The sequence below is a fragment of the Desemzia sp. FAM 23988 genome (assembly GCF_045528365.1).
GTDB lineage: Bacteria > Bacillota > Bacilli > Lactobacillales > Carnobacteriaceae > Desemzia.
Genome location: NZ_JBGQQS010000006.1, coordinates 1 through 57,671, shown reverse-complemented (window position 1 = coordinate 57,671; position 57,671 = coordinate 1). Strand labels below are relative to the sequence as shown.

The following is a 57,671-nucleotide window of genomic DNA, read 5'->3' as shown; positions in this document are numbered from 1 at the left end:
TTACCTAGCAGAGTGTTCAACGGATTAAAAAGAGAAATGCGCCTACAGGGTTGTTTTGTAGTTAATTGCGCAAAGAATGGTTGTAGTTAATTGCGCAAAGAATGGTATTGAATATTGTAGTGAAAGTACTTATAATCAACTAAGATAGAAAATACACAAAATTGTTTTTGTATTTAGGATGGATAAAACAAAATGACAGGTGTAAGAAAATAAAGTAGGTGAAGAAGCGAAATGGTGAAGTCAAAGAACTTGGAAACACAAGCATATTTGTACATTAAGGAAAAAATCGAGACAAGGCAATGGCTGCCTAAAACCCACATTACAGAGCAAGATTTGTCTCAAGAATTGGGTATCAGCCGTACGCCTATAAGAAGAGCTTTTTTACGTCTCCAAGCAGAAGACGTATTAGAGATTATCCCTCATAAAGGCGCTTCTATTCAAGAACCGTCCATTGATGATAAAGGCTTTCAAGACAGACTTGGATTTATTGAGATGATCCTAAACAATTATTTGCATCAAATTCAAATCAGAGAGATTGTGTTCGATGTTTCAGAACTGGAAAATTGTGTGGAGTCATTAGCTCGTTTAACAGGAAAGCGACAAGAAACAGAATTCTATGTTGCCGAAATAAAATATTGGCAAGAATTTGTTCGTTACGCAAAGAATACATATAACGTGACTTTATTTATGGATACGCTGCGCTCTTTAACACATCAAAAAAACGCAGAAATTCAAGTTGTTTTGTCTGAATCAAGAGAATTGAAAGTAAAATATTTAACCCAACTGACAAAATATTTATCCGAATCTCGATATGCATATGCACGGAAAGAAATCCGTATTTTGTTGAATCAACTCTCTCTAGCAATCATTCAAGGGATTTAACAACAGTATTTAAAAAGAAAGAACTTTTCAGAAATGAAGAGTTCTTATTGATTTCTTATGCGAAAGTATAAAGAGTGATGTGCTTTTTTTATGATAAATTTGAAGTTTTTCGTATCGTACTCAAAGAAGAATCAAACTATGGTAAAATGGACATGGAAAATGTTAAAAGACAGCATAAAAAGCAACCGTTACAAGTTTCAGACAAGCGGATAATGTACTCAAGGAATCAGAGAGGATGTAAGAATTGGTATTACGAGAAAAATTAGTGAACGGTATGAATCCCCGACAAAAAGAAGCGGTGATCCACACAGATGGACCGCTTTTGATCATGGCAGGTGCAGGAAGTGGCAAGACGCGCGTCTTGACTCATCGTATTGCTTATTTGATCCAAGAAAAAAATGTGAATCCATGGAATATTTTAGCGATCACATTTACCAATAAAGCGGCTAAAGAAATGAAAGAACGGGTAAGCCGATTGATTCAAGACGGTGGAAATGATGTTTGGGTTTCGACATTTCACTCAATGTGTGTCAGAATCTTGCGTCGTGATATTGACCGTATTGGATATACTAGGGCGTTTACGATTAGTGACCCAGGTGAACAACAAACCTTAATGAAACGAATTTTAAAAGAGCGAGACATTGATCCGAAAAAATTCAATCCGAGAGCGATTCTGGCTGAGATCAGCAATGCAAAAAATGAATTGTTGACCGCAGAAAAGTACCGTGAAACAGCTGCTTCTTATTTTCAACGGATAGTAGCGGACTGCTATGATGATTACCAAAAAGAGCTCCGTCGGAATCAAGCAGTCGATTTTGATGATTTGATCATGTTGACAACACGTTTATTCAAAGAGAGCCCTGAAACACTGCAACATTATCAAGCGAAATTTCAATACATTCACGTGGATGAGTATCAAGATACCAACCAAGCGCAATACACATTGGTACAAATGTTGGCAGCTCGTTTTAAGAACCTTTGTGTTGTGGGGGATGCTGACCAAAGTATTTATGGTTGGCGTGGAGCAAATATGGAAAATATCTTGGACTTTGAAAATGATTATCCAGAAGCAAAAGTAGTCTTATTGGAACAAAACTACCGCTCTACGAAATACATTTTACAAGCAGCCAATGATGTTATTGGAAACAACGCGAAACGAAAAGAAAAGAAACTATGGACTGACAATCACGATGGAGAAAAAATATCTTATTATCGTGCTCAAAGTGAAGGCGATGAGTCTCGCTATGTCGTTTCGAAAATGCAAGAAGAAATGAAAGAAAATCAAATAAACTACGGCGACTTTGCTGTACTATACCGTACCAATGCTCAATCTCGTAAAATAGAGGAAAGTTTGCTGCAATCCAATATTCCTTACAAAATGGTTGGCGGCCATAAATTCTATGATCGAAAAGAAATCAAAGATGTATTGGCATACTTGCGTTTGATCGCAAATCCCTCTGATAATATGAGCTTCGAACGGATCGTCAATGTTCCAAAACGAGGAGTTGGTCCAGGAACAGTAGAGAAATTAAGAGCTTTTGCTGATCTATATGACTGGTCTTTATTGGAAGCTGCGCAAAATATCGCCTTAACCAATATTACTGGAAAAGCGGCTAAGTCACTTGAAGGCTTTGGCGTATTGCTGCAAGACTTAAGCAAGATGCAAGAGTACTTGCAAATAACTGAACTAGTAGAAGAATTGTTGAAACGCAGCGGGTACCAAGAAGCTTTAGAAAATGAAAAAAGCTTGGAGTCAGAGTCGCGTTTAGAAAATATCCAAGAGTTCTTGTCTGTAACGCAACAATTTGAAAAAGATAACGCTGGTGGAGAAACGGATCTGTTAACTTTCTTAACAGACTTGTCCTTGGTCTCTGATCTAGATAATTTGGAAGCAGAAAACGGTGAAGTCACCTTAATGACGCTTCATGCTGCCAAAGGATTGGAGTTTCCGGTTGTTTTTTTGATTGGGATGGAAGAAGGGATCTTCCCCTTGTCTCGTGCCATGATGGAAGAAGAACAATTAGAAGAAGAACGTCGGTTAGCTTATGTAGGAATCACTCGTGCGGAGAAAAAACTCTATTTGACAAATGCGTACTCGCGCGTCTTATATGGACGTACACAAGCCAATGCGGCTTCTCGTTTTATAAATGAAATCAATGCAGAAATCATGGAGTCGGAAGACAAACAAGCCAGCTCTATTCCATTTAGAAATTCCGGTCCTTTCAGTAGTGTACAGAAACGAGCAGCCAGCACTCCTTATCAAACGCCAGCTCAAGCTCCAGTCACAAATAAAATCAGCAGCGGCGCAGATAAAGTAGGGTGGAATGTTGGTGACAAAGCCGCTCATAAAAAATGGGGTATCGGAACAGTCGTGAAATTGACAGGAAACGAAGATAATTTACAGTTGGATATTGCTTTTTCTGCTCCAACAGGTATCAAACGGTTATTAGCTGCTTTCGCACCCATTGAAAAAATACAATAAGAGTATTGACTGACATAGAAAGAAGGTGCTCCATTTGACAGACAAACCTGAAAAAAATCATCCACTAGATGAAGTGTCTTTTGAAGAAGCAACAGAGAGAGTTGAAGTATTAAGAGAGACTTTGGATCGGTACAGCCACGAATATTACGTGTTGGATAAGCCGACTGTAACGGATGCTGAATACGATTTATTGTATCGTGAATTAGTAACTTTGGAAGAAACTTATCCTGAACTGATCAGCGGAGACTCTCCCACTCAACGTGTCGGGGGCACTATTCTGCCTGGATTTGAAAAAGTAACTCATGATATTCCTATGCTTAGTCTGGGAAATGCTTTTGGAGAAGGAGATCTGTTGGATTTCGACAAAAGAATCCGTAAATTGACGGACAAAAAGGTTGAGTATATTTGTGAATTGAAAATAGATGGACTAGCTCTTTCTTTGAAATATGAAGATGGGAAACTGATTCAAGCAGCAACTCGTGGCGACGGAGTGGTTGGAGAAAATGTGACGCAAAACGTTCGGACGATCAAATCTGTCCCGCTGAAGTTAAAATATCCGTATTCAATAGAAGTTCGAGGTGAATGTTATATGCCGAAAACTTCTTTCGTGGAATTGAATCAGAAGCGGGAAGAAAATGGGGAAGATATCTTTGCAAACCCAAGAAATGCTGCTGCAGGAGGTCTGCGGAATTTAGATCCCAAACAAACAGCTAAACGAAACTTGAATACATTTATGTATACTGTGGCAGATTTTGGAGAAATGGAAGCTGCCAGTCAATCGGATGCACTAGATCAATTGGATAAAATCGGCATCCGTACCAATCACGAACGTCGAGTGTTTGAAACCATTGAGGAAGTTTGGGAGTATACGCAAGAATTCCAAGAACAGCGCAGTAGTTTACCTTACGACATAGACGGAATCGTGATCAAAGTGAATGAATTTAAAGCGCAAGAGGATATCGGTTTTACGATCAAAGCTCCTCGTTGGGCTATCGCATATAAATTTCCGGCTGAAGAAGCGAATACGGTGGTCAATGAAATCGAATGGACAGTTGGCAGAACGGGTGTCGTTACGCCTACAGCCATTATGAATCCTGTCCAGTTAGCCGGTACCACTGTTCAACGTGCCAGCTTGCACAATGTCGATTTGATTCGAGAACGCGATATTCGCTTGAATGATACCGTCGTGATTCATAAAGCAGGTGATATCATTCCAGAAGTGACGCGTGTAGTAGAAGACTTGCGGCCAGCAGACAGTGTCCCTTATGAATTTCCAACGCATTGTCCGGCATGCGAAAGTGAGTTGGTCCATTTGGATGAAGAGGTAGCTCTACGCTGCATCAATCCAAAATGTCCAGCACAAATCATTGAAGGATTAACACACTTTGTGTCACGTAATGCGATGAACATTGACGGTCTAGGCAACAAGGTCATTATTCAACTGTATGAAAAAGGCTTAGTCAAAGATGTAGCTGATCTCTACAGCTTGACCTATGACCAATTAGTCACATTGGATAAAATCAAAGATAAATCCGCAAATAATTTGTTGACTGCGATCAGTGCTAGTCGCAGCAATTCTTTAGAAAGACTAGTGTTCGGGCTGGGAATTCGAAATGTCGGAGCTAACGCAGCAAAATTATTGGCGGAAGAATTTGAAACGATTGAAGGATTGCAACAAGCAGACAAAGAAGCGATTATTGCTATCGAAGGTATCGGAGATATCATTGCAGAAAGTGTCGTGACGTTTTTTGAATTGCCGGAAGTAACGGATCTGATTGAAGAACTTCGGTCAAAAGGGGTCAATCTTACGTATCTTGGAAAGAAAAAAGAAACTGTAGCAGAAAGTGATTCGTATTTTAACGGGAAAACCATTGTCTTGACCGGGAAATTGACGCACTTCACCCGTGAGGAAGCTAAGGAGCGGATCGAGAATTTAGGCGGTAAAGTAACCGGAAGTGTCTCCAAAAAAACGGATTTCTTAGTTGCTGGAGAAGACGCTGGAAGCAAATTAACGAAAGCACAAAGCTTGGATGTCCCTGTATGGAATGAAGATCAATTGTTGGAAACATTAGAAGGAGAGGAATAACAGTTTGAAAAGCAAACTACTCGTTTTACTTGCAGGAAGTGTATTATTGTTGACTGCCTGTGCAACTCCTGAAGAAGAAACAGGAGAAACAACGTCAGATGGGTCACAATCAGAGTTAGCAGCAGAAGATACGACCAGTACATCGCGTCAATTATCTGATGACTATTACCGTTCGTTGATAACGGATGGGCAATATCAGCCGGGTGTGAACAGAGGTGCTTCACTTGGAACAAATTCAAATTACAATTTAAAAGCTTTTGAAACAGGATTGTTGGAGATCTCGCAAGATTATTTTTCTACGAATGACCACTTGATTCAAGAAGGACAATACCTGGATGGCGAAACAGCCAACTCATGGCTTGGAAGATATACTCCAGTAGGCGAAGGATTTGACCAATACGGAAACGCTCGAACTGTTGAAGAAGGAAACGAAAATCTTGAAGGATTGAACCCGCAACATAATGGAAGCAAATTAGAAAATGAACGAACACCGATCTATTTAAAATCTATTTTGGAACAAAATTTTACGGTACAGACAGAAAACGGCTATTCTTTGTCCGGAATCAGTATCGGGCTGGCAATGAACACGGTTGATTATTACCAGAAGGAACAATACGGTGCCAGTTTTGAAACAGACATCAGTGAAGAAGAATTGATTCAACAAGGGAAAGAAATGGCCGATAAAATCGTGGAGCGTATGCGTCAAATGGAAGGATTAGAAGATATTCCGATCGTAGTAGGAATCTTCAAACAAACTCCGCAAGATAGTTTAGCAGGCGGTACGTATGTTGCAGAGGGGGTCAGCGAAAATGGAAGTAATTCAGTAGGCGGATGGAATAAATTGTCGATGAAAAAATTGGTCTTTCCATTAGAAGGTGGGGAAAGTACGGAGCTGAATAGTTTCCAAAACTTCAAATCTGAAGTGGAAAGTTTCTTTCCTAATTTAAGCGGAGTTACTGCTGAAGCTACTTATATCGACGATACATTGGTGAAAATGAAAGTAGATTTGGTGACGCAATTCTATGGAGAAACGGAAGTCATTGCTTTTACACAACATGTGTACGATCAGGCCGTTAAATTTTTGCCGCCAAACATTCCTATTGAAGTATCCATTTCTTCCATAAATGGAATGGAAGCATTCTTAGCTCGAGAAACTGGAGAAACAGAATTTTATACTCATATATTTGACTAACAAGACATAAAACCAGCCACTCTTACTGTTATTTAAGTAAGGGTGGCTGGTTTTATGTCTCTTTGTCAAATAGCGTTGGTAAAGAAATTGGCTCTGGCCTATGGGGTTGCTGATGGAAATCCATGGGAACACCATGGTGCTGACCCTTAAAAGTAGAGTTTTTTATTATGGAGTTGATTAACTGATTTAAGTTTGTTATTTAACCGATTCAAGCCGGCCAATTTTGCTCTTAATGTTTAAATGGTGTTTTTCATCAAGGAGGTTTTATCCTTGATGTTCAAAGCGTATTTTTCATCAAGGTAATTTTAGACTTGATGTTTAAAGCGCGTTTTGATGCCGAAAACCGCGACTCAAGGTTTGCGAGCGTTGCCGAAGCCGTTGGAGCGCTAGCGACGTACGGAAATGGTATGCGCAGCGCAGCGGAGAACAAACTCCGAGTAAAAGCTGAAGCTTTAACTCGGGATTAATTCCCATTGCATCCTTTTTCATGGCTATAAGCAACCCCATATTCCTCCTGAAATTTCTAGAAATGTGTTTCTAATAGGCTTAGAGTTAAAAAGAAGGGTATTATCTATTTACCAATGGCAACTATTGTAGAACCGATTTTATCTTATTCATCATGAAAAATAAGTTGAAAAAGGATCGAAAAAAGTTCTAGGAGATTAAACAACCGTTAAATTCTCGCCATTGAAATGAAGAATTCATAGAGTCTGTACGCGGTTTGTGATATTATAGGAAGGAAGTTTTAAATCTGTGAACTTTTAGAAAGTGAGTGAAATAATAAATGACAGTAACTGAAGAAGATATCAGACACGTTGCAAAATTAGCAAAATTAGAAATCCCAGATGATGAGATTGCAAAATTCACCGATCAAATGGATAAAATCATTGAAATGGTGGAACAATTAAGTGAATTAGATACTGAACATGTACCCACTATGACACACGGAATGAGAACTTACAGTGTCATGCGTGAAGACAAAGCAGCTCCTGGTACAGATCGCGAAAAATTATTTAAAAATGTAAAATCTGAAAAAGACGGTTTAATAAAAGTTCCAGCTATGATAGACAATGCGGAAGGAGGAGCATAAGATGAGTTTATTAGATCATTCGTTAGAAGAACTTCATACCATGCTGGTCAACAAAGAAACGACAGCAGAAAAAATTATGACAGCCGTTTTTGCCCGTATTTCCGAAACAGAAGATCAAGTGGGTTCTTTCATTACATTGACAGAAGAAGAAGCTTTATTAAAAGCTCGTGAAATGGACGAAGCAGGGATTGACCCTGAAAATATTCTATCTGGATTGCCTATTGGAATCAAAGATAATATTGTTACTGAAGGAACTTTAACAACAGCTGCCAGTCGTATGTTAGAAGACTTTATTCCAGTATATAATGCAACTGTTACTGAAAAAGTAACGGATTCTGGAATGATTTCAGTTGGGAAATTAAACATGGACGAATTTGCGATGGGTGGAAGTACAGAAAACTCTTACTTCAAATTAACTCGCAACCCATGGGATTTATCTAAAGTTCCCGGTGGTTCTTCAGGTGGTTCTGCAGCAGCAGTAGCAGCTGGACAAGTTCCCGTTTCATTAGGAACGGATACCGGTGGATCCATTCGTGAACCAGCAGCCTTTACTGGTGTGGTTGGAATGAAACCAACTTATGGACGTGTATCACGTTTTGGATTGATTGCTTTCGGATCTAGTTTAGATCAAATTGGACCCTTTACGCGTAATGTAAAAGACAATGCGATTGCATTAAATGCGATCAGCGGTCACGATCCAAAAGATGCAATGAGCTCCACAAAAGAAACACCAGACTTTACCAAAGGGATTGCCGATGGCGTTAAAGGAATGAAAATTGGTGTTCCTAAAGAATACTTAGAAGATGGTCTGCAAGAAGGCGTGAAAGAAGCAGTCTTGAAAGCTATTGAAACATATAAAGAACTTGGTGCTATTATTGAAACCGTGAGCTTACCGCATTCTAAGTACGGTATTGCAGCTTACTACATTATTTCTTCTTCTGAAGCTTCTTCTAACCTACAACGCTTTGATGGCGTTCGTTATGGATATAGAGCTAAAGATGCAGAATCTTTAGAAGAGTTGTATGTTAAAACACGTACGGAAGGTTTTGGACCAGAAGTGAAACGTCGTATTATGCTGGGAACATTCTCTTTAAGTTCTGGTTTTTATGATGCCCACTTTAAACAAGCTTCTAAAGCTCGTACATTGATTCGCCAAGACTTTGAAAATGTCTTTAAAGAATACGATTTGATTTTAGGTCCAACAACAACCACAACTGCATATGGTATTGGAGAACAAGTTAATGACCCAATTGCTATGTACTTGTCAGATATCTTAACAGTACCAGTGAACTTAGCTGGAGTTCCTGCAATTTCTATCCCTTGTGGTTTCTCAGAAGGCATGCCAGTTGGATTGCAGTTGATCGGAAACCATTTCGATGAACAAACGATCTACCAAGCAGCTTATGCTTTCGAACAAGCAACAGAATTCCACAAAGCAAGACCAAACTTGTAGGAGGAGAGAAAGTACATGAATTTTGAAACAGTTATTGGACTAGAAGTCCACGTAGAATTAAAAACCGACTCTAAAATGTTCTCGCCATCTCCAGCACATTTTGGAGCTGAACCGAATACCAATACAAACGTAGTTGACTGGGGTTACCCAGGAGTTTTACCAACCATCAATAAAGGTGCTGTAGAATTTGGTATTCGTGCTGCATTAGCCTTAAATTGTGAAATTTCACAAGACACTAAATTTGACCGTAAAAATTATTTCTATCCAGATAATCCCAAAGCGTACCAAATTTCTCAATTTGACCAACCTGTTGGACATGATGGATGGATCGAAGTTGAAGTGGAAGGCAAAAAGAAAAAAATCCGTATCGAACGCGTCCACTTAGAAGAAGATGCTGGGAAAAACACTCACGGTACAGACGGCTATTCTTATGTCGATTTAAACCGTCAAGGAACTCCTTTGATTGAGATTGTTTCCGAAGCAGACATGCGTTCACCGGAAGAAGCTTACGCTTATTTAGAAGCGATTAAACAAATCATCCAATACTCTGGTGTAAGTGATGTTAAAATGGAAGAAGGTTCTATGCGTTGTGACGCCAATATCTCGATTCGTCCATTTGGTCAAGAAGAATTTGGGACGAAAACCGAATTGAAGAACTTAAACTCCTTCAACTTTGTGCGCAGAGGGTTAGCCTTTGAAGAAAAACGCCAAGAGAAAGTATTGCTAGCTGGAGGCGTTATTCAACAAGAAACGCGTCGTTACGACGAATCTACTGGTGAAACAATTTTGATGCGTGTCAAAGAAGGTTCGAGTGATTACCGCTACTTCCCTGAACCAGATCTGCCAAACTTATACATTGAAGATGAATGGATCGAACGTGTCAGAGAATCGATTCCTGAAATGCCGAAAGAACGTCGTATTCGTTACGCTAATGACTTTGGACTTTCTGAAACTGACTCGTCTCAATTAACGGCTACTAAAGAAATGTCAGACTTTTTTGAAGAAACTCTTGAAAAAGGAGCTGACGCTAAACAAGCAGCCAACTGGTTGATGGGTGAAGTATCAGCTTACTTAAACAGTGAAAAATTAGAGTTGCACGATACGAAATTGACTCCTGAAAACTTAGCAGGGATGATTAATTTGATTGCTGATGGAACTATCAGTTCAAAAATTGCGAAAAAAGTTTTCCGTGAATTGATTCTAAATGGCGGAGATGCCGGAACTGTTGTAGAAGCCAACGGTTGGGTTCAATTAAGTGATCCTGCTAAATTGTTGCCGATCATCAATGAGATTCTAGACAATAACGCACAGTCTATTGAAGATTACAAAAACGGAAAAGACCGAGCTATCGGATTCCTCGTGGGTCAAATTATGAAAGCAACTAAAGGACAAGCAAACCCTGGTGTTGTGAATAAACTGTTAAACCAAGAGTTAAGCAAACGGTAATTTGGAAAGAAGGTAGACAGATGCGTGCGAGAATTATTTATAATCCAACATCTGGGCGTGAATTATTAAAGAAAAACCTAGTTGAAATATTGCGTGTTTACGAAAGTGCTGGTTATGAAACCAGTACTTTTGCTACTACACCAGAACCTTTTTCTGCTCAAATAGAAGCCGAAAGAGCTGCTAAAGCAGGTTTCGATTTGATTGTCGCTGCTGGTGGTGACGGGACGATCAATGAAGTTGTCAATGGATTGGCTGGACTAAAAAAACGTCCTAAAATGGCTATTATTCCTGCTGGTACGACGAATGATTACGCTCGAGCATTGCACATTCCGAGAAATGATATGATCGCTGCAGCAAAAATCATTGAAAAAAAACAAACCATTCATATGGATATTGGTCAAGCGAAGACAGAAAAGCAATTGTCTTACTTTATTAATATTGGTGCTGCCGGATATCTTACTGAATTGACTTATGAAGTGCCGTCTCAATTAAAATCTGTATTTGGGTATTTAGCTTATTTTGTTAAAGGCGCAGAAATGTTGCCCCGCATTAAAGCTGTTCCTATGAAAATTGAATACGATGATGGTATTTTTGAAGAAAATGCTTCTATGTTTTTCGTGGCTTTGACCAACTCAGTAGGCGGTTTTGAGCAAATTGCGCCGGATGCCCGATTAGATGATGGGAAATTTACGTTGATTATTGTTAAAACGGCCAATTTGTTAGAAATATTCCGTTTGATAGCAGAATTATTAAATGGTGGAAAACACATCAACAGTTCTAAAATTATGTACATCAAAACGAATAAGATTAAAGCACAAACAACTGATTCAGCGCCATTGATGATCAATTTAGATGGAGAATATGGCGGAGATTCACCAGTAGAGTTCACCAATTTGCAACAGCATATTGAAATGTTTGCTGATGTTGATTTGATTCCGTATGATGTAGAAGAAAAAGATGAATTTGCAGATGATGTAGAAGAAGCTTTCTTGAAACAAGTGGAAGAATTAACTGGGGATTTGCCAGAAGAAAAATAATACACGAAAGTTTTCTTTTTAGATCACTTTCGCTTCATGCAGCACAAGAAAAACGGCCGTTGCAAATGAGAACAAGCGCACCAAAGACAGAGAATGTTTTTGAGTGGAAGGAGAAAAGGATTTGAAAAAAGACCAAACTATTCCAGTAAATAAAAACGAACAGCATACGGTTACGATTGAAGATTTAACATTTGAAGGGATGGGTGTTGGAAAAATAAATGGCTACCCGCTTTTTATTGAAGATGCTTTGCCCGGAGAAAAAGTAGAAATCAAAATTCACAAAACAGGAAAAACTTATGGTTATGGAAAAGTCATGAATCGTTTGACTTCAAGTTCTGATCGTGTACCTTTAAGAAACCAAATGTATACACGTACAGGAATTACACCATTGCAACACATGTCTTATTCGGCTCAATTAGCGTTCAAAAAACAACAAGTTGAGAATGTGATGCAGCGTATTGCAAGAATGCCTGAAGTTCCGGTATTGGACACTATCGGTATGGAAGAACCTTGGGGATACCGCAATAAAGCACAGGTTCCAGTTCGTAAGGTTGGAGATCTATTGACAACCGGTTTTTACCGTAAAAATAGTCATGACTTGATTCCGATTGAAGACTTCCTGATTCAAGATCCTAAAATCGATCAAGCGATTATTGCGGTTCGAGATATTATGCGTGAATACGGTGTTAAACCGTATAACGAAAAAGACAACACAGGGAACTTGCGCCACATTGTGGTTCGCAGAGGATACCATACTGGTGAAATGATGATCGTGTTGGTAACACGTACAGCGAAATTGTTCCCGACAAGCAAGATTATTCCAGATATTCTTGAAGCATTGCCAGAGGTTGTCAGTATCGTTCAAAACGTCAATCCAAGAGGCACAAACGTGATCTTAGGAGAAGAAGCTATCGTATTGCATGGTGAAGACAAATTTACGGATGAATTGATGGGAAATACGTTTGAGATTTCTCACCGTTCTTTCTATCAAGTCAACCCATTGCAAACGGAGAAATTGTACCAAACAGTCCTTGATTTTGCAGATATGACGGGTGAAGAAACTGTTATTGATGCTTATTGCGGTATTGGTACCATTACTCTTGCTTTGGCTAAAAAAGCTAAAGAAGTATACGGAATCGAAATCGTTGAAATGGCCGTTGAAGATGCAAAACGCAACGCTGTGTTAAATGGCGTCGAAAACGTAACTTACCAAGTTGGAGCGGCTGAAGAAGTGATGCTTGAATGGAGTCAAGAAGAACGTACGGCAGATTTACTAGTGGTAGATCCTCCACGTAAAGGATTAGAAGGACAATTTATTGATGCTGTACTTGAAATGAAACCTACTAAAATGGTGTATGTCAGCTGTAACCCAGCAACATTAGCTCGTGATGTGGCTTTACTAGCTGAAGGCGGCTATTCTGTTGAAAAAGTACAACCAGTAGATATGTTCCCACAAACTACTCATATAGAGTCGGTAACGTTGTTGACAAGAATAGAAGACTAGTAAACTTCGTATAACAAGATATGTAGTGAATGCACTAGTACTTTAAAATAGAAAGAAGCTAACTTGATTTTATTATTGAGTAGCTTCTTTTTTTTATGCCTTTATCTTCTGATATTGGTAAAGAAATTTCCTCCGACCTATGGGGCTGCTTATGAAAGCCATGGGAACACCTTGAGCTGAAAACCGCATCTCAAGGCTTGCAAGCTTCAAACTTAGCGTAACGGCTAAAGCCTAACGCTAAGTAATTCTCATTGCATCCTTATTCATGGCTATAAGCAACCCCATATTTCTCCAAAAATTTTTAGGAATGAGTAACTGAAAGGTAGAGAATTAAAAAAGATGTTATTTTACGATATCAATAGTATAACATTCTTTCTTAGGACACCAAAAGGAGCATGTTTTCACAATAATTTTGTTTGGTTTCCCTCATATGTTTTCAAATAAATCATTTTTGTTTTAGCAGAATAAGTAACGATCGTTTTATGAAGTATAGTGTAAATATGTATTGAATATACCATATCTCTATCAAAGGCAATAAAAGTTTGTTTAGAACTTTTTTGTAGTGATGCACAATTAAATCAATAAGTCCAAAGACTGCTTCTTTAAATATGAAATATTTGTTATGTTCAACAATCAAGTGAATTACAGTATAATTAGTGTATATTGGAGATGTTGTATGCTAACTAGAGCAGATATGATTAACCTAATGTACGAATATATAAGGGTTGCTGAACTTGCAAAACGAGTTTGGGAAAGGCATAGAATTTTAATAGGAAATTAAAAAGTGATTCACATCGGATGAATTGAAAGCCGGTACAAAATTATAGGAAGACGAAGAACCATTCTCATTATTAAATGATATCAAAAATAGAACTTTCATAGCTGTACTAAAGGATCTGCAGAGTGACAAGTATGTTTGATAGATCGATAAGAATTACAATAAGAAAAAGTAAAATAAAGGGAAAATGGAGAGACACTTATGGCATATGAAAAGAAAAATATAAGAGCTGTAATCGAAGAAATAAATAGTCGCAAAATTTATCTTCCGGCAATACAAAGAAAATATGTGTGGAATAATGATCAAATAACAAAGTTGATGGATTCTATCATGCTTGGATATCCTATAGGAACTTTTCTATTTTGGAAAGTTAGAAAATCAATCATTAACAAAAAAGAGTACTCAATGTACGAATTTATAAAAAATTTTCATGAAAGAGATATCTATAAAAACCCATCTGCACCACAACCATTTCCTATTGGAAGTGATGAAGAAACAATATGGGCTGTTCTTGATGGTCAACAAAGATTAACCTCTTTGTACATAGCTTTGCAAGGTAGCATGAGCAGGAAGTTACCAAACAAGCGATGGAAAAATGATGATGCATTCCCTATAAAAGAATTGTATTTAAATCTGCATAGTCAGAGAACTGATGAGGAGGATATCTCTTACGAGTTTAAATTTCTGACACAAATAGAGGCTGAAAAGCAAAAAGATGATAAACTATGGTACCTAGTTAAAGATATATTAAAGTATTCTCAAGATGAGTTAGTAACAGATTTAATTATTCCGAGCGGTTGGGCTGCGAATAAAATTGCAATGAAGAATATATCTTTGCTACATACTCGACTTGTGGGTGACGAAATAATTAACTATTTTGAAGTTCAAACGGACTATATCGACAGCGTCCTCGATATATTCGTTCGTGTGAATTCTGGTGGTACTATTTTATCGAAGAGTGATTTGTTATTCTCTACCATTGTTTCGCATTGGGACAAAGCTAGAGATGAAATAGATAAACTGCTTGCAGAAATTAATAAAATTGGTGAAGGATATAAGTTTTCCAATGATTTTATCATGCGTACTTGTCTATATCTCCTCGATATGTCCGTTACGCTTAAAGTTGAGACATTCAAGAAGGAAAGCGTATTAAAGATAAAAGATAATTGGGAGAGCATTCGTAAAGCTATCAAGGACACAGTAGATCTACTTAATGAATTCGGCTTTAATTCAGAGAATATTATATCTTATGTGGCTGTATCACCAATGGTATATTATCGTTTTAATGGTGGAAATTTTGATAATGAAAGCATTTTAGAATTAAGAAAGTATATAGTTATTGCACAGGTAAAACAGGTTTTTGGTGCAGCTACAAACTCAGCACTAACAAGTATACGAGAAGCTTTGAAAGTAGTGCCAACAGATTCATTTAGGATGAGTAATTTACTAAATGTACGCTTTACTGGTGAAAGAACATTGCGCTACACTTCTGAAGAGATAGATGCACTATTTGATACGTATGAAATTGGCGCATATACCTTTATGTTGTTATCTTTGCTTTATCCAAATTTAAAATATAGTCAGAAAGGTTTCCATCAAGATCACTTACATCCACATACCGGTTTTGAAGAGAACAAGATTGCAAGTCTTCAGCTTGCTAATGGATTAGTAATTGATGATGATAGAAAAGATGATTGGAGACGTAGAAGAAATACATTAGCGAATCTTCAATTATTAGAAGGGCGCGAGAATGTTAGAAAAAATGCAACGCCCCTAGTAGACTGGATTAAGATTCTAGAGAATAGTGAGAATGCTAAATATATGCCGGATGATTCTTCTTATGAACTATCACAATTTGAAGAGTTTATGGAAAAACGACAAAAATTAATGGGTGATGCTTTGAAAGCAATTTTACTTTAAAATTATGACTTTTCCTTATACTGATGTTGCTAGGATAATATTGAAGGTTAATTTAAAAAAAAAGGATATGTTTCGAAAAGAATTTAAGATTAATATCATAGTAGTTGGTAAACTAGAGATGAAAATAATGATAATAGTTAGGGATGGCTAAAATGGACTTTGATAAAGAAGTAATTGATAACAATGACTATAAATTAATTATACAAAATATTAATGGACTAGTAGGTTTCGAACCAGTCTCAGAATTTGATACAAAAGAATGGAAACGTTTGGAGAATCTAAATACAAGTAAAAATCTGGCTGTATTTCAACAACTTCCTAATGTGTTAAAACAAGTAAGTGATTCCCAAAAATATGAAGGTGCGTACAAAGTTGTTTTTGATAAAGGATTAGGTCAGTTACAGAAATCTGCTAATAATGTCAATTTAGTCAGAGGAAATATTGTTGAATATGGCACAAATAATAAAGTTTTAGGACAAGCTGAATGGCAACATATCTCTCCATCACAAGTAATGGGAATTTCAAACATAATTTTATCTGTTTATAATGTCTGTTCAGTTGCAACTAATCAATATTTTTTAAGTCAAATAAATACAAGTCTAAAAAGCCTGTTAGAAAATATAAATGAAATTCAAAATTTTCTCGAGGCTGACAAAAGAAGTCTGGCTGAAGCTAACACTGAATTTATAACGGAAGTATACTCAAATTTAGAGTATTATATGACTAGTTCATTGTATACACAGGCAACACTTACAAATATTCAATCTATTCGGATTAAATCATTAGCGGATGTGAAATTTTATCATAGTCAGATAAAAGATTTAAGAAGTAAAATGTCGGATAAAGATAAAAAGAAACAGATTCAAGATAACAAACATAAATTTAAAAAGAACTATTATGCGTATAATTATGCTTTGAAATCTTATAATTTAGCTATTTTAATTGAAATACTTATGTCAGGGCAATCTGATGAGGTTTGGCTAACAAAATTATTAGATAACATAATAGATAGCACGATAGAATTTGCGGAAACATATGATTTGATTCCGGAATACTTCGAAGGTCTTAGAATTTTAAAAAGTAAAGATGGAGCATGGTATAATGTATTCCCAAAAATGTTAAAAGATACTGGAGGGATGAAAATAGAATTATTGGCAACATTTGCAGAATTGAGTGCAGATTGGATATTGAATAAAGAAAATAAAAAGAAAGAAGTCAGTAAGCAAGAAAACATTTCAGAGATGCAGCAATATATAGATGACTACTCAAATCCAAAAGATTTACTTGCGATACCTTTAGCTATTGAACAATACAGTAAAATTCAAAATCAAAAGGTAGAAATATTGTATCGTGAAGAAAAAATATATATAAAAGAGTAGCATGAATTTATTTATATCGAACTTCAATTCTTTTTTCACTAAAATAATAAGGTTTATGTTTTACCGCTAATTTAGGTCCATGATATCTAAAGGATATTTTGGAATTTTTCTATTTTAAAGGTTAGCGAGATAAATTTCGTAGATATTTTTTGTTTAAAAAAATGAAATTCACCAAAATCACGTACTTTATATTGAGGAATAAAATCCTATAAAATATATTGGAGGCGTTGATTATAGAAACAATGGAGCAAAATAAGTTACTGGTAAACCTAGATAAAAAATGCATTCTAGAGCCGGCAAAATTGATTCTGTCTGGTGAAAGCAATGTTATGGCTATTTCTTTTGTTCATCCGCGATTTGGGAATCCATTTCAATATGAATTGTTTCATTTGTTGATGGATGAATGGAAAGGTGACAGGATCGCCGTAGTGGAGGACTCAAAAAATGCAAAGGAATACCTCATTGAACAAGAAGGATATACGTATCACCGAAAATACAAACACAAAATAGAACGTAGAGTTCGCAAAGAAAATGGAATCCATCTGATTACGATTCCTCCTGCAGAAGCAAACAGAATACAAAAGAGATGGGAAAAATTTATGAATCAATACGTTCTTATTAATTATGATTCACATCTGTTCATGACCATTGATCAACGGCTGTTCAGGATGAAAAATAATTTGATGCCTTACTTTATTCTTGCCCAAGCGGAACAAAAAAGTGAATTCGAAGAAGGAAGCTGGGCCGGGAATCGTATTGGGGTCGAACGTATTGACACACCTACGTTTGATAGTCTGGATTATTTTGAGATGTTTCGAATGGTCGGCGATAAAACTGCTTGTAGATTAGGTGTAGAAGATTTTAAGCGTAGATATGGCCATTAGTTGGTAAATAACTTTGATTGATAAACTGTTTTCCTTTAGCTTCACACAGCTTTTACAAGATTCTCATAAAAAACAGTTTCGTTTTTAACTCAAATTTGTTAGAATAGACTATTGTAGTCGGTTGGATAAAATAGTATAGACTAATATAAGCTAAAAAGCAGGATTTTTCTGCTTTTTATTTTTGAGATAAACATTTACACCTATAACGAGAGGGTTTTTTAGATGAAAGAGAATTTTTGGAATAAGTTGCCGCGACCGTTTTTTATTTTGGCACCGATGGAAGATGTAACAGATGTTGCTTTTCGTCATGTCATCAGTGAAGCGGGAAGACCGGACGTCTTTTTTACAGAATTTACAAACACGGTTAGTTACTGTCATCCTGAAGGAAAAGACAGTGTGCGCGGTCGTTTAACGTTTACTGAAGATGAACAACCACTGGTAGCTCACATATGGGGAGATCAACCTGAACACTTCCGTCAAATGAGTATCGGGATGGCAGAGGAAGGCTTCAGCGGAATTGATATCAACATGGGTTGTCCAGTACCTAACGTAGCAGGTAAAGGCAAGGGGAGCGGTCTTATTCAACGTCCAGAAGTAGCTGCAGAATTAATCCAAGCCGCAAAAGCTGGAGGGTTGCCAGTCAGCGTCAAAACCAGACTTGGTTACACTCATGTCGATGAGTACCGTGATTGGTTGACACATGTTTTACAACAAGACATTGCTAACTTGTCGATTCATTTGCGTACCCGAAAAGAAATGAGTAAAGGGAATGCTCACTGGGACATGATTGCAGGCATCAAAAAATTGCGTGATGAAGTGGCTCCTGATACGCTACTGACTATCAATGGAGACATTCCTGACCGTGAAACAGGATTGAAGTTAGTGGAAGAGTACGGCGTTGATGGAATTATGATCGGCCGCGGTGTCTTTACCAATCCGTATGCTTTTGAAAAAGAACCGAAAGAGCATTCCAGCAAAGAATTGTTGGACCTTTTCCGTCTGCATTTAGATTTATTTGAAAAATATTTTGCAAACGAAGAGCGTTCATTTAAACCACTACGCCGCTTTTTCAAGATATATGTTCGTGGTATTCGTGGAGCGAGCGATTTAAGAGCGCAACTGATGGAGACACAGTCCATTGATGAAGCGCGTACTTTGTTGGATGAATTTGAAGCTCAAAATGCCGATATAGCAGAACAAGGATAAACAATAAAGAGCAGTTAGACAGGGGATATACTCTCATAGTCTATCAGCTCTTTTTTATTTGCGCTATAATGGGAGGTATATAGGTAGGAGAAGGAGGAAGTATAAATGTGGAATGTAGAAACGGTCATGCAAGAGTTGGAATCATTAGGTAAGGAACGCATCAAAAAAAGGTATGTTTCAAATGGTGCTCATGAACCGGTTTTTGGCGTAGCGACAGGTGCGATGAAGCCCATGTCGAAAGCAATCAAAATCAATCAGCCTTTGGCAGAAGAATTGTATGCCACAGGGAATTATGACGCTATGTATTTTGCTGGAGTAATTGCTGATTCCAATGGGATGACAAAAGCAGATTATGATCGTTGGATAGAGGACGCTTATTTTTTTATGCTTTCGGATTATGTTATTGCAGTCACGTTGTCTGAGGCAGATATTGCTCAAGAAGTGTCGGACAAATGGATCCGGAGCGGTGAGGAGTTAAAAATGTCAGCGGGTTGGAGTTGTTATTGCTGGCTATTAGGTAGTCAAAAGGATGAAAAATTTGCTGCGAGTAAATTATCTGATATGTTGGATGAAGTAAAAAAGGAGATTCATGATTCACCTGAGAGAACCAAAGCTTCAATGAATAACTTTGTCTATACCGTTGGGATTTCTTATATGCCGCTTCATGAAAAAGCTGTTGAAACAGCCTCAGAAATTGGCTTGGTAGAAGTAAAACGCGGTAAGAAAAAACCGAGTATTCTAGACGCCGCTACAAGTATTCAAAAAGAGCTGGAACGGGGCAAATTAGGGTTCAAACGCAGATACGTCAGATGTTGATCAAATAATTGGCCAGGGTAACTTATGGTACAGTCCTCTTAGCTTGAGAAGAATGGTTTAATCTTTATGTCGCAAGTACTGCTCTATATTCCAGATACTGAATTAGTTTTGTCACGATTGTATGATGCTTTAAATTCTGTTGGCCATTTGATCATTGTCGATTTTGACAAAAATGAAGCTGTCTCATCAGAGATGATTCATAACGGCTTTGAACAAGAAGAGTTAGTTGCATTGATGAAACAAATAGGCTTCAAAAATATTCAATCGAAAGCTTTCTATCATGCAGAAAAAACATTCATGGGTAAAGATGCTTCTTTGTTTATTCTGAATGCTCAGAAATAAACTATATCATCAAGGAGGAAGAGCTGAAAATGACTGTCACAGTAAGGCAAGAAACAAAAAAAGATTATATTGAAACAGAAGCAGTGGTGGAAGAAGCCTTTAAAAACGAAGAATATACTGATCATACCGAGCACTTTTTAGTAGCGAGATTGCGAAAAAGCACGGCCTTTATTCCAGAATTATCTTTGGTGGCAGAAGAGAATAGCAGAATCGTAGGGCATGTGTTATTGACGAGGATCAGCATCGAAAATGACAGTGACAACTACGAGTCATTAGCTTTAGCTCCAGTGTCTTTTTTGCCAGATTACCAAAATCAAGGTATCGGCAGCAAATTAATTCTCGACGCTCTATCAAAGGCTAGAGAATTAGGTTATCGATCAGTTATTGTAATGGGACACGACAAGTACTATCCCCGTTTTGGATTTAAACCAGCTTCGATTTTTGGTATTGAGTCCCCATTTGAAGTGCCTGATGAAGCGTTTATGGCATTGGAATTGAAAGAAGACAGTCTGGAAAAGGTTTCAGGAAAAGTGGTTTACAGCAAGCCGTTTCAATTTTAAGCAGTGCAGCAGATCGATCTAAATCGTTAAAAACTCTCGCGATTTTCAAAAGAGAGGATTTTTTAAGAAGGAACGGTTATAGACATTAATAAATTGTTGCATTATTCATTCGTAATCAATGTTGTGATTGAAGTTAAGTGAATAAAGAGCAGGAAACACTCAGTTTATCATAAATAAAACCACTTCGAAATTCAGGTACGAGTTACCTAAAATTCGAAGTGGTTTTATTTATGGTGAACGGCTTTCTGCAACACGATCATCCAATCTGTATTGTCTTATTACAGCAGCTCGTTAACAAAAAATGTCGTGACGTCACGCATCGTGCTTGTTTTAACTAAATGTTCTTCTTCTTCATCTGTAAAGTAAATATTTGGCGTATCCTTTTGTTCTTCTGCAAACTCAGCCACGTGATCATAAGGGACAATTTGGTCTTGCGTACCATGCCAAATGTACAACGGACGACCTTGTAAGGTTTCCGGGTGCAATGATAGGTCGTAATTCGGAATCCAACTCAACAAGTCAAAATAATCTTCTGGTAAATGACGGTTGAGCCGCGTGGCATATTTTACAATGCGTTCTTGGTAAGCCAGTAATTTAGGTGACCCCATCAAGCATGCTGCTGCTTTGATTTCAGGATGATGCGTCAATAACGCGCAAGTCGTGATACCGCCCATAGATGTTCCCCCAACTCCAATGAGATCATCTACAAAACCAATTTTACGAAAATGATCAATGATAAAGCTGAATTCAAATAAATTCGAATGAATACTTTGGAAAAAAGTGAGAGAAGGGATGTTGGAAACAGGTTGTTTTCTTTCCCCATGATTTACAGCATCAGGCAACAATACTCTGAAACCTTCGTGTGCTAAATAACGGGCTTGCGTCAAATTCAATTCTTTTACAGATTGCCAACCGTGATAATAAATAATCAAAGGCAATTTTTCATTGCGTTGTTTTGTCGGGACAACTTCCAATAACGGGATGTTGCCTAAAGTTCTTTTCCGAATGGTTAATTTCAATTTATACACCTCAAAAGCATCATATCAAAAGACGATGACGAAAGGAATAAATAAAACAGTATTGACACTTATTTTTAATTAGAGAACAACTTAAAAGTTAGTTTGATGCTTGGATAATATACAATAAAAAGACTTATTAATAACAAAAATTTTTAGCTAATTGTTAAAGACGACTTAACATTTAGAGAATATCGAGCATAATAAAACTGCATAAATGAGAATGTGAAAATTTAACTTTCTGATAGAGGCAAGAGGAGATCAGCGGATGAAGAAAAAAGATGGCATTAAAATAGTTTTTTTTGTTTTATTTTCATCCATAAATACATAAAAAGAAAGAATTGAGTCCATACGCAAAAATTTTAAATGAATTTTTGTGTATTTTTAATTTGTAATCTAGAAAAGTGTGATAGGCTATTAGAAGAATAGATATAAATGAACGTTTTTTTGGAGGTTTATATGACAGCAATTTTAGAAACATTGAAACAGTATTATGGTTATGACTCCTTCCGTCCTGGACAAGAGCAATTGATCGATGCCATTCTAAGAGGGGAAGATGTTTTAGGCGTTATGCCTACAGGTGGAGGGAAATCTTTGTGTTATCAAATTCCAGCTATTTGTATGGATGGAGTGACGATCGTCATTTCTCCTTTGATCTCTTTAATGAAAGACCAAGTAGATGGTTTGCAAACGATGGGAGTGAAGGCTGCTTATATCAACAGCCAGTTGACTTTTAACGAACAAGAAAATATTTTGTACAGCGCTCTTCAAGGAGAATTGGATTTGATCTATGTCTCTCCAGAAAGACTGCAGAATGAGACATTTCTTTCCTATGCTCAGCAAATGAGAATCAATTTAGTAGCTGTTGACGAAGCGCACTGCATCTCTCAGTGGGGACATGATTTCAGACCTAGTTATCAAAATATTCCGCAGCTCATGGATGTGTTGGCCACCAGACCGCCATTTGCGGCCTTTACAGCCACTGCGACTAGACCTGTGCGAGAAGATATGGTCAATCAGTTGAAATTGAATCAGCCTTACCAATACATCTCCAGTTTTGATCGGCCAAACCTTTATTTTTCAGTGGTGAAACCAAAAAAGAAAGCCAATGAATTATTGCGTATGGTAGACAATGAAGAATCGAGTATCATTTATTGCAACACACGGAAAAATGTAGAAAAAGTCTATGAAACATTGAACAAAAAAGGGTATCCTGTAACTCTTTATCATGCGGGGATAAGCAATCATGAAAGAACGCAAAACCAAGAAGATTTCTTGTATGACCGTAAACCGATCATGGTAGCAACGAATGCATTTGGTATGGGGATAGATAAATCAAACGTAAGACGAGTGATTCATTACAATATGCCGTTGGATATGGAAAGCTATTATCAAGAAGCAGGTCGTGCCGGGAGAGATGGAGCTCCTTCTGAAGCCATTTTATTTTATTCTGGTCAAGACATCATCACCAATACTTTTTTGATCGAACAAGGAAATAATCCGCATGCTAAAGCGAATCTCAATACCATGATCACTTATTGCAAAACAGGAAGTTGCTTGCGGAAAACGATATTAAACTATTTTGACGAAATACCGGAATGGATTGAGTGCGACCATTGTTCGAATTGCGATGGTGAAATGGTCAAAACGGATGTCACTGTAGAATGCCAAAAAATCTTGTCTTGCATTTATCGGATGAATCAGACCTATGGAACGGGTCTGGTGACAGATGTTTTAAGAGGAAAAGCGACGAGTCGGATCAAACAAATGCATTTTAATGAGCTATCGACCTATGGAATAATGAAAGAATATACTGAAGGAGATATTAAGGATATCATTTCGATTATGATCAGTGAAGGATATCTGCATTTGGGCGGAGATCAATACCCTATTTTGCAATTTACGACTAAAACGAATGATTTGTTAAAAGCTACAGTTCGATTGACGATGACAAAATCATTGAAAGAAGAAACAACTGCTGCGAAAAAATCAGTAGAAAATATTGAAAATTACGATACAGGATTATTTGAATTGTTAAGAGAATTGCGTAGAGGGATTGCTCAAGAAATGGGAAAACCTCCGTTTGTGGTCTTTTCGGATAGAAGTTTGATCGATATGGCGGCTAAATTCCCAGCATCAGATACAGAATTCCTGAATATCCATGGTGTAGGAGAAGCCAAGTTAGAAGAATATGGAGAACGATTTCTTGAAGTCATCCAAACTTATGCAACAGAACAGTCTTTGGACATAGAACAACTGAGAAAAGAAAACTTGTCAGTGAAAGAAGTAGTCGTAAAACCTGGTTCTCAGTCAAGTAAGTCCTCGAAAAAAGGCGCTACTCATGAAGAAACATTATCCTATTTCAAAGAAGGTAAAACAATTGCTGAGATTGCAGTTGTTCGAGATTTATCTCCAACGACTATCGTGAATCACTTGTGCGTCTTGATTCAAGAAGGCACTGAGTTGGAGTATTCGAGATTGGTCAGTGAGGAAGCAGAAGCTGAGATAAAAGCAGCGGCAGCTGAAGTGGGCATGACTCCGCTGAAACCAATCAAAGAAGCTGTCTCAGAGTCTATTTCATATGATGAGATCAAATTTGTATTGGCAAAAATAAAAGCAGAAATGCACCATGAATAAGTAATAAGGTTATCTAAAAAAGCTAGACCAACTGAACAGTCGGTCTAGCTCTTTTAATAAGTATAGTTTATTCAGTTACTTCCTCTGAATTTTTCTCTTCGTTAGGCTTTTCTGAACCTGTTTGATCTCCATTGATTGGAGGCAACGGATCACCTTCATTGGTCGGAAGATCTGACTCTGGCGGTATTTCATCTTCCTCATCTTTGATGGTATCTTCATCTTTTACAGGTACATCTGGTGTGTTAGATTCAGAGGATTCTTTTGGCTTACTAGATTCAATACTCTCTTCAGATTCTTTTGGTTTAGGAGCTGGTTTTTTAATTGTAGAGCTGCTTGAACTAGAAGAATTAGTAGTAGATGAATTTGTTTTTTTCTTTGGTGTATAAGCAGAACTACTACTTTCTGTATATACACTCGATTCATCTTCTTCGTCTTCTGTGATTTCTTCGCTTTCTACAAGTTCTTCTTCTATTTCTTCCTCAATGATTTCTTCTTCAACAACCCATAGGCTGCTGGAAACGCTAAATCCCATCTCTGAAGCTAATTTACTTCCGCGAATTTTTAGGCGGTCAACAGACTCTAATTTGTCAAACTGGATAGGTTCGTTGGTGTCAGATTCTGCTTTGACAGTTGTTTCAAGTTCTGATGTTTTTGCGGCAGAAGTTTGTTTGCTGAAAGATTGTGTTTGATTGACTCCTATGTAAACAATTCCAAAAAATAAAAGCAGTAAAAAAATAATGATTCCATATTTTTTCATGAATTTCTCCTCTCAACGCAGTTGGTGGTAACCCAATCATATAACAAGCGGTATTCAAAAACCAGTGTTTTTACTAGTGTTTGAAAAAAATTCACGAATTAATAATTGTTGTTCGCAAATTTACGTCGTATCTAGTAAAGTTAATAGAGAACGAAAAGATAGAGGATAAAATTTTTTTGGGAGGCAGTTTATGAAAATCATTGCATTAGAAGGTTATACCACTAATCCTGGAGATTTAAGTTGGGAAGGACTAAACGAGTTAGGAGATGTAACGATTTATGATCGAACATCTTTAACTAATGAACAAGAAATTATCGACCGTATTGGCGATGCTGAAGTTGTATTGACGAATAAAGCACCTCTTACGAAAAAAGTCATTTCAGCTTGCCCATCTTTAAAGTATATCGGGGTACTCGCAACGGGGTATAATGTAGTTGATGTGAAAACAGCTCAAGAGAAGAATATTGTTGTAACCAATGTTCCTGATTACAGTACTCAATCCGTTGCACAAATGACAATTGCCTTATTATTAGAAATTTGCCAGCAAGTTGGTCATCATAACCAAGCTGTTCATGAAGGCAAATGGGAAGAACATCCAGATTGGACCTTCTTTGATTATCCTTTGATAGAATTATCTGGAAAAACCATAGGGATCATCGGGTTTGGCAGTATTGGACAAGCAACGGCTAAAATTGCTCAGGCTATGGGAATGGAAGTACTAGCGTATAATCGTAGCCAAAGTGAAGAAGGAAAGAAGCTTGCAACTTATGTAGAACTGGATGAATTATTGGAGAAATCGGATGTCATTTCCTTACACATTCCATTGGTAGAAGAAACAGAAGCATTGATCAACCAAGAAACGATTTTTAAAATGAAAGATGGAGTCATATTGCTAAATACTTCTCGTGGAGGATTATTAGATGAAGAAGCTGTTGCAGAAGCTTTGAATAATGGAAAAATATACGCAGCAGGTGTAGATGTGGTCAGTACAGAATCGATTGAAAGTACTAATCCTTTATTAAAAGCGAAGAATGTATTCGTTACACCACATATTGCATGGGCTACTAAAGAAAGTCGTGCCAGATTGATAGAGATCGCGGTTGACAATATAAAGCAATTTATCAATGGAAAGCCTGAAAACGTCGTTTCAAATTAAAAAATCATGTGTTTATAGTAGGAACAAACTGCTGGCTTAAGAGGAAATTACTCCTAAGCCAGCAGTTTCTGCTAAGTAAAAGAATAGTTTGGGTTCAAGCAAGTGATGATTTCCGTTATAATAAAATACGTCAGTGAGCAGGAACGAGGTGGAAAAATGCAAAAAATTATGATCATAGAAGATGATTTAACGATTGCCAAGAGTTTGCAGGAAGAATTAACGAAATGGAATTATGATGCATTTTATACGACAGATTTTAATCAAGTGATGGAACAATTTACAGAAACTATGCCGCAAATGGTACTGATCGATATTAAATTGCCTTACTTTAATGGTTATTACTGGTGTACAGAGATCAGGAAAATTTCTCAAGTACCTATCATTTTTATTTCTTCGCAAAATGAGCGAATGGATATTGTTATGGCGATTCAGATGGGGGCAGACGACTTTATTAGTAAACCTTTCGATTTAACGATTGCGATCGCTAAAATACAAGCCTTGTTTAGAAGGGCTTATGATTTCAACGAGAGCGATTCTTTTTTGAATCATCAAGGAGTGTATTTGAAAGTAAATGAACTGACATTACAATTTGAAGAAGAGGAATTACCCCTAACTAAAACAGAAATGAAAATATTAGAGCAATTATTTTTGCATAAAAGCGAGTTTGTTTCTCGAGAAGCGATCATGGTCAGCTTATGGGAAAATGAAGCTTTTATTGATGATAATACCTTAGCCGTCAACATTGCACGCTTAAGAAAAAAATTAGCTGGTATAGGCGTGGAGAATTTTATTGTTACCAAAAAAGGTTATGGTTACGGATTGATGAAAGGAGAATAAAATGACCAATTTAAAAGAACAGAGTGTATTGCTTAGAGCTTTTTTATCGGCTAAGCGATATGAGATAGGAATTTATTTGAGTATGGTCCTCATTTTTGGTATTTTATTTATTTTAGGACGTTTGCCTTTGGAATTTTACTTTTACGGCGTACTATTAACGGGATTTTTATTTTTGAGTTTTTTGATCATTCAATCTGTCCAGTATACTAAACGATACACAATATTGAAGTACATCGAGACCCAGCCTTTAACAGTTTTGAAAGAACTGGAGCAGTCTATAGATCCTTCAGAGAAGTACCTTTTGGGAGAAATCAATCATTTAATGACGCAGATAGAAGAATTGAGGTACAGTCAACAAGAAAAAAACACTGAGCAAATGGACTACTTCACACTATGGCTGCATCAAATCAAGACTCCTATCGCGGCAATGAGTTTATTAATGCAACAAAATAAAGAGAACCCTGTATTATCTAAAAAAGTACAACAACAACTGATTCGAGTAGAAAATTACACTCATATGGCGTTGAATTATCTGAAATTGGAGCAATCAGGGAAAGAACTAGATTTGGATAAAGTAGATTTAGATCTTGTAATCAAAAAGACACTTAAAAAGTTCTCTATTATATTTATTTACAACCGCATTACGCTGGATTACCAACCACTTGGAAAAAGTGTGTTGTCAGATGAAAAGTGGCTGCTTATTTTAGTAGAGCAGATTCTTTCAAACAGTTTAAAATACACTCCAGAAAATGGGCATATAAAAATATATATGGATCCCCTTAAAGAAAAGCAATTGATTATAGAAGACAATGGAATAGGCATCCGTTCCGAAGATTTACCTAAGATATTCGAAAAAGGGTATTCGGGATGGAATGGCAAGATCCAAGAAAAATCTACTGGGTTGGGACTTTTTTTAAGCAAAAAAATCTGTCAGCGATTAGGGCATACGCTAAACATTCAGTCCAAATTGAATCAAGGAACTATGGTGAGGATCAATTTGGATCAAGAAAAATTGGAAATTTTTTGATTAACGGCAATCTTACAAAATTGTAAGGTTGTCCATCATTTTGTAAGGATAGATAAAGGCGCCAATTGTTCTAGTAGCATACAATAGGTTTAGTTAGAACAAGAGGAGGAAATAGAATGACTTTATTAGAAGTAAATCATTTGAAAAAAACATATGCAACTCGTTTCTCAAATCAAAAAGTAGAAGCATTGAAAGATGTCAACTTTACAGTTGAAAAAGGGGAATTTGTTTCTGTGATGGGAGAATCCGGATCGGGGAAAACCACCTTATTGAACATTTTGTCTACTCTAGATACTGCAACATCTGGAGAAGTATTACTAGAAGGAAAAAACTTAGCAGATATTAAAGACAGCAAGGTATCTGAATTTAGGCGAAATGACCTTGGATTTGTGTTCCAAGATTTTAATCTGCTGGATAATTTTTCGATTAAAGACAATATTCTTTTGCCATTAGTGTTATCCAACACTCCAGTAAAAGTAATGGAAAACCGCTTATTGCCGATCGTAGAGAAATTAGGGATCGCTGAATTGATCGGGCATTACCCTTATGAAGTTTCAGGTGGACAAAAACAACGGGCAGCCGTTGCCAGGGCCTTGATCACACAACCAAAACTGATTTTAGCTGATGAGCCGACAGGTGCATTGGATTCTAAAGCCTCTCAAAGCTTGCTGGAGACGTTTGAAAATATCAATCAAGCTGGACAGACGATTATGATGGTAACGCATAGTACGCGAGCAGCAGCTCATTCCAACCGAGTATTGTTTATCCAAGATGGGGTAGTATTCAACGAAATTTATCGCGGTAACCAAACTGTCGATCAATTTATGGAAAAAATCACTCAAACTCTGATGGTATTGATCAATCGAGGTGAGCAACATGACTAAGCAATTATTTGCGAAGTTGGCTGTCAGAAATATCAAGTCCAATAAACAAATTTATGTTCCTTATATCATGTCATCGATTGCAACAGTTGCCATGTTTTACTTGATGACGTCGTTAGTGCAGAATGATTACCTGAGAGAACGTTCGAGTACTGTAGTTCAATTACTTTCGCTTGGATCAGTAATTATCGGCTTTTTTTCCTTGATTTTTATTTTGTACACGAATAGTTTTTTAATCAAAAGACGAAAGAAAGAAATCGGACTTTACGCTATTTTAGGGATGAAGAAAAAACACGTTGCGTTTGTTCTATTGATCGAATCATTGATTACGAGTATCGGAAGTATCTTTATAGGAATTATTAGTGGGCAGATTATAGGCCGATTTGTATTTTTAGGATTAAATTATGTACTAAAACTTCCAGTCAGTATGGAATATCCATTCTCTATCGAAACAGCAGGAATTACTGCGGCTGGTTTTACTGCGATTTTCTTTTTAGCTTTTTTGTATAATATCAGTCAAGTGACATTTTCAAATCCAATTCAACTGGTTAGAGGTAAACAAACAGGAGAGAAAGAGCCTAAGAGTTCGCTTCTATTGTTTCTTCTTTCATTAGTTTCTTTAGGAGCCGGCTATTGGATATCACTTTCCACTGAAGATGTGATGAGTGCGATAATTTATTTCTTTTTAGCTGTTCTCTTAGTCATTATTGGAACTTATTTATTGTTTATTTCTGGATCTATTTTCATTCTAAAAGCAATGAAAAAGAACAAGAAATTGTACTATCGTCCAAATGCTTTTATTTCTATCTCAGGTATGTTGTACCGAATGAAACAAAATGCAGTTGGATTAGCCAATATTTCTGTATTGGCCACGATGGTGATTGTAGCTGTTTCAACAACAGCAGCTATCTTTGTAGGTTCGGAAGCGTCAATAAACATACAATTCCCTTATGAAAATGAGGTTGCTATGTATGAAGCTGACTTTGAAGACATGACAAATTTTCAAGAGTTGGTTGTGAATGAAACAGAGAGAAGAGAATTGTCAATAGAGGATATAGTAGCTTACCGATACAACTCGTTAACAGGAGTTTTAGAAGGAGATGAATTTGTTTTTAAATCTAGTCTACAGGGGGATATTGTAGAGACTCAGGCGATTTTCATTCCTAAAGAGGACATTGAAAACATAACAGGTGTTTCAATAGATCTAGAAGGCAATGAAGTAGTAGTTTTAGATTCTAAGAACGAATATACCCAGCCAACTATAAAATTAGGAAAACAAGCTTACCCAGTCCACCAAATCAAAGATTCTGATATGAGCAATATAATTACCGATCAAATAGAGAGAATGTTAAGAACTGATGTTGTAGGAACTACAGTAGTGTTGACAAACGGAGCAGAAGAGATGCAGTCGATCGTAAAAGATTACGCAGAACTTTATCCAGATGATTATTTTGATGGTTTTGCTACTGTGCAATGGGATACTAGCGGTATAGCAGAAGAAAAAATGGCTTATGCCGAAGACTTGACAGATATTATCTATGATTTGGAAGAGTACTCGTTAAGTTATAGAGCTAAAGAAGTTTTACGAGAGGAATGGTATCAAATGAATGGCGGACTGTTGTTTATGGGAATATTTCTAGGAGGATTATTCACATTTGGAGCCGCTTTGATCACATACTTCAAACAAATTTCAGAAGGATACGACGATAGAGAAAAATTCCAAATCATGCAAAAAGTAGGTCTTGATGAGAAAACCATTCAAAAATCTACACGTTCCCAAATTGTATGGATGTTCTTTTTACCGTTGATATTAGCTGTTATACACACAGCTTTTGCGTTTCCGATTATCAGCAAGCTACTCTTGCTGTTCGGGTTGGTAGATCAAGGATTGATTATTTTATCAATTATAGGTGTAGTACTGTGCTTCAGTCTTTTATACTGGATCATTTATCGAGTGACTTCAAGAGTTTATTTCTCCATTGTAAAATAAAAAAACAGTTCTTTTGATGGTCACTCAGACCGTCAAAAGAACTGTTTTTTATGAATAAAGTCCGTATATTGATCCCATGGAAATAGATTTAGGATGGATATGATTAATAGAAGGTTCTACAATTTATGGCGTTGGTAAGTAAAAACTGGTTTTTCCATTCAAACCTTGTTAGAAATTCATTCTTAGAAATTTCAGGAGGAATAGGGGGTTGCTTATAGCCATGAAGAGGAGGAAAAAAAAGGAAACACTGTGGGTATACGCCCAAGCATGGTAATTACTTAGTGTTAGGCTTTAGCTGTTACACTAAGTTTGTTCTTCGCTTCGCATACCGTATCCGTACGTCGCTAACGCTCCAACGGCTTCGGCTCAAGGCGGTCCCATGGCTTTCCATAAGCAACCCCATAGGCCGGAGGAAATTTCTTTACCAACGCTAGAAGATGAAGAGCCTAATAGAAAAGGGAATATGTAAAAAAATAGCTTAACACCACAACAAATGTGGGCTAAGCTATTTTTACAATTAAAATTATTCTGCTGTTACGCCTTCTGTCCATTCAGCAACTTTGTCTTGATTTTCTTCAACCCAAGTTGCAGCTGCGTCTTCCGGATCTGTTCCTTCTTGAATGTCTAACATAATAGCTTCCATATCTGCTGTTGTCCATTCAAATTGGTCCAACACTTGGTAAGCTTCAGGCATTTCTTCTTCTAAGCCTTCACGAGCCATTGTGTTGATCGTTTCAGCTTCACCAAATGAACCTTCTGGATCTTCCAAGTATTTCAGGTCATAGCTTTGGAATTTCCAATGTGGAGACCAACCAGTAACAACAATTTCTTCTTCGTTTTCATAAGCTTGTCCTAAAGCAGTTGTCATAGCGCCAGAAGAAGAAGTTTGAACTTCCCATCCTTCTAAATTGTCATAATCTTCAACAGCTTGTTGTGTAGCAGCTACAACACCAGCACCAGGTTCGATTCCTGTAATTGTCATATCAGCTTCATCTGTTAAATCAGCAATAGAATCAACATCCATATAGGATGGAACAACTAAACCAATAGCCGCGCCTTCTAAGTTAGGGCCTAAATCAACCATTTGGTCACCGTACTCTTCAAATTGTGCACCATGAGTTCCTGGTAACCAAGCTGCTACCATTGCGTCAGCTTCTCCGCTGGCCACTGATTCCCACATAATAGCATTGTCTAATTGAGTTAATTCAACGTCATACCCTAAGTCTTCTAATACTTTACCAATAACATTTGTTGAAGCAATTTCAGTATCCCATGCAACATAAGATAATTCGATTTCTTCACCTTTACCAACAGTATCTTCTTGAGCTGTTTCATCACCTGAAGAACAAGCTGCTAATAGTAACGTTGTTCCTAATGTAGCTGTCAATCCTAGACGTTTCCAATTCATTTTTTTCAAATTAAAACTCTCCTTTTTGTACTTTTTATCCGCTATGCGGGTTGTTCGTTTGAATAATAGGGTAGTGCTTTTAGTTTGCTCTTTTAAACGCGTTGCACAAGGCAGACTCTCTAAGATTTCACTTTCTCTTTTATTTGGGAAAAGCACCCAATTAAAAGAGAAAGATGAACTCTACGAGAGTCTAAGCGCCTTGTTCCACGCTCTGTTTTATTTAGTTAACTTTTGTGTCAATCGGTCAATGATGATGGCGAGGATTACTAAGGCTAGTCCGGATACGAATCCTGATCCTACTTGGGCTCTTTGTAGAGAAGAAAGGACTTCAGAACCTAATCCTGGGGCACCGATCATTGAAGCTATAACCACCATAGATAGAGCTAACATAACGGTTTGATTAATACCTGCCATGATAGTTGATTTAGCTAGCGGCAATTCTACTTTAAATAATTTTTGTGAACCCGTGCTACCAAATGAATCCGCAGCTTCCACTAATTCTTCCGAAACTTGGCGAATACCTAAATTTGTAAAACGTACGGTAGGTGGAAGAGCGAAGATAACAGAAGCGAAAACCCCTGGTACCATACCAATCCCAAAGAAAGCTACAGCCGGAATCAAATACACAAAAGCCGGCATAGTTTGCATAAAGTCTAAAATAGGGGTAACGATCGTGCTGGCCCATTTGCTTTTAGCCATTAAGATTCCCAGTGGTACACCGATAATAACGGATATCAGACTAGAAATAATGACCAAAGTAATAGTGTTCATCAAGTCTTCCCATAGTCCTTGGTTTTGAACATACAGTAAACCGACGATTGAAAAAGCAGCCAATCCAAATTTCTTGCCAGCTGCAAAGAAACAAATAGCGGCAATCACAATAATAAATAGAAGTGGGGGAATAAGTAGTAATAAATCTGTTAAACCCTCCATAATGACTTCACTGAAAGACTGTATGAAATTAAATACTGGTTTTAAAACGGCTGTCAGCCAATCCATAAACATCTCAACATGTTCGGCAACCGGTAATTCTGGAATGTTATCTAATATACTGTTTTCCATCTTATAAAGACACCTCACTATCTTTTGCTAATGCAGCAATGACTTGACTACGAACAATGATTCCTAACAATTTACCGTCTTCTACAACAGCAACTGGAGTCGAAGCGTCATGAATAACTTCAAATATATCACTGATCAGTGTAGTGCGTTCTACAGTAGGAACATCGGTTCTTAAGACTTTATCCAATGTTTTTTCTTGTCTTTTAACAGCAACCGCAGCACCTTCGTCTGTAACGTATCCGTGTAATTTACGACTGTCGTCGATCACCAATATGTTGGAGATCCCTTCTTGTTCCATACGACGTAATGCAACGTTTGGTCCGTCTTGTCCGAGTTTTAATACAGTCGGGCGAGCCATGATATTTTCAGCAGTCAATACTCGAGCGCGATCGACATCTTCAACAAATTTTTCTACATAATCATTTGCTGGACTGGTAAGAATATCTTCTCCAGTGCCGATTTGAACAATTTCTCCATCTTTCATTAAGGCGATACGATCACCAATACGTAAAGCTTCATTCAAATCATGCGTAATAAAAATAATGGTTTTGTTCATTTTATCTTGCATTTCAACCAATTCATCTTGCATTTCCCGACGAATCAAAGGATCTAATGCTGAAAAGGCCTCATCCATTAACAAGATTTCAGGATCGTTAGCTAAAGCACGCGCTAACCCAACACGTTGTTGCATTCCTCCTGAAAGCTGACTAGGAAGCTGATCTTTATAGGCAAGTAGTCCAGCATTGTCTAATGCTTTTTCTGCACGTTGACGACGTTCAGCTTTATCCATACCTTGAATTTCCAATCCGTATTCCGTATTTTCTAATATCGTACGTTGTGGGAATAGTCCGAAGTTTTGGAAAACCATACTCATTTCTTTTCTTCTGACGTTACGTAAATCATCTTTTCCCATTTGTGAAATATTGTTTCCATCAATAAAGACATCACCTTTAGAAGGTTCAATCAGACGGTTCAGCAAACGAACGAGTGTCGATTTTCCACTTCCGGAAAGACCCATGATCACAAATATTTCTCCTTGTTCAACAGAAAAACTAGCATTATTTACACCAAGAGTGGCACCAGTTTCTTTAAGAATTTCAGCTTTTGTTTTACCTTGGCTGGCTAACTTTAAAGCTTGTTCTTCTTTTTTTCCAAAAACTTTTGATAAATTTTCAACAGTTACTTTAGGCAAAAAGGTTCAACTCCTTTGTTTATTTTAAAAACTAATGGAATCAGTTTGACGTGAAAAGCGTGCAAAAGATTGATTCCATCGTCTTTTTAAACAGTTTTTGTTTTTTTCCCGCGTCTTGAACACAATAATAACCGTAACATACATGAAACTTGTATGTAAAATAACACAAGGACGTAAATCAGAATGTTATCGTTTACTAAATGCGATATGACAGAACTCTAAGAATTTAGTGAGAAAATATGGAAGGAGCTGAATTTTCGTGCACTAAAAATTAGTAATTGCTAAACTAAAGAGAGCGAACTTGGAAAAAGACATAGTACGAAAATGCTGTATTTTATGATAAAAAGATAAAAAAAGAAAGAAAAACTCATTGACAAGCAAACGCTTTCATGATATATTTTATGTGTAAAGAGGGACATGCTAGAAACATTAGATAAGAAAAGAAAGAGCATGCCGCTCTTTAGAAGAATCTTTTTATAAGATTCTTAGGTTAACGGTTTAAGTAGAGCTGTTGACCCAAAGTATCTTAGTTGATGTACTTCGTAGATTTATAGTATTATTGAAGACATCAAACTAGGATCTACTATCATAGCAGCACGGAGTATCTCACAGCTAGATTTTTAGAAACACTATTCAAAGAACACTCTTCTAAGAATAAAGATTCAAAGAACCAAGATGTAAAAAGTTTAGTTCAGAAAATCTTAGTGACAACTATCTAGTTGTAGTAAGACCATTTATGAGAAGTGGCATCGAAAATAAAAATGTGAGTACCTGTGTTGCACATATGAGAGGAAGGAGCCTAACAGAGGTTCCTTCCTTTTTTAATCCATTCGCTTATTTTTAAAATGAATCTGTCTTTTTTTTTTTACATCCATCTTTCCTTAATGAGTATCGAAACCGCCTACGCCTATATCAATAGAAGAAAGTTGTTTTACTGAAAGGAGTTCCATATGATGAAAATAATATTGTTATTCCTACTATTTTCTTTCCCCTTACTCGTATCGTGCGAATCCTCAAAAGATGAAGAAATGCCCTCAAACAGTCAAGTTGAATCTTCAAGTGAATCCGCTGAAAAAGCCTCAGAATCTCCAAAACAATCGGAAGATGTCTCTGAAGAATTTGAACCTGCAGCCTATGAAATAATAGAAGCTTATGAAAATCTAACTTTTGAACAACCGCTCTTTTTTACTGCAGCAAGTGACCATTCGAATACTGTTTTTGTAGTCGAGCGGACTGGCAAGATTTATGCGTTTGAAAATTTACCGGATGCGGCTGAAAAAGAACTTTTTATCGATCTAAGCGATAAGATCAGTTTAGCGGGAAATGAAATGGGACTATTGGGATTGGCATTTCATCCAGAATTTAGTGAAAATGGGTATTTTTATGTGAATTACACAAATGGACAAGGAACTAAGTTGTCTCGTTTTGAAGCTGACCCATTGACTTACGAAACAGCGCTGGACAGTGAAATGACTCTGATGGAATTTCCACAACCTTATACAAATCATAATGGGGGACATATTGCTTTTGGACCAGATGGTTACTTGTATATTGGAACTGGAGATGGCGGAGGAAGCGGAGATCCGCAAAACAATGCACAATCGCTAGACGAAGTTTATGGCAAATTGCTGCGGATTGATGTAGATAGCTCAACAAATGGGTTGCCTTATGGGATTCCTAAAAATAATCCATTTGCAGGAAACGATCAAGGTTATCGAGAAGAAATTTTTGCTTATGGACTGCGTAATCCTTGGAAGTTTAGCTTTGATGTACAACGTAAATGGATATGGTTGTCGGATGTCGGACAGAATGCTATGGAAGAAATCAATCTGATAGAAACCGGCAAAAATTACGGTTGGCGTTTGATGGAAGGTACAATGGAATATGCGTCTGAGGATTCAATGGAAGAACTTGATCTGGAAGAACCTATTTGGGAATACGATCATTCTGAAGGGCAATCTATTACAGGAGGATATGTTTATAGTGGTGAAGGCAATAGCAGCCTAAAAGGGATGTATATATACGGAGATTTTGTGTCCGGAAAACTATGGGCACTTTGGGTGACGGACAATGAGTCTATAGACAATGTGGAGATTGCTGATACAGACTTAATGATTTCTTCATTTGGCTTAGATGAAAAGGGAGAATTGATTATTGTAGACTTCAACGGCAAACTGTATCGCCTTCAAGAAACGAATTAATTTGTGCTGTTATATAGTCTGTTGTGATGTATATGGATGCAAAAATAAAGTATAATAAAGGTGAAAAAAGATGAACCAATAATGAGCTGGAGGAGGAATGTCCATGATAAAAAAGCTATCCTTCCTTTTGTCGTCTGTTTATTCCACACCCGCATGCTAAGGCTTGAATGAGAAAGAATGGGTGATAGAGATGATAAAAAAATTTCAACTAGTGAAAGTAATTGCAGCACTAGTTGCCTCCTTGCTGGTGATGTTTTCTTTAGCAGTGCCGGTCTTTGCAGCACCCTCTCAAGCTGTTTATCGAGTAAATACTACCACTAAAGTCGTTTCTTTCACATTTGATGACGGAAGTGATGGCGGACATATCAACGAAATCTTGGCTATTTTAGTTAAAAACAATATTAAAGCAACTTTCTTCCTTACTGGAGCCGCCACTCAACAACACCCTAATTTGATTCGCAATATTGTCAATCAAGGCCACGAGATTGGGAACCATTCCTTCAACCATCCTGATTTTACTAAAATTTCAACCACTCAAATGAAAGACCAATTGAATAGAACCGAGACCATGGTCAAAAATGCTACCGGGAAAACAACTAAGCCGCTCTTTAGACCGCCGTTTGGTGCGTCCAGTACTACCGTTTTGAATACGGTAGGAGAAATGGGATATACCAAAACGATCATGTGGACAATTGATACGGTTGATTGGCGAGGAGACTCTGCCGCAACGATGACTAATAAAGTGATTAATAACATCGTACCAGGTGCTATTGTGTTGATGCATGCAGGACAAGATACGTTTACTCCTGAAGCTTTACCCGGAATGATCAGTAAATTAAAAGCTTTGGGATATAAATTTGTGACTGTTTCTCAACTATTAACGTATCAAAGTTCTTCTACAAGTGGGAGAACACATATTGTTAAAGCAGGAGAAACATTGTACAGCATTGCGTTACGTTATGGAGTGACCGTTCAACAACTGGCAACAACCAATCGCTTGGCTAATCCGAATTTGATTCGAGTCGGGCAAGTATTGACGATTCCAGGATCTGGCGGGACAACACCTCCTCCTACTAGTCTAAGACATACTGTTCGAGCTGGAGACACACTTTATGCGATTGCACTAAGATATGGTGTAACGGTACAACAAATCGTTGCAGCAAATAAAATCACCAACCCAAGTTTGATTCGAGTCGGCCAAATATTGACGATTCCAACACGCTCTCAAACCACACCACCGCCTACGACCCCTGTCAAATATACAGTTAAAGCTGGAGATACGTTATATCGAATCGCACAAAGATACAACACGACAGCCTTAGAGATCGCGAAAGCCAATAATATGGCTAATCTCAATCTGATTCGAATCGGACAGGTATTGACAATCCCAAATTAAGCGTATCGAAATAAAAGAAAAATCCAAGAATGAGATTCTTGGATTTTTCTTTTATTTTTCGTGTACTATTTTAAAGAAAAACAGTACACTTAAAGAGATAAAAAGCGATTACAACATTTCTGTAAGAATGAAAGGAATAAATTAAATGACGTTGATTTTGGTGATTGTGTATGTGTCCTTTATCAGTTTAGGACTGCCAGATTCATTGCTGGGCTCTGCTTGGCCAGCTATGTATCAGGGGTTAGGGGTTTCGATTTCTTCAGTCAGCTGGATTTCGGTTATTACGACTGTAGGAACAGTGGTGTCCAGCTTACTAAGTGGGAGAATGTTGAAACGATTCGGTACAGGAAAAGTGACACTGGTCAGTATCTTCCTTACAGCGGTTGCTTTACTCGGTTTTGCTTTTTTACCTGCGTTTTGGTGGTTATGTGTCTTAGCGATTCCCTTAGGATTGGGAGCAGGATCGGTGGATGCGGCATTAAACAACTTTGTGGCATTATATTTCAAAGCCAGCCATATGAGTTGGTTACATAGTTTTTGGGGATTGGGAGCAACGCTCGGGCCACTGATTTTGTCTTTTTTCATTGCGCGCGGCAGTTGGGAAAACGGATATTTAACGATTGGTATTCTACAGCTGGCCTTAGTAGTGATTATAGCTACTGCATTACCTAGATGGAAGAAAATAGAGCAAGCTGACACTCGGATGGCTGCAGAAGACGAAGAGAAACAGCAATCTAAAAAAAGTGTTATCCAACAATCGAGTGTTAAATTATCGGTATTGTCTTTCTTTTTGTACAGCGCCATAGAAACGACTACTGGATTATGGAGCAGTACTTATCTCGTAGAATACAAAGCCTTACCACCTGAACTGGCAGCTCGGTGGACATCGCTGTTTTTCTTAGGAATAACGGTAGGAAGACTGGTTTCCGGCTTTTTAACCTATACGATCAACAATAAAAACTTGATTCGTATCGGACAAGTGATTTGTGCGGCTGGTAGTGTGGTATTGGTTTTGCCGTTGCCTGACTTCTTTTCAATGATTGGACTGTTGTTGGTCGGTTTAGGATGTGCGCCTATGTATCCCAGCATGATGCATGATACGCCAAATCGATTTGGCAGAAGTGCATCTCAGTCAGTCATGGGGCTGCAAGTGGCATTTGCCTATATTGGGAGTTCTATTATGCCGATTGTTTTCAGCGGATTAGTTTCAATGAATACCATTGCGCTTTTTCCCTATTATATTTTATTCAGTATCATTCTCATGATGTGGAGTTCAGAAAAAATGAACCATTATTTATTCACCAAAACCAATGATCTTTTGGGAAAATGAAGGATAAAAAAATGAAGAACGATGCATAATTAATTAAGCAGGCAGCTTTCTCTGATCAGGGAAAAGCTGCCTCTTTATTTTAATGATCAACAATTGACAAAGACAGGACTGTGTATATAGAAGGTGTATAAACCGTTTTCTTCGTAAATATGCCGCTAAGAATTTATAATAAATACAAAGCTACACTAAAACGGAGGTGGGAGAATGTTAAAGGACTTTTCATTTAAAGAAACTGCTAATCTGTATACCAATTTTAAACGCAAAGAATTAGGGGAGCGGTTAGCAAGAGCACAACGCCTAGTGAAAAATTTGGACATTCCTGTGCTGATCATTGTTGACGGCTGGGAGTCTTCTGGAAAGGGATATGTCATCAAAGACTTAGTCCGTGAATTAAATCCGAAATCTTATAAAGTGAGTGTTTTTGAAACACCAACAGAAGAAGAAAATGCGCGACCATTTTTGTGGCGTTTTTGGGAAAAAATCCCTAAAAAAGGGGATGTTGCTATTTTTGACCGCAGTTTTTATTTCAAATTATTAACGGATTTGTCGATCAATAAAGAGGAATTGGAGCAAGGAATTCAAGACATTAGTCTCATTGAAAAAGAACTGTTGGATGATAAAGCGATCATCTTGAAGTTCTTCTTGCATCAAAAAGAAAAGACGCAACAAAAAAGGATCGATGAATTGAAAAAAGATCCTTATAGAGAATTTATGATCAGTGAGCGGGATGAAGAACAGTATCAGCATTATAAAGATTATTTGGAACACTTTGAACAGGTTCTGGAAAAATCTGATTTTCCTTTCAGTCGTTGGCATATCATTTCTACGGAAGATAAAAAAGCAGCTTCTGAACAAGTATTAGGCATGTCAATAGATTTAATTCATCAAGGAATCGACCGTATCATGGGGATGAAAAATGGAGGCGTTCAGCATTTTCGGGAATACTCTGAGGTAGAAAGACCGTTAGAAAAAGTCGATTTGACTCTTAGTTTATCAGATCAGGAATACGACGAACGAAAAGATGCCCTTCAACTAGAAGCGCAACAACTGGCTTTCCAGCTCTATACTAGAAGAATACCGACTATTCTTGTTTTTGAAGGAGTGGACGCGGCTGGAAAAGGCGGTGCTATTGAACGACTGACTCGAGAAATGGACCCTCGAGGCTATGAAGTGATCACTACATCTGCGCCCAATAAGTTAGAAGAACAATACCATTATCTATGGAGATTTTATCAGAATTTTCCTAAAAGAGGAGATATCAAGATCTTTGACCGCAGCTGGTATGGTCGTGTAATGGTCGAAAGAGTGGAGGGATTTGCATCGGTTGAAGAATGGGACCGGGCATACGAAGAAATCAATCAAATGGAAGCTCAGTTGACTAATTTTGGTACGCTTGTCGTCAAGTTCTTTCTGTACATTGATAAAGAGGAACAATTACAACGCTTCAAAGATCGTGAAAACGAGCCAGATAAAGTGTACAAACTAACCGATGAAGACTGGCGAAATCGTAAAAAATGGGATGAATACATTGATTCAATGAATGAAATGCTGGTACGTACGAGTACATCAACAGCACCATGGACAATCGTAGCAGGAAAAGATAAAAAATACGCTCGTATCCAAGTGCTCGAAACGTTTATTAATCAAGCAAAAAAGATTATTGCTGAACATCAAGAATCGAATTAGGAGGAACTAAAGTGTCTAAAAACACCTATTTAGAACATCCAGAAAAATTGTATGACAAACTGATTGCCTTACGAGAAGAGGTTGTTGAAGAAGGCAATAAATTATATGACAAATGGCAACCGTTTTTAAAAAAAGAGCATAAGGAGTTAAGTGCTCGTAATTTGGCTTATTATCTAGTACTGCGGAATTATGACATCCGTAAAATCCAAGAAGGTTTAACACCGTGGGGACTATCCTCACTTGGAAGACTGGAATCCAGAGTGTTGGACAATCTAAATGCTGTTATTTTGAGCTTAGGAAAGATATTGGAAAAGGATATAGGCTCGGAACAACTGGAATATCCGTCTATCGAGTCCTACATTTCTGGAAATGAAGAATTGGAAAAGAATACAGCCACGATATTTGGAAAGAAACCAAAAGAACGATTTACCCGTATCATGGTGACACTACCCAGCGAAGCGGCAAAAGACAGCTCTCTGATAGAGAAATTAATGAAAGCAGGAATGAATGTAGGCCGCATCAATTGTGCCCATGATGACCTTAAAACATGGTCAGCCATGATTAAAACGATCCGCAAATGTGAGAAGAAATTGGGGCAAGAGTGTCAGGTACTGATGGATATTGCCGGGCCTAAAGCTCGAGTTAGCTGGACTTTTACTACATTAAAGAAACCAAAAGTAAAAGTGGGGCATAAGTTTTTATTAACGGGTGCTGAAATACCAGAAAAAGTAAATGGTATTGATTTGGTATTAGGCTGCAGTGTACCTGAAATTTTAGATGATTTAAAAAAGGGCGACCCTATAAAAATAGATGATGGAATTGTAGAAGGGATAGTGAAAGAAGTCATTGATGAGGGAGTCATGATCGAGGTCAAGAAAGTGGACTCTAAAAAAGGGGTTCGTTTAAAAGCAGAGAAAGGACTGAATTTTCCAGAATCGGAATTAAAAATGGAATTCCTTACTGACAAAGATAAACAAGATTTGGATTTTGTCTGCAAACATGCAGACATTATAGGTTTTTCATTTGTAAAAAATGCAGAAGATGTGCAGCACATTCAGGAAGAATTGCAAAAACGAATGACGGAGGAAAAGGCTCTTTCTGTTCCTTTGATGGCTAAAATAGAGACCGTTGAAGGTGTGCTGAAGTTGCCTGAAATCATAGTAGCAGCAGCCGGACAAAATCCTTTTTCCGTCATGATCGCTCGTGGGGACTTGGCAGTTGAAGCTGGTTTCTTGAGATTAGCTGAATTGCAGCAAGAGATTCTCTGGATTTGTGAAGCGGCAGACGTGCCGGTAGTATGGGGAACGCAAGTATTGGAAAATATGGTTGCCAGCGGAATCCCCACTAGAGCAGAAGTGACGGATGCAGCCCAAGGTAGTCGTTCAGAATGTGTGATGTTGAATAAAGGAGAATATTTAGTAGAAAGCGTAGACTTCTTAGCCGAAATCATTAAACAAATGCACGAGCACGAATACAAAAAGACCCCTAAATTAAGAGCATTGAGCATTGCAAAACGCGAAGTTGAAAAAGATAACTAAATCAAAAGAGGCAATCGAGGTGGACTCAATGGCAATAGTTGGAATGGAATTAATGTTTCGGATCGATGATTCGTTTTCTCTAAAAGATAAACGAAGCGTAGTCAAAAGCATGATTCATAAAATGCATGGCAAATTCAATATCAGTATAGCGGAGATTGACAAGCAGGATATGCTGAATCAGGGTGTTATTGGCATAAGTGTAGTTGGAAATGAATATCAACAATGCCATACAGTTTTAGACAGAGTGCTGGACGAAATCGAAAAAACATATGCAATAGAAGTGTATAAAATTGAACGATTTGAAGCGTGAATGAGAGATCTGCGCAACTTTTTTAAGAAAAGAGCAAAGGAACAGCGTGTAGTTCATGCGTAGCTGATTGGCTGGTTTGAGTTCGAGATTCTATTAGACTTATGCCAGCTAATTTTAGTTTTAGTCATGTTTATGAATGCTTCTGGAGAGAAAAGGGCACGCATTCGAATAGAAAACGTGGATTATTAGTCAACTGAGTATTATATGACTGCTCACTTGATTAATAAAGTACGTTTACTCTTCAAGCCGCAACCAATTAAACTATCACTTGACTAATAAAGTAGATTTATTCCTCAAGTGAACATAAGATAAAGCCCTACTTGAGGAATAAACATAACATAACCGTCATGCTGGCTATCCTAAGCACATGTTTCTCTCCATTTAATCACCATATCAAAAAAAGAGCTGGATTCAGGATAGGAATTCCTATCTTAAATCCAGCTCTTTAAAATGAAGATTATTTACCCATTTCCCCTTTTAGACGAGCTAGCTCGTCTTCAACTGCAGCAGATCCTTGAGAAGAGTATTTTTCTTCCAATGATTTTGCTGGATCTTCGGGTTCTTGGTTTAATTCAGACATGGCATTCGCTTCATCCAATCTGCGAGATGCTTTTTCTTCCATCCGTTGGAAAGCACTCATAGCACCTTCTGTTTTTCCAATAGAGTCACTGACATTATTAAGTTTTTCTTGTGTATCTGCCACAGACATTTGTGCTTTGATCATTGAACGGCGGCCTCTAAGTTTTTCAATATCCGAAGCCAATTTGTCATGCATTTGACGCATCTTTGAGGCATTTTCATGTGCGGAAGCGTATGATTTTGCCAACCCAGTCCCGATATCTTCCAATTCTTGTTTTTTAGCTAGGAAAACACGAGCATCATCATCATTACCAGCTTCAACAGCTTTTTTGGCAAAGTTTGTATATTTCATAACTTCTGCTTCATTCTCATCTACTAAGCGTTTTGATTTGGTTTCTTCAGCCATAACACCAGCGGTATTTTGTTTCACTTCTGCTAAGTCTTCCATCATGTCGCGCAGGTACTGGTCAATCATTTTTTCCGGATCTTCCATTTTGTCGATGATTGCGTTGATATTTGCACTAATGATATCTTGGAACCGATTTAAAATTGCCATGTTGCATTCCTCCTAAAAGTGGGTTTATTTTTTATTGTCGTTCTCATATTTTTTTGCCAAATCTTCTGCTGCAGAATCACCAAAAGTATCTAGAGGTTTACTCAACATTTCTTCTGTACGTTTAGCTTCTAAGTTCTTTTGTTGTTGTTTTCGTTTCCACCAAGTGTAAAGCAAGAAAATCAATATTACGATACCTAAAATGATAAAGACGGTGATCCATGGAGAGCGGGTTACTTCCATCATTCTATCTGCTGCATCACGAAACGAGTTACTGAAAAATTCTTCTTCAGTTAGACTCTCATCGTAATAATTCCTATCCAGATAGTCCAACAAAATGTCTCCGGCTTCAGTATCGATCACACTTTTTGCCTGCGTTCCAGTCACATAGTAATCCATGTAATTGCCGTAGTCAGCTTCACTTCTTTGGAAGAATACCAATAATAAATGAGCTTCATCGGTAAATAATTCATCATATAAATTTCGCGAGAATTCCTCTAGTTCAGCGCTGGTAGGTGATGTAGAACCGTTTATGTTATCTGTGATATAGACATGCGGCTGAACTCCAGTTTCATTATAGAAATGGCGTAGTCCGTCTGTCATAACGGTTTGATTACCAATCCAACCTGCTTGATCAGTGTAGTAATCAGTTTCATTTACAGAACCTTCAGGTAGTGCTTCTCGTTCTATAGTGGAACGGGTGATATCACTGCTGCCGCTGGTACCGATTGAACTGGAACCAAAGAAATACAGAATAGCTCCGATAACCAGTAAAACGATAATTAGGGTGCTGCAACCAGAGCTGCCGCAACCTCCTCCGCCGCCACCAGTACCATAATAACGTCCACTGCGGGGTCTTGAGCCATAGAAGGGACGAGTTGGAATAAAGATTGGTCTTGAAGGGCGGTTGTAACCACCTCTGTTTCTCGAAGAACCTCCAAAGCCTCCAAAACCGCCACTGCTTCCTCTGCCACTCCCGAAGCCGCCTCCGCTTCGGCCGGCTCCACCACGACTGCCCCCGAAAGATCCTCCTCCTCCGCGACTACCGCCGCCTCTACTGCCGCCACCTCTACCCATATGTGTGTCACTCCCTTAATGCAACCTAATGCTAGTATCCTAAATCTAGCACAGTGTGTTAAACGCTGTCAATTTATATGATATTGCGAAGTAACGGAAAACTCTATACCCAGTAATAATATAAGCAGTATTCACGAATATAAAAATGTACAACGTAACTTTCGCGCTATCAAACAAAAAGCAGTATAATGTAAGCAAATAACAGAGCGCCCTAAAATAGCGACTTTTTTGAAAAGCAGCAGTGCTTACTTAGGTAACTCAGGATAATGAAGAAGAGAGGTGAAAACAGATGGTAGTAAAAGCCAGTCAGCTATTTGTTAATTTACCAGTGGAAGATCTAAAAGCGTCAAAAACATTTTTCGCGCAACTAGGTTTTGGGTTTGATGAGCGTTTTTCGGATGAGAATGCAGCTTGTTTAGTTTTGGGACCTAATATGTATGTTATGTTATTGATGGAAGAATTCTTCAACAGTTTCACCCATAAAGGCGTAACAGATACCACTAAAGAAAACGAAAATATCCTAGCCATTAATCTTTCTTCTAAAGAAGAAGTAGACGAAGTATTCAATAAAGCTCTTGAAGCAGGAGGAAAAGACAAATCAAATCCTGGAGAAGAAGAAATGATGTATTTTAAACGCATCAGTGATTTAGATGGTCATTTGTGGGAAATTAGTTTTATGGATTTCAATCAATTCGATAATACAGAATATACAACCTATGGATAACTAAATAGGACAATGTGAGGAGGGGGAGACTGTTGTTGAGCCTCTTTTTTGACGCTTATTTTACGAAAAGGCGAATTTGTTGTAAAATGAGAGTATTATGTATAGAAAGTCGGGGTTAGTATGGAATCTGCAATAGATTTATGGGTCATTAAGGGAATGCCTAAGGAAACTTTAACAGATCACTTAATGAGTTACAAAAAAGATACTTTGTTCCAATTAGCTGTACAGCATCAAGTAGAGGTAAGAAAAAGTTATACTAAGGCAAAAATCACCGAGTTATTGATTCCAGTAATCAAAGAACATTTTTCAACTGAATGGAGCCACTTTTCTTCAACCGAAAAAGAAGCGTTTCTGCAACTGCAGAATGCTGAAGAAACAGAGTTTAGACAACTGCAAAAATGGATTGAAAAAGGTTATTTATTTGTATATGTAGACAGTGAACAAATAAAAATGAAAATGCCGAACGAGTGGACTGAACAAATAAGCCAAGACTCAACTGTATCAACTAGCAATGAGACAGGTAATTTTGGTTCTTTTTATCGTAACGCCGCAACTTTTAAGCAAATATTCGGCTACATAAATGTCCATTACTTAGTAACGGTTTGGAATCGGTATTATGAAACAAAATTAGAAATAGAAGAAGCTGGCAAAATGCTGAAAGAGAAGAATATCTTATCTTAATGAAAAAATCATTTGAAAAAGCATTATTTTTCTAAAAAAGGTTGCTATTACAGCAAATAATAAGATAGACTAATGAAAGATATAAAAAGGTCAGGAGTAATATTCATGAATGGTAAAGAAACAACAGCCAGCACTTCAACTAATGGGCTGGTAACATTGCTGCAATCAAACACAAAAGACGTGATGATGAATATTGCAGACAAGCACACTATAAAAGTTTACAAAAGTCATACAAAAACTAAAATGGCTGAAAGTATGAAAGAAAAGATGCTGGAAAACCTTCCTCATCTATTAAGCTCTATGGATAACAACAGTCAAGGAACGCTTAGAAAGGTTCTTTCGTTTAAAGAAAATGAAACGATTTTTGATGTCCTAGATGCTAAACCCTTAGCTGCCTTAGCTGAGTATGGATACTTATATGTGGAAGAAGAAGATGGTGAATTTCAACCTTTCTTAGCAGATGAAGTAAAAGAAATAATCGAGAGCTTAGAGGATAACGAAGAATATACAGTAAAAGTTGCTAAATACCAAGAGTTTTCAATGTATGTGACGGCATTGCTCCATTTATACGGCATGTACACAGTAGAACAATTTGTGAAGGTGTGGAATGAGCACCATAGTGAAGCCATCACTGAAGAAAATGCCAGTGAGTCTATTACTCACTTAGCGGATTGGGATATTCATTTCATCTTCAATGAGAATCTTATCACTTCGGTATTATTTGATGCAGAGGGGATTGAACAAGAAAGTCTGAAACGTATCCTTCACATAGCTTACTTCATGCCGACTATAGAAGATATTCAGTATTATGAAGACCATTGGATAAATGCGGATTTATTGCAATACTTGAACATGAAAAACTTCCTTGCTCGTAAGGAGTTTGGTGAAGATACGAAGAATATCGCTTTGTATACGATTGTTGAAGGAGCTGTTATTGGCAAATCTGGAGAAAAACTGTACCAAGATTTGACTAAGCGTGGATTCTCATTCGACAGCAAAGAAGAAGTTATGGAATTTGTGGAATTGTTTAAAGAGCTGAGAGAACATTCAAGAACTTGGCACAATCACGGTTTTACGATTCAAGAATTAGCCTCAAGCAAAATGGTTCAATCTGCTAATTTAAAACCGGTGAAACAACCTGTAACGGTGCACAAAGTTGGACGTAATGATCCATGTCCATGCGGCAGCGGTAAAAAATACAAAAAGTGTCATGGAAAATAAACAAATAGAATAGAGTTACCGAAAGGGACTGTTTCAAAATCGAGCATCCATACTCGATTTTGAAACAGTCCCTTTCTATTTTTAACACTATCCATTAAAATGAAATCAACAGATACATCCATAAAGATAAGGTGGGATGAAGATTGTGGCAAAACTTAAAACAAAAGAAACAGATCATAATGTGGATGCATTCGTAGATTCTATTGAAAATGAACAGCAGAGACAAGAAACAAAAGAATTGATCTGGATATTTAGAGAAGCGACTGGTTTTGATGCTAAGCTGTGGGGAGAAAGCATCATTGGTTTCGGTAGTTACCATTATAAATATCCTTCTGGACATGAAGGTGACAGTGCTCTAGCAAGTTTTGCTCCCCGAAAAGGAAAGTTTTCGCTTTATTTGTGGTTGAATGAAGAGAGAAAAGTTGTACTATTGAATGAGTTGGGCAAGTACACTAAAGGAAAAGGTTGCGTGTATGTCAAACGTCTATCAGATATCCACATAGATGCTTTAACGCGTTTGATCAATGAGTCTGTAGACTATTTGCAGAAAGAGCATGGCATGAACTAAAAGAAATGCGAAAGAAACGGTTGGTGGTAAACCAATCTTTGAAGGAGAAGAGAATGACAAGATTGATGATAGATTCCGACTGCGATCAAAATGAAATGATGCAAGCCAATTATGACTATGAAGTGGTGCCTTTGAGCATCACGATTGCAGAAAAATCGTATTTAGATGGTGAAGAGATCGCATTAGATACAGTCTATGATTATATGCGACAAGGAATAGTTCCCAAGACCTCGCAAATTTCAGCTGAGTCTATGATGAAAGCATTGGATAAATACGTTGCAGAAAAAGAAGATGTGATTTATTTAGCTCTATCATCGGAACTTTCAGGAACGTATAACTTAGGGTATCAAATCATGCAAAGTTATAAAGAAAAATACCCAGATTTAAAGTTTACTGCTGTAGATTCTAAAGGTGGAGCTGGTGGTAGTGCTTTGATTGCACTGCAACTGTTGCAAATGATTGAAAAAGGCTGTGCTTATGAAGAAATCGTAGACTTTGCCATATGGAGTGCGGATCATATGGAATACCACTTTACAGTGTCCAATTTAGAATGGTTGGTTAAGGGTGGACGTTTACCAAAAGTAGCAGGCCAAGTTGGAACAGCATTAAATATCAGACCTTACTTGAAGTTAGAAGAGGGCAGGATAAAAATTCAAAAATTGATTCGCGGAGAAAAAAGAGTGTTTAAACGCATTCTTAAAGATGTCCAAAATGGGGTGGGAGAGTTTACGCAGCAAACAATTGGAATTAGTCATGCAGATGATGAGGAAATCGCAAAAATAATTGGTGAAAAAATTAAAGAGATCATTCCAGAAGCCAACATAGAACTGTTCAAAATAGGAGCAGTACTCGGGCCACACATAGGGATCGGCGGAGTAGGCGTTTTCTACTATAATGAAAAATCAGAGCGCTAATCAAGGCGTTTAGCTGCCTTGATTAGCGCGTTTAAACCAGAGCGTGGAGCAAAATGTTAAGACTTACGAGAGAGTAAATTTTGGTCTGCGCAACGCATCTAAGCAGACTGGAGATAACCTCTACAGATTGTAAGATTACGAGTTATAGGCGATTTAGTTAACATTTGCTCACAAAAAAAGAGCCATTAGGAGTTGAAAACCTAATGACTCTTTTTTTGTGAGCATTTTGCAATTTAGAAACGGTCTTTTTTAAACTGATTTCTAAAGAAGTAAGCCGTAATCCCAAAAGCCAATAATTCAGCGGTCGGTACTGCAAAATAGACTCCATATAAACCAAAGAGATGAGAGAATAAAAGAATTAATGGAATGAGCACAATAATTTGCCGCATCAAATTCAAGAAACTAGCTAGACGAACCTCACCAATAGCTTGGAAATAATTGGCCCAGACAATTTGAATCCCAACTAAAGGAAATGCCAGTACCCAGATACGAATAGCAGGTACTCCTAGTTCAATGACTGCTGGTTCTTGATTAAACATCATCACTACAAATTCTGGGAAGATCTGAATCGCTAAAAAACCAAGGGTGGTAATGGCTCCACCAATAATAGATCCCATTTTCAATACTTCTTTGACACGGTCACCTTTCCTAGCTCCATAATTGTAGCTTGTGATCGGCTGCATCCCTTGTATCAATCCGGAAACAAACATGATAATCAAAGTAACAGCACTGGTAATAATACCGGCCACAGAAACGGCTACATCTCCACCATAATTTACTAAGGTATTATTTAGAACAATGTTTAATACGCTATTAGCGATTTGGAGCATAAAAGCGGGGATCCCTATAGAAAGAATAGAGATGATGTAGAATTTTTTTAAAGCCATGTTTTTGATCTTTAATTTAACATTGCTTCTAGCACTCAAAAAGTAAAACAACTGCCAAATCATAGAAAGAAACTGACCACCAATTGTGGCATAAGCAGCTCCCGCCATGCCCCAACCCAGTTGGACGATAAAGATATAGTCAAAAATAATATTGAAACCTGCCCCGATGAGCATACTAATCATAGAAACTCTAGGACTACCATCTGCCCGAGCAAAGTTATTCAGTGTCATAGCAATAGCTTGGAAGATAGCTCCATATAAAATAATACTTAAATATTCCTCTGCGTACGGTAGTACATCAGCACTAGCCCCCAAGAAAACCAAAATCGGCTCAATAAATATATTTCCGAAGATCATAAATAGAGCCCCTAAAAGAATAGCCAAGGTCAGTGCATTTCCTAAATAATGCTGCGCTTTATCGGTTTCTTTTTTACCTAAGCTAATGGAGAAAATAGTAGCTCCACCAACAGCAACCATTAACGCAAAGGCTAATAACACCAATGTTACCGGATAGGTAATCGACACAGCTGCTAAACCTAGCGAACCTAGACCAGGGGCGTTTCCAATAAATATTCTGTCTACAATATTGTAAATCCCGTTTACCATCATTCCAATAATAGCCGGAATAGCAAATTCCATTAACAATTTCGGAATTTTTTCTGTACCTAAACGGTTTTCTTCGTTCATTTAATGACCTCTTTTTCTAAAAAATAATAATACTATAAAAGTATCAATACACAGGAAGGTTGTCAATACAGAAAATGAATAATTGAAAAAGAAAAGCATAAAGCATATTATTTTAATCTTTTGCAAAGATAGTCTATACTCAAATGTGTACAAAATATTACAAAAAATAAAGGAGAGAGATGAAATGGATAATATATCGAATACTATCAGTTCAGGTTTCAACTCATTCGTTAACTTTCTGCCCACTCTATTAGGTGCGATTGCCCTATTTCTAATTGCTTGGCTGATCGCAGCATTATTAAGAAAAGGGATCCAAAAAGGCCTGCGTAAAATAGGCTTTAACAGACGTTTAGTGAAATGGGGGGTAGTACAAACCGAAGAACAAGCTAACACAACCATTGATTCAATTGGAAATGTTGTCTACTATCTTGTATGGTTATTATTCTTACCAGCAATCCTTGGTATGTTAGGTTTAACTGCGGTAGCTCAACCAATCTCTAACATGTTTGACACAGCATTGAACTTTATCCCGACGTTAATCGGTGCGGCGTTTATACTAGTTTTAGGGTACTTTGTAGCAAAATTTGTCAAGAACCTGGTTTACAACTTAGCTTTATCGCTTAACTTAGACAAATGGATGAATAAATTGAGCGGCTCAGGAGAAACTCCTGATGCAACTCCGTCACCATCACAAAAAGGTACAATTGCTAAAGTATTAGCTAACTTGGTTTTCGTAGTCATTTTAATTCCAATTGCTACTGCAGCTCTTGAGATTTTAGGAATTGAAAGTATTTCTAGACCAGTAGTAGGTGTATTGAACTCAATTTTAGCAGCCATTCCAAATGTATTAGTAGCTGTTATTCTTTTAGGCCTTGGGATCTTTATTGCTAAATTTGTAGGACAATTACTTGCTGATTTGTTACGCGGAACGGGTATCAACAGCTTGACGAAATACTTGAATACAAACGGTAAAATGAATATTGACTTAGCTAAATTAGCTGGCCAAATCGTTTCTGTAGTGATTGGTATTTTCTTCTTAGTTGAAGCACTAAATGTACTAAACTTAGAAGTTCTAAACACTATTGGAGCAGCGATTATTTCTTACTTGCCACTAGTTATTAGTGCATTAGTTATTTTAGGACTTGGTATCGTGGGAGGAACATTATTAGGAAACTTCATTTCTAGTTCTACGAAGAGCGAATTCTTTGGAGAAGCTGTGAAGTATATCTTGATTATCTTCTCAATCTTTATGGCATTAGATCAATTGCAATTTGCAACAAGCATTGTTAATACAGCCTTCATCTTCATTATGGGTGGTATTGCTGTAGCCTTTGCTATTGCCTTTGGTATTGGTGGACGTGACGTAGCGAAACGTACGCTTGAAAAAGCAAATGATAAAGCTGAACAAGAATCAAACAAATCATCAAATGATTCTACACCACCAACACTTTAAAAATGAATAGAACAAGGTACAAAGAGTCGACTCCTTAGTGAGTCGACTTTATTGTGCTTTTTTCTGCATTTTTAAGTTCAAAAGATATATTAGGTTACTTTACAAATTGCTCATTTACTTGTAGTCCATTTCAGTATAAGTGCCTTTTATGGTATAATAAGTTACGTATAAAAAGTAAGCACATGCATTTTTGTTGTTCGTAGATGACAGTCAGTGGTTGATGAATTGTATCATGTGTGGACAAATTATAGGAAAGGAAGTGGATTTTATTTGAACCCATTAACAGAAAAATTTAAGGAAGTTCTCCTCTCTGTACTTCCGATTGTCGCAATAGTATTAGCATTAAACTTTACCATCGTTCCTTTAGATACGACCGTCATTTTACGATTTATATTAGGAGCAGCTTTCATTATTACTGGACTAGCTATCTTTTTACTAGGGACCGATATTGGAATAACACCGATTGGTAATTACTTGGGAAAAGCTGTTACAAAAAGTAATAAAGTTTGGGTGGTAGTGATAGCGGGATTATTTCTAGGCTTTTTTATTTCTATTGCTGAACCGGATTTGCACATCTTAGCAAATCAAATCAATACCGTTACTGGAGGTCTAGTTCCAAGTTCCACTATTTTGGTCTCCGTTTCCATAGGAATAGCAGTCATGATGACTGTTGGAATATTGCGTATCGTCTTCAGTATTCCCTTGTTCAAAATTTTAACAGGTGTTTATCTCTTCATTTTTGTCCTCTCTCTTTTTACTTCTAGTGAGTTTTTAGCAATTTCTTTTGATGCTTCAGGTGCCACAACAGGTGCACTTACAGTACCATTTATGCTGTCTTTATCATCTGGGATTTCTGCTATGAAGAAAAATGGAAAAGCTTCAGAAAAAGACAGTTTTGGATTAGTGGCTATTTCTTCTTCAGGAGCTATTATGGCAGTGATGTTTTTAAATATCATTACTGGCCAAAATGAATTAACCGGTGAACTGCCTGTTGATTTAAATCCTTCAGGAACAGTTTGGGAACCTTTCTTCCATGAAATTCCTATCATCTCTCAAGAAATTTTTATTGCTTTGCTACCAATTGTGTTAACGTTCTTAGGATACAACTATTTGTCTTTAAAATTGCATAAACGTCCTTTAGCAAGAGTTTTGAAGGGAATAGTCTATGTATTTCTAGGATTGGTTATTTTCTTAGTTGGTGTGAATGCTGGATTTATGAACGTAGGAAGTTTAATCGGATACAATCTTGCTGGTATGGATGCTTCGATTTATTTACTTCTAATTGCTTTTGTGTTAGGATTGGTTACGATTTTAGCTGAACCGGCAGTGTACGTTTTAACTCAACAAATTGAACAAGTAACGAATGGTTATGTGAAAAGAAAAGCTGTTTTAGTAGCCTTATCTCTTGGTGTTGGTTTAGCAGTACTGCTGTCTGTTATTCGAATCATGGTACCAGGATTGGAATTGTGGCATTACTTATTACCCGGATACATTATTGCTCTTGGCTTAATGTACATTGTTCCTAAAATGTTTATCGGGATGGCATTTGATGCGGGTGGTGTTGCATCTGGTCCAATGACTGCAACCTTTATCTTAGCTTTCGTTCAAGGAGCGGCTCAATCAATTGAAGGTGCAGATGTTATACGAGATGGTTTTGGGATGATTGCCATGGTAGCCATGATGCCGATCATTACATTACAAATACTTGGGTTGATTTTTAAATTGAAATCAAAAAGGGAGGATCGTTAAAACTATGACTGAAAATCCATCAGTAAAAGAAAATATAGATTTGCTCTTTTTTATCGTCAATGACGGTATGGGGAGTGACGTCATCCGCATCGCTAAGAAAAATGGCTCTAGTGGCGGAACGGTCTTCTATGGATATGGAACAATCAATAATTTGCGCTTAAAAATGCTTGGTTTAGATAATATTCGCAAAGAAGTGGTCCTCATGCTAACGGAAGAATCAAAAAGTGAGAGCATTATGAAGGTTTTGACAGATAAATTAAAATTAGAGCGACCAAATCGTGGAATAGCTTTTGCGATTTCATTATTGAACATTCTTGGAAGACGAAATAGTACGTATGATCAAAATGCTCAAATTAGAGAGGATGACAGTGTGATGCACCAAGCCATTTTTGTGATTGTAGAGCGCGGACAAGCGGAAGAAGTTATTGATGCCGCTGTGGCAGCAGGTTCTCAAGGTGGAACAGTTATTAGCGCACGAGGATCAGGAGTTCATGAAACGAGTCGCTTATTCGGCATGGATATTGAACCTGAAAAAGAAATCGTTTTGATTTTGTCAGAGAATGATAAAGTAGACCCAATTGTTGCTTCAATCAGTAATGCGACAGAAATTGAAAAACCAGGACAAGGAATTTTATTTACCGTCGATGTAAAAGATACAAAAGGATTGTTTTAATCTAGAATCCTAAATCAACTTTAGCCGTAGCTCTAAAAGGATTTTTTGAAATCCTTTAGGGCTGCGGCTTTAAATTTTGACTATATAATAGTGTTTAGTATGGATGCTAGTCGTTCCTACTCCTCATAAGAGACAAAAATCATTACTAAAAAGAAAAATAGAGAATTCTTGGTGACAGAAAAATGATCGATTCGAATTTGCGTGTCTTTTTTGAGGGATTTTAATCCATAAAGGAACGAAAAACTTATTTACATTCCTTTTTCCGTAAACTTACACCTAAAAAGTAACGCAAACAGTTTTTGCATGCCATTTTTCAGGATTGGAGTCTCATTAGGGAACGCAAAACTTAAATAAGAAAAGCTTTTCTTTAAATTAGCAAAATCCTAGGTGCTTGCTGCAGGCACTAATTATAAAAATCCTAAACTTTTGACTTAAGGATAGGGCTTAACTAAAATTAAGAAAAGGGAATAAATAATTGTCTTGATATCACTAAGTTAAAGTTGGAGGAATGTTAAATGGCTCTGAATGAAAATGAAAGAAAAGTATTAGATGTGATTCGAGAAGATCCATTTATTTCACAACAAGATCTTGCAGATTCGATTAAATTATCTCGTTCAGCTGCTGCGAATATCATTTCGGGTTTAGTAAAAAAAGGATATCTATTAGGGAAAGCGTATGTGATTAATGAAGATCGCCCAGTAGTTTGTATTGGAGCAGCGAATATTGATAATCGCTACATCGTACAAGATAACCTCAGAGGCAACACATCCAACAATGTAAAAGTAGCTTCTTCATTGGGTGGAGGAGCGCGAAATGTTGCAGAAAATTTAGGGAGATTAGGAGAACACGTGGAATTGATTTCAGTTGTAGGCGATGATGACAACTGGGAAAGAATCAAAGAATACTCTAAGCCTTTCATGAATTTATCCCACGTCAAGGTATTGGAACAACAATCGACCGGAAATTTCATTGAAATTCTTAGCAAAGAACAAGAATTATTAGTGGGACTTGCAGATATGTCAATTTATGATTGCCTAACTCCTGAATTGCTTAACAAATGTCTCACGACTATCCAAAGAGCAAAATGTGTCGTTATAGACTTGAATTGTCCTAAAGAAACCATTGAATTTTTACAGGCCTTTACCAAACGCCACAACGTCCCATTAGTGCTGCTTACCGTATCGACGCAACAAATGGTGAACTTGCCGGATAGGTTGGATGGAATAATTTTGGTGACCAAACATAATGAAGCAGAAGCCAAATTTAAAAAGAACGTCCAAACCGATCAAGAATTAAAAGAAATGGCACAAATGTATATGAAAAAAGGAGTTAAAGAAATCATTATTTCAAAAGACAGCGAAAAAGTAGTTTGGGGAAAAGAGGGGACTGTTCGCTTTTTTGAAAACCCAAGTCCTCATAAAAGTCGGTATGAATGGGGGCAAAATGAAGCCTTTTGTGGAGCGATGATATATGCAAGATTAAATAACCGCTTTGGAGACAGTCTCACTGCAGGAATAGTTAATGGCTACCTGACACTTGAAAGCTTGCAAATTGTCCGTCCCAATCTAACTGCAGAAAGATTAAAAAAGGATATGGAAGAAATACACATTCCTGACTATGAACGCGCATAAGCATTATTTTTTCTGCTAGCTCAAAAGAGCAACTTGTGTTATCTTTTAATCAAACACAATGAATGCGAGGAAATAATCGTGAAGTATATAAAAATTATTGGGAATATGTTGTTAACGCTTGTGATAGTACTTTTTGCCATCACTGCAGCCATTAGCTTTTTTTCGGGCCTAGAAGATGAAGGATTATTCGGGTACAAAGGCTATACCGTTGTCAGCGGAAGTATGGAACCGGCTTTCTCAACTGGAGATTTTATATTCGTGGAAACAACGCCAATTGAGGAAATCGAATCAGGCGACGTAGTTACTTTTACACGTGAGGAAGAGTTCGTGACACATAGGGCTATTGAAATCAATGATACAGGTCTTGTGACCCAAGGGGATGCCAATAACATTGCGGATCAAGGAGAAGTGACCGAAGACAACTATATCGGTGAGCTGGCTCTGATTGTCCCTTATTTTGGATATGTAGTAGTCGCTACCCAGCAACCTTTAGTTTTAGGTATTCTAGTAGCTTTACTTGGTTTGTATTATGTTCTAATGTATGTTAAATCCACAAAAGAAGAGAAACCAGATACCACGGAAAACCACAACATTTAAAAGTTAAGCATTATGAGAAAATTGTTATTTTTTGTTCACAATTAAATAATATCCTAGATAATTCATAGTTTTATGAGTTTGCGCTCTAAAACCGTATTTCTTCAACATTTGTAAAGAGTTTCTTTTTTCACCCATTTGGTGCGTGAAAAAAGAACACCTTTCTGTTAATGTAGATTTGACGAAAATACAAAACAGA

General features: G+C 37.3%; 43 protein-coding genes and 2 pseudogenes. 38 read left to right on the top strand and 7 right to left on the bottom strand.

Annotation, left to right across the window (positions count from 1 at the left end):
- Nucleotides 1-231: 231 nt before the first annotated feature.
- The 16 genes from ACEN4L_RS05055 (at nucleotide 232) to ACEN4L_RS04980 (ending at nucleotide 21,057) form a co-directional block, all read left to right on the top strand.
- Nucleotides 232-882 (top strand): GntR family transcriptional regulator, encoded by a 651-nt coding sequence (locus ACEN4L_RS05055; RefSeq protein ID WP_407096473.1) that lies wholly within the window; start codon nucleotides 232-234, stop codon nucleotides 880-882.
- Nucleotides 883-1,126: 244 nt separating this feature from the next.
- On the top strand, nucleotides 1,127-3,364 hold the full coding sequence (gene pcrA, locus ACEN4L_RS05050; RefSeq protein ID WP_407096472.1) for a DNA helicase PcrA: 2,238 nt from the start codon (nucleotides 1,127-1,129) through the stop codon (nucleotides 3,362-3,364).
- Nucleotides 3,365-3,398: 34 nt separating this feature from the next.
- Nucleotides 3,399-5,450 (top strand): NAD-dependent DNA ligase LigA, encoded by a 2,052-nt coding sequence (gene ligA / locus ACEN4L_RS05045; protein ID WP_407096471.1) that lies wholly within the window; start codon nucleotides 3,399-3,401, stop codon nucleotides 5,448-5,450.
- A 4-nt stretch (nucleotides 5,451-5,454) separates the two neighbouring features.
- Complete coding sequence (locus ACEN4L_RS05040; protein WP_407096470.1) at nucleotides 5,455-6,642, top strand: CamS family sex pheromone protein; 1,188 nt, start codon at nucleotides 5,455-5,457, stop codon at nucleotides 6,640-6,642.
- 784 nt (nucleotides 6,643-7,426) lie between these two features.
- Complete coding sequence (gatC, locus tag ACEN4L_RS05035) at nucleotides 7,427-7,732, top strand: Asp-tRNA(Asn)/Glu-tRNA(Gln) amidotransferase subunit GatC (RefSeq protein WP_407096469.1); 306 nt, start codon at nucleotides 7,427-7,429, stop codon at nucleotides 7,730-7,732.
- Between the two features lies 1 nt (nucleotide 7,733).
- Nucleotides 7,734-9,185, top strand: a complete 1,452-nt coding sequence (gatA, locus tag ACEN4L_RS05030; protein WP_407096468.1) for an Asp-tRNA(Asn)/Glu-tRNA(Gln) amidotransferase subunit GatA — start codon at nucleotides 7,734-7,736, stop codon at nucleotides 9,183-9,185.
- 15 nt (nucleotides 9,186-9,200) lie between these two features.
- Nucleotides 9,201-10,631 carry an Asp-tRNA(Asn)/Glu-tRNA(Gln) amidotransferase subunit GatB gene (gene gatB / locus ACEN4L_RS05025; RefSeq protein WP_407096467.1) on the top strand — a complete coding sequence of 477 codons (1,431 nt, stop codon included), beginning with the start codon at nucleotides 9,201-9,203 and terminating at the stop codon, nucleotides 10,629-10,631.
- A gap of 20 nt (nucleotides 10,632-10,651) precedes the next feature.
- On the top strand, nucleotides 10,652-11,668 hold the full coding sequence (locus ACEN4L_RS05020) for a diacylglycerol kinase (RefSeq protein ID WP_407096466.1): 1,017 nt from the start codon (nucleotides 10,652-10,654) through the stop codon (nucleotides 11,666-11,668).
- 121 nt (nucleotides 11,669-11,789) lie between these two features.
- Nucleotides 11,790-13,172, top strand: coding sequence for a 23S rRNA (uracil(1939)-C(5))-methyltransferase RlmD (gene rlmD / locus ACEN4L_RS05015; protein WP_407096465.1), 1,383 nt, complete (start codon nucleotides 11,790-11,792; stop codon nucleotides 13,170-13,172).
- 979 nt (nucleotides 13,173-14,151) lie between these two features.
- Nucleotides 14,152-15,870 carry a DUF262 domain-containing protein gene (locus ACEN4L_RS05010; RefSeq protein ID WP_407096463.1) on the top strand — a complete coding sequence of 573 codons (1,719 nt, stop codon included), beginning with the start codon at nucleotides 14,152-14,154 and terminating at the stop codon, nucleotides 15,868-15,870.
- 152 nt (nucleotides 15,871-16,022) lie between these two features.
- Nucleotides 16,023-17,249: a hypothetical protein gene (locus ACEN4L_RS05005; protein WP_407096462.1), complete on the top strand. Its 1,227-nt coding sequence runs from the start codon at nucleotides 16,023-16,025 to the stop codon at nucleotides 17,247-17,249.
- Between the two features lie 227 nt (nucleotides 17,250-17,476).
- Entirely contained in the window at nucleotides 17,477-18,133 is a 657-nt protein-coding gene (locus tag ACEN4L_RS05000; protein ID WP_407096461.1) for a hypothetical protein, read from the top strand.
- Between the two features lie 222 nt (nucleotides 18,134-18,355).
- Nucleotides 18,356-19,339: a tRNA dihydrouridine synthase gene (locus ACEN4L_RS04995; protein WP_407096460.1), complete on the top strand. Its 984-nt coding sequence runs from the start codon at nucleotides 18,356-18,358 to the stop codon at nucleotides 19,337-19,339.
- Nucleotides 19,340-19,444: 105 nt separating this feature from the next.
- Nucleotides 19,445-20,155, top strand: a complete 711-nt coding sequence (locus tag ACEN4L_RS04990) for a DNA alkylation repair protein (RefSeq protein WP_407096459.1) — start codon at nucleotides 19,445-19,447, stop codon at nucleotides 20,153-20,155.
- Between the two features lie 66 nt (nucleotides 20,156-20,221).
- Entirely contained in the window at nucleotides 20,222-20,497 is a 276-nt protein-coding gene (locus ACEN4L_RS04985; protein WP_407096458.1) for a hypothetical protein, read from the top strand.
- Between the two features lie 29 nt (nucleotides 20,498-20,526).
- The gene (locus ACEN4L_RS04980) at nucleotides 20,527-21,057 is read left to right on the top strand and encodes a GNAT family N-acetyltransferase (protein ID WP_407096457.1); all 531 of its coding nucleotides are present in this window, start codon (nucleotides 20,527-20,529) and stop codon (nucleotides 21,055-21,057) included.
- Between the two features lie 278 nt (nucleotides 21,058-21,335).
- On the opposite strand, the gene ACEN4L_RS04975 is transcribed toward ACEN4L_RS04980, so the two are convergent.
- Nucleotides 21,336-22,076 (bottom strand): alpha/beta fold hydrolase, encoded by a 741-nt coding sequence (locus ACEN4L_RS04975; RefSeq protein WP_407096456.1) that lies wholly within the window; start codon nucleotides 22,074-22,076, stop codon nucleotides 21,336-21,338.
- A gap of 456 nt (nucleotides 22,077-22,532) precedes the next feature.
- On the opposite strand from ACEN4L_RS04975, the gene recQ reads away from it, so the two are divergent.
- Entirely contained in the window at nucleotides 22,533-24,710 is a 2,178-nt protein-coding gene (gene recQ / locus ACEN4L_RS04970; protein WP_407096455.1) for a DNA helicase RecQ, read from the top strand.
- Nucleotides 24,711-24,777: 67 nt separating this feature from the next.
- Here recQ and ACEN4L_RS04965 read toward each other — a convergent pair whose 3' ends face one another.
- The gene (locus ACEN4L_RS04965) at nucleotides 24,778-25,467 is read right to left on the bottom strand and encodes a hypothetical protein (RefSeq protein ID WP_407096454.1); all 690 of its coding nucleotides are present in this window, start codon (nucleotides 25,465-25,467) and stop codon (nucleotides 24,778-24,780) included.
- A 190-nt stretch (nucleotides 25,468-25,657) separates the two neighbouring features.
- On the opposite strand from ACEN4L_RS04965, the gene ACEN4L_RS04960 reads away from it, so the two are divergent.
- From ACEN4L_RS04960 to ACEN4L_RS04940, 5 genes are all read left to right on the top strand, one after another.
- Nucleotides 25,658-26,623, top strand: a complete 966-nt coding sequence (locus tag ACEN4L_RS04960; RefSeq protein WP_407096453.1) for a D-2-hydroxyacid dehydrogenase — start codon at nucleotides 25,658-25,660, stop codon at nucleotides 26,621-26,623.
- 156 nt (nucleotides 26,624-26,779) lie between these two features.
- Nucleotides 26,780-27,460, top strand: a complete 681-nt coding sequence (locus ACEN4L_RS04955) for a DNA-binding response regulator (protein ID WP_407096452.1) — start codon at nucleotides 26,780-26,782, stop codon at nucleotides 27,458-27,460.
- Nucleotide 27,461: 1 nt separating this feature from the next.
- On the top strand, nucleotides 27,462-28,487 hold the full coding sequence (locus ACEN4L_RS04950) for a sensor histidine kinase (protein ID WP_407096451.1): 1,026 nt from the start codon (nucleotides 27,462-27,464) through the stop codon (nucleotides 28,485-28,487).
- A gap of 116 nt (nucleotides 28,488-28,603) precedes the next feature.
- The gene (locus ACEN4L_RS04945) at nucleotides 28,604-29,371 is read left to right on the top strand and encodes an ABC transporter ATP-binding protein (RefSeq protein ID WP_407096450.1); all 768 of its coding nucleotides are present in this window, start codon (nucleotides 28,604-28,606) and stop codon (nucleotides 29,369-29,371) included.
- Nucleotides 29,364-31,358: an FtsX-like permease family protein gene (locus ACEN4L_RS04940; RefSeq protein ID WP_407096449.1), complete on the top strand. Its 1,995-nt coding sequence runs from the start codon at nucleotides 29,364-29,366 to the stop codon at nucleotides 31,356-31,358. Before ACEN4L_RS04945 ends, ACEN4L_RS04940 begins: the two co-directional genes overlap by 8 nt.
- A 523-nt stretch (nucleotides 31,359-31,881) precedes the next feature.
- Here ACEN4L_RS04940 and ACEN4L_RS04935 read toward each other — a convergent pair.
- Both ACEN4L_RS04935 and ACEN4L_RS04930 read right to left on the bottom strand, forming a co-directional pair.
- Nucleotides 31,882-33,828: pseudogene (locus tag ACEN4L_RS04935) on the bottom strand (ABC transporter permease/substrate binding protein).
- Between the two features lies 1 nt (nucleotide 33,829).
- Nucleotides 33,830-35,020 carry a glycine betaine/L-proline ABC transporter ATP-binding protein gene (locus ACEN4L_RS04930; protein ID WP_407096448.1) on the bottom strand — a complete coding sequence of 397 codons (1,191 nt, stop codon included), beginning with the start codon at nucleotides 35,018-35,020 and terminating at the stop codon, nucleotides 33,830-33,832.
- Nucleotides 35,021-35,973: 953 nt separating this feature from the next.
- Between ACEN4L_RS04930 and ACEN4L_RS04925 the strand changes: the two genes are divergently transcribed.
- The 6 genes from ACEN4L_RS04925 (at nucleotide 35,974) to ACEN4L_RS04900 (ending at nucleotide 43,481) form a co-directional block, all read left to right on the top strand.
- Nucleotides 35,974-37,221: a PQQ-dependent sugar dehydrogenase gene (locus ACEN4L_RS04925; protein WP_407096447.1), complete on the top strand. Its 1,248-nt coding sequence runs from the start codon at nucleotides 35,974-35,976 to the stop codon at nucleotides 37,219-37,221.
- A gap of 190 nt (nucleotides 37,222-37,411) precedes the next feature.
- Nucleotides 37,412-38,617: a LysM peptidoglycan-binding domain-containing protein gene (locus tag ACEN4L_RS04920; RefSeq protein ID WP_407096446.1), complete on the top strand. Its 1,206-nt coding sequence runs from the start codon at nucleotides 37,412-37,414 to the stop codon at nucleotides 38,615-38,617.
- Nucleotides 38,618-38,762: 145 nt separating this feature from the next.
- A complete protein-coding gene (locus ACEN4L_RS04915) occupies nucleotides 38,763-39,947 on the top strand; it encodes an MFS transporter (protein WP_407096445.1) in 1,185 nt (394 codons plus the stop codon).
- Between the two features lie 204 nt (nucleotides 39,948-40,151).
- On the top strand, nucleotides 40,152-41,633 hold the full coding sequence (locus tag ACEN4L_RS04910; protein ID WP_407096444.1) for a phosphate:AMP phosphotransferase: 1,482 nt from the start codon (nucleotides 40,152-40,154) through the stop codon (nucleotides 41,631-41,633).
- Between the two features lie 11 nt (nucleotides 41,634-41,644).
- On the top strand, nucleotides 41,645-43,171 hold the full coding sequence (locus ACEN4L_RS04905; RefSeq protein WP_407096443.1) for a pyruvate kinase: 1,527 nt from the start codon (nucleotides 41,645-41,647) through the stop codon (nucleotides 43,169-43,171).
- Nucleotides 43,172-43,199: 28 nt separating this feature from the next.
- Nucleotides 43,200-43,481, top strand: coding sequence for a DUF503 domain-containing protein (locus ACEN4L_RS04900; RefSeq protein ID WP_407096442.1), 282 nt, complete (start codon nucleotides 43,200-43,202; stop codon nucleotides 43,479-43,481).
- 457 nt (nucleotides 43,482-43,938) lie between these two features.
- On the opposite strand, the gene ACEN4L_RS04895 is transcribed toward ACEN4L_RS04900, so the two are convergent.
- Nucleotides 43,939-44,616, bottom strand: coding sequence for a PspA/IM30 family protein (locus ACEN4L_RS04895; protein ID WP_407096441.1), 678 nt, complete (start codon nucleotides 44,614-44,616; stop codon nucleotides 43,939-43,941).
- A gap of 24 nt (nucleotides 44,617-44,640) precedes the next feature.
- Entirely contained in the window at nucleotides 44,641-45,690 is a 1,050-nt protein-coding gene (locus ACEN4L_RS04890; RefSeq protein ID WP_407096440.1) for a hypothetical protein, read from the bottom strand.
- A gap of 289 nt (nucleotides 45,691-45,979) precedes the next feature.
- Between ACEN4L_RS04890 and ACEN4L_RS04885 the strand changes: the two genes are divergently transcribed.
- The 5 genes and pseudogenes from ACEN4L_RS04885 to ACEN4L_RS04865 all read left to right on the top strand — a co-directional run bounded on the left by ACEN4L_RS04885 (nucleotide 45,980) and on the right by ACEN4L_RS04865 (nucleotide 49,798).
- The gene (locus tag ACEN4L_RS04885; RefSeq protein ID WP_407096439.1) at nucleotides 45,980-46,414 is read left to right on the top strand and encodes a VOC family protein; all 435 of its coding nucleotides are present in this window, start codon (nucleotides 45,980-45,982) and stop codon (nucleotides 46,412-46,414) included.
- Between the two features lie 120 nt (nucleotides 46,415-46,534).
- Nucleotides 46,535-47,095 (top strand): hypothetical protein, encoded by a 561-nt coding sequence (locus ACEN4L_RS04880; RefSeq protein ID WP_407096438.1) that lies wholly within the window; start codon nucleotides 46,535-46,537, stop codon nucleotides 47,093-47,095.
- Between the two features lie 1,125 nt (nucleotides 47,096-48,220).
- Nucleotides 48,221-48,316: pseudogene (locus ACEN4L_RS04875) on the top strand (SEC-C metal-binding domain-containing protein); the annotation flags it as partial.
- Nucleotides 48,317-48,461: 145 nt separating this feature from the next.
- A complete protein-coding gene (locus ACEN4L_RS04870) occupies nucleotides 48,462-48,884 on the top strand; it encodes a DUF1801 domain-containing protein (RefSeq protein WP_407096437.1) in 423 nt (140 codons plus the stop codon).
- A 53-nt stretch (nucleotides 48,885-48,937) separates the two neighbouring features.
- A complete protein-coding gene (locus ACEN4L_RS04865; protein ID WP_407096436.1) occupies nucleotides 48,938-49,798 on the top strand; it encodes a DegV family protein in 861 nt (286 codons plus the stop codon).
- Nucleotides 49,799-50,031: 233 nt separating this feature from the next.
- On the opposite strand, the gene ACEN4L_RS04860 is transcribed toward ACEN4L_RS04865, so the two are convergent.
- Nucleotides 50,032-51,372, bottom strand: a complete 1,341-nt coding sequence (locus ACEN4L_RS04860; protein ID WP_407096435.1) for an MATE family efflux transporter — start codon at nucleotides 51,370-51,372, stop codon at nucleotides 50,032-50,034.
- 184 nt (nucleotides 51,373-51,556) lie between these two features.
- Here ACEN4L_RS04860 and ACEN4L_RS04855 point away from each other — a divergent pair, with 184 nt between their 5' ends.
- The 5 genes from ACEN4L_RS04855 (at nucleotide 51,557) to ACEN4L_RS04835 (ending at nucleotide 57,475) form a co-directional block, all read left to right on the top strand.
- Nucleotides 51,557-52,825 (top strand): mechanosensitive ion channel, encoded by a 1,269-nt coding sequence (locus ACEN4L_RS04855; RefSeq protein ID WP_407096434.1) that lies wholly within the window; start codon nucleotides 51,557-51,559, stop codon nucleotides 52,823-52,825.
- A 270-nt stretch (nucleotides 52,826-53,095) separates the two neighbouring features.
- Nucleotides 53,096-54,574, top strand: a complete 1,479-nt coding sequence (locus tag ACEN4L_RS04850) for a DUF1538 domain-containing protein (protein ID WP_407096433.1) — start codon at nucleotides 53,096-53,098, stop codon at nucleotides 54,572-54,574.
- 4 nt (nucleotides 54,575-54,578) lie between these two features.
- A complete protein-coding gene (locus tag ACEN4L_RS04845; RefSeq protein WP_407096432.1) occupies nucleotides 54,579-55,247 on the top strand; it encodes a P-II family nitrogen regulator in 669 nt (222 codons plus the stop codon).
- A gap of 515 nt (nucleotides 55,248-55,762) precedes the next feature.
- The gene (locus ACEN4L_RS04840) at nucleotides 55,763-56,878 is read left to right on the top strand and encodes a carbohydrate kinase (RefSeq protein ID WP_407096431.1); all 1,116 of its coding nucleotides are present in this window, start codon (nucleotides 55,763-55,765) and stop codon (nucleotides 56,876-56,878) included.
- Nucleotides 56,879-56,956: 78 nt separating this feature from the next.
- Nucleotides 56,957-57,475, top strand: a complete 519-nt coding sequence (locus tag ACEN4L_RS04835; RefSeq protein ID WP_407096430.1) for a signal peptidase I — start codon at nucleotides 56,957-56,959, stop codon at nucleotides 57,473-57,475.
- The last annotated feature ends 196 nt before the right edge of the window (nucleotides 57,476-57,671 follow it).

What these genes read in the sequence shown, in the direction of transcription:
- ACEN4L_RS05005 (WP_407096462.1), top strand. Translation starts at nt 16,023, where the DNA reads ATGGACTTTGATAAAGAAGTAATTGATAACAATGACTATAAATTAATT.
- ACEN4L_RS04880 (WP_407096438.1), top strand. Translation starts at nt 46,535, where the DNA reads ATGGAATCTGCAATAGATTTATGGGTCATTAAGGGAATGCCTAAGGAA.
- ACEN4L_RS04925 (WP_407096447.1), top strand. Translation starts at nt 35,974, where the DNA reads ATGAAAATAATATTGTTATTCCTACTATTTTCTTTCCCCTTACTCGTA.
- ACEN4L_RS04915 (WP_407096445.1), top strand. Translation starts at nt 38,763, where the DNA reads ATGACGTTGATTTTGGTGATTGTGTATGTGTCCTTTATCAGTTTAGGA.
- ACEN4L_RS04920 (WP_407096446.1), top strand. Translation starts at nt 37,412, where the DNA reads ATGATAAAAAAATTTCAACTAGTGAAAGTAATTGCAGCACTAGTTGCC.
- ACEN4L_RS04910 (WP_407096444.1), top strand. Translation starts at nt 40,152, where the DNA reads ATGTTAAAGGACTTTTCATTTAAAGAAACTGCTAATCTGTATACCAAT.
- ACEN4L_RS04945 (WP_407096450.1), top strand. Translation starts at nt 28,604, where the DNA reads ATGACTTTATTAGAAGTAAATCATTTGAAAAAAACATATGCAACTCGT.
- gatB (WP_407096467.1), top strand. Translation starts at nt 9,201, where the DNA reads ATGAATTTTGAAACAGTTATTGGACTAGAAGTCCACGTAGAATTAAAA.
- ACEN4L_RS05055 (WP_407096473.1), top strand. Translation starts at nt 232, where the DNA reads ATGGTGAAGTCAAAGAACTTGGAAACACAAGCATATTTGTACATTAAG.
- gatA (WP_407096468.1), top strand. Translation starts at nt 7,734, where the DNA reads ATGAGTTTATTAGATCATTCGTTAGAAGAACTTCATACCATGCTGGTC.
- ACEN4L_RS04990 (WP_407096459.1), top strand. Translation starts at nt 19,445, where the DNA reads ATGTGGAATGTAGAAACGGTCATGCAAGAGTTGGAATCATTAGGTAAG.
- ACEN4L_RS04895 (WP_407096441.1), bottom strand. Translation starts at nt 44,616, where the DNA reads ATGGCAATTTTAAATCGGTTCCAAGATATCATTAGTGCAAATATCAAC.
- ACEN4L_RS04985 (WP_407096458.1), top strand. Translation starts at nt 20,222, where the DNA reads ATGTCGCAAGTACTGCTCTATATTCCAGATACTGAATTAGTTTTGTCA.
- ACEN4L_RS04855 (WP_407096434.1), top strand. Translation starts at nt 51,557, where the DNA reads ATGGATAATATATCGAATACTATCAGTTCAGGTTTCAACTCATTCGTT.
- ACEN4L_RS04965 (WP_407096454.1), bottom strand. Translation starts at nt 25,467, where the DNA reads ATGAAAAAATATGGAATCATTATTTTTTTACTGCTTTTATTTTTTGGA.
- recQ (WP_407096455.1), top strand. Translation starts at nt 22,533, where the DNA reads ATGACAGCAATTTTAGAAACATTGAAACAGTATTATGGTTATGACTCC.
- ACEN4L_RS04840 (WP_407096431.1), top strand. Translation starts at nt 55,763, where the DNA reads ATGGCTCTGAATGAAAATGAAAGAAAAGTATTAGATGTGATTCGAGAA.
- ACEN4L_RS04980 (WP_407096457.1), top strand. Translation starts at nt 20,527, where the DNA reads ATGACTGTCACAGTAAGGCAAGAAACAAAAAAAGATTATATTGAAACA.
- ACEN4L_RS04890 (WP_407096440.1), bottom strand. Translation starts at nt 45,690, where the DNA reads ATGGGTAGAGGTGGCGGCAGTAGAGGCGGCGGTAGTCGCGGAGGAGGA.
- ACEN4L_RS04950 (WP_407096451.1), top strand. Translation starts at nt 27,462, where the DNA reads ATGACCAATTTAAAAGAACAGAGTGTATTGCTTAGAGCTTTTTTATCG.
- ACEN4L_RS04885 (WP_407096439.1), top strand. Translation starts at nt 45,980, where the DNA reads ATGGTAGTAAAAGCCAGTCAGCTATTTGTTAATTTACCAGTGGAAGAT.
- ACEN4L_RS04940 (WP_407096449.1), top strand. Translation starts at nt 29,364, where the DNA reads ATGACTAAGCAATTATTTGCGAAGTTGGCTGTCAGAAATATCAAGTCC.
- ACEN4L_RS04845 (WP_407096432.1), top strand. Translation starts at nt 54,579, where the DNA reads ATGACTGAAAATCCATCAGTAAAAGAAAATATAGATTTGCTCTTTTTT.
- ACEN4L_RS04865 (WP_407096436.1), top strand. Translation starts at nt 48,938, where the DNA reads ATGACAAGATTGATGATAGATTCCGACTGCGATCAAAATGAAATGATG.
- ACEN4L_RS04860 (WP_407096435.1), bottom strand. Translation starts at nt 51,372, where the DNA reads ATGAACGAAGAAAACCGTTTAGGTACAGAAAAAATTCCGAAATTGTTA.
- gatC (WP_407096469.1), top strand. Translation starts at nt 7,427, where the DNA reads ATGACAGTAACTGAAGAAGATATCAGACACGTTGCAAAATTAGCAAAA.
- ACEN4L_RS04955 (WP_407096452.1), top strand. Translation starts at nt 26,780, where the DNA reads ATGCAAAAAATTATGATCATAGAAGATGATTTAACGATTGCCAAGAGT.
- ACEN4L_RS05010 (WP_407096463.1), top strand. Translation starts at nt 14,152, where the DNA reads ATGGCATATGAAAAGAAAAATATAAGAGCTGTAATCGAAGAAATAAAT.
- ACEN4L_RS04960 (WP_407096453.1), top strand. Translation starts at nt 25,658, where the DNA reads ATGAAAATCATTGCATTAGAAGGTTATACCACTAATCCTGGAGATTTA.
- ACEN4L_RS04995 (WP_407096460.1), top strand. Translation starts at nt 18,356, where the DNA reads ATGAAAGAGAATTTTTGGAATAAGTTGCCGCGACCGTTTTTTATTTTG.
- ACEN4L_RS04900 (WP_407096442.1), top strand. Translation starts at nt 43,200, where the DNA reads ATGGCAATAGTTGGAATGGAATTAATGTTTCGGATCGATGATTCGTTT.
- ACEN4L_RS05020 (WP_407096466.1), top strand. Translation starts at nt 10,652, where the DNA reads ATGCGTGCGAGAATTATTTATAATCCAACATCTGGGCGTGAATTATTA.